A 57,671-nucleotide genomic window follows, 5' to 3' on the forward strand; every position below is an offset into this window, starting at 1 on the left:
GGCTCGTCTTATGCTTGTCGGGGCTGATCAAGGCGCTTGCGCTTTTCTAATTCCTTAATTTTCCTTCATAAAAGTTTAATAATTTTGAAACTACAAATGTTGGAAATCGACTATGATGGTAATATAGGTTAATTTTTCTATGGGGAGGGAGTTAGGTGGCAGATACGAAATTTGTTAAAACAATTTGTGGTTATTGTGGTACTGGCTGCGGTCTTGTCTTAGAAGTGGCAGATAACAAAATCATGAAAATACGTGGAGACAAAGAAGCGCCAGTCAATAAAGGACAAACATGCGTAAAAGGAGCATTTGCGTATGAATATGTTCATGCCAAAAGCCGATTAAATTCACCACTGATACGTAAATCGGGACAGCTTGTTGAAGCAACTTGGCAGGAGGCCTATCAATATATTGCTGAAAAGTTATCGGAGATTAAGACTACCTGGGGTTCAAATGCCATAAGTATGTTTGCGTGTGCGCGAAGTACTAATGAATCGAACTATGTTACACAAAAATTTATGCGAGCAGTTTTAAATAGTAATAATATTGATGGATGTAACCGAACGTGACACGCACCTAGTGTTGCCGGTCTGGCAACTATTTTTGGAAGCGGTTCCCCTACAAATACACTTGAAGACTTTGATAGAGCTGAAGTATTACTTTTAATGGGTTCTAACACCACTGAAGCGCATCCTATCATTGCTAATCGAATAAAGAAGGCCGCAAAGGCAGGATTAAAAATCATTGTCATAGATCCAAGAAAAATTGATATGGTTAAATCAGCACACCGACACTTACAGATTAAAATAGGTACGGATATCGCTCTTATAAATGCGATGATTCGAGTTATCATAAAAGAAGGTCTTTACAATTCCGAGTTTATTAAGAAATTTACCATTGATTTTGATCGGTTAGTTAGTCAGGTAGAGCCATATACTCCGGAGTATGCGGCTATGATTACGGGCCTTTCGTCTGAAGATATCGTAACAACTGCCAGGGAGTATGCAGCATCTAATGGTTCAATGATAGCCTATACGCTTGGTATTACTGAACATCATTGCGGTGTAAATAACGTTTTTGATATTGCCAATTTAGCACTATTAACAGGAAATATTGGAAAGCCCGGTACAGGGATTATGCCGTTAAGAGGACAGAACAATGTTCAAGGTGCCGGTGATATGGGAGGCCTTCCTAATCAATTAGCAGGTTCGATGAGTTTAGCTAATGATGAATTTCGTGAACGCTATGAACATGCTTGGGGAATCGAGTTAAATCCACACCCGGGTGATACGCAAACCCGTACTTTTGACAACTTGGAAATGGGTGAGCTAAAGGCACTATATATTATAGGGGAAAATCCACTTCTAGCAGATGTTCACATGAATCATACGAAATCATTATTGGAGAAACTGGATTTATTAATTGTTCAGGACATCTTCTTAACAGAATCGGCTCAAATGGCAGATGTTGTATTACCTGCCCGCTCTTGGGGAGAGGTGAATGGAACGTATACCAATACAGATAGACGAATACAGCGTGTCCGTAAAGCAGTTGATCCACACCCGAATACAAAAGAAGACTGGGAAATACTGTGCGAACTCGCAACTGAAATGGGTTATCCAATGCATTATGAAAGCAGTGAAGAAATTTGGAATGAGGTTAGAAAGCTTGCGTGGGAGATGTATGGTGGAATTTCCTACGAACGTCTTGAAGAAGCGTATAGCATCCACTATCCATGTCCAGATAAGAATCATCCAGGTACATTCATTTTACATGAACGGTTTCACATGCAGGTTCCGGATGTGAAAAAGTCTTCATTTGTTCCAGTTGACTTTACAGAGCCACTAGAACTCCCAGACAGGGATTATCCGTTTACTTTAACAACAGGCCGGCGTTATGAGTCCTATAATACCCATTCACAGACACGCTATTATGCAGCAGGAGTGAAAGTAAAACAAAAAGAGGAGACAGTTGATATCCATCCTGAAGATGCCAGGGTGCTTGGAATAGAAGACGGTGAGGTGGTTCTGGTACGTTCTCGCAGGGGAGAGCTGCAGGTGAAGGCCAAAATTACGGAACAAGTGGTCCCAGGTCTTGTATTTATGAGCTTCCATTGGAGTGAAACTCCAACTAATGTATTAACATTAAATGAATATGACCCCATCTCAGGTACTGCCGAATACAAAGCTTGTGCAGTTGCGATTTCTAAGGGGTCTTAAAATACTATAATAAAAATAGTGCAGGTATAATGTACTGCACTATTTTTTGTATAAACTATTATTTTGAAAATTCTGTTATCTAGAAATACTATTGTAATATAATTGCCATTCTTGTAAAGGAATTAACATCCCCCTGTTCTTTTTCTAGGAAAAAAACATGTTATGATGAGAACAGTTAGCAGCGAAAGAACATGGGAGGAATAGAAATGATAAAACAAATAAAAGCATTCCTAGCAGTTGCAGCACTCTCAGGGACTGTAGGCGCTACTGTACATGCGGAAGAAATTACTGTTCAAAAAGGGGATACTCTTTGGGATTTATCGCAAGTACATAATACATCTGTAGAAAATATCCAAAATTGGAATCATCTTTCTACTGACCTGATTCATCCGGGAGATGTATTAACTATTGCAACGGAAAAACAATATACAGTTCAGCAGGATGATACACTAGGAGATATTGCTTTAAAATATCAAGTACAAGTAAACCAAATAAAAGATTGGAATCAATTAAATACAGATCTTATACATCCAGGATTAAATTTAATCATTTATGACGAAGTAGTCGATAGTGTTAAAAATGTTGAGGCAGATCGTCTTAAAGAGGAAGAGACAGATAAAGGAAATAATCTTGAAAAGCCTGTTGCAAAATCAATTGTAACCTCAACTGAAGCGAATAAGACAATTACCCCGGAACCAGTACCGGCTGCAGAGCCTGTTAAACCAGTTTCAGTAAGCAAACCTGCTGCACCAGCTCCAGTTTCACAACCGGTAAAGGCAGAAAGCAGTGAGGAAAATAACTCAAAAGAAATTACGGTTAAAGCAACAGCCTATACAGCTTCATGTGAAGGATGTTCAGGCACAACAGCAACGGGTGTGGATTTAAAAGCCAATCCTGATGCTAAAGTCATTGCCGTTGACCCAAAAGTTATTCCACTTGGAAGTAAAGTTTACGTAGAAGGTTACGGAGTGGCTACTGCCGCAGATACTGGCGGCGCCATCAAAGGAAACAGGATCGATGTATTTATACCTACAGAGCACGAGGCACTAAAATGGGGTAAAAAGCATATTACAGTTAAAATAATAGATTAAAAAACCTGCCTATTTGAAGGCAGGTTTTTTTGTTTTAAGATAAGAAAGTATAAATATCGACTTCGAGAATTGTCAATCTCCAGGCACCATCGGCTCGAGGTCACAAGCCAATTGGCGGGTGCCTTGCGCTTTTCTTAATTAACTCGCTTGTTTTACTACTGGTTTTACAACAGTTGATTTTCTTTGATAGAAGAACCAGTTTAGGGCAAATGCGATGACATAGAAACCAATAAAGAAGTAGAATGCAGTAACGTAAGTTCCTGTTGCATTAATAGACCATCCGAAAAGTTTTGGAATAAAGAATGATCCATAGGCTGCGAATGCAGCTGAGAACCCGATAACAGGTGCTGCTTCTTTTGGAATAAAGATATTTGGAATCATTTGGAATGTTGAGCCTGATCCAATACCTGATGCTAGGAAAAGTATTAAGAAAGAGAACAAAAATCCATTAAATTGTTTTCCATTTAAGAAGAAAATGACACCTGCTGCGCCAATACCCATTATTACTAATACAAAGGCAGTCACTTTTGCTCCGCCAAGCTTATCTGCCATCCATCCACCTACAGGTCTAGCTGCTGCTGCAACTAATGCGCCAAGGAAGGCAAGTGAAAGATGTTCAGGGAATTGTGATTTCAAAAGAAGCGGGAAGGCCGCAGAGTATCCAATAAATGAACCAAAGGTAGCTACATATAGAGCAGTCATAATCCAAGTATGCTTACGTTTTACAATAACAAATTGATCGGCAAAAGATTGTTTTGCACCTGGAACGTTATCCATCTTAAAAATCGCTAGAATAGTCATAATGGCAATAGGGATTACCCAAATAAAAGCAGCATTTTGTAACCAAAGTGACTGACCATTTGCTAAAACTTGTTTTCCTCCGACTAAAGCAAAAGTTCCTGAAGTAATAATCAATGGAGTAACAAATTGAACGACTGAAACTCCCATATTGCCTAAACCGCCATTAATTCCAAGAGCAGTACCTTTTTCTTTTTTAGGAAAGAAAAAGCTAATATTAGCAGATGAAGATGAGAAGTTTCCTCCGCCAAGGCCACAAAGTGCAGCGAGTAATAACATGACGGAATATGGTGTGTCAGGATTTTGTACAGCGAAACCAATTCCAATTGCAGGGATGGCAAGAATGGCAGTAGAGATAACGGTCCAGTTCTTACCACCAAAAAATCCTACTGCAAATGTATAAATGAATCGAAGTGTGGCACCGACAAGTCCTGGGATAGCGGCTAGTGTTAATAATTGTTCCTCTGTAAAATGAAAACCTACATCGTTAAGTCTTACTGCTACAACCGACCAAATTTGCCAAACAATAAAGGCTAGCATAAGTGACGGTACGGAGATCCATAAATTTCTACGAGCGTGTTTTTTTCCTTCGGCTTTCCAGAACTTTTCATCTTCCGGATTCCAATAATTAATTCGGGCCATTTGTATTTCCCCCTAAATTTTAATTTTATTTAATTTGATCGCATTGTGCTGCTTGTGTAATTACTATAAACTACATGCAAACCTCAATTTTGTGACGAACGTCACAAAAGTAGTGAAGGAAATGTGAACACGGACAGTTAGACAAAAAGTTGTAAAATTTACGGCAAAACAAAAAAATCCTCAGGTTTGAGGATTTCTAATAGTTTCATTATTTTCTTATAACCGATCCTTGGGTTCGTAAAACATAGCTACATAGTTCTTAATAGAACCGGCATCATCTTTAATGGCGGTAATAGTAAGCCACTCTTTGTAAATTTCGTTATTTTTACGCTTATTCCAAATAATGCCCTCCCAATACCCTTTCGTCAATAAACTTTCCCACATGCTTCTATAGTAATCATTGTTATGTTCACCGGATTGAAGGACACTTGGTGTTTTTCCAACTACGTCCTCTAATTTATAACCAGTGATTCTAGAAAAGGCAGGATTAACATTTTGAATGATCCCATTTGCATCAGTAATACATATACCATCAATGGAGTGATAAACTATTTTTTGTGAAAGTTCGAGTTTATCTTGATAAAATAACCAAATTACAATTACGAGGCTTGCTAATGAAAACTCAGAAAGAGACATAAAACCGATCGCATAGTGTCCAGTCCAATTATAGAAGATCGTTAGGATTAAAGGAGGAAAAAATCCTCCTAAACCACCAATTGCTGAAACAATTCCATTGACAATTCCAGCTTGCTTAGAGAAATAAAGGGGTACTAATTTAAAGATTGCCCCATTACCAATTCCTGCAAAAAAGGCTACAAGTAAACATCCAAATGAGTAAATAGGTAAGGATGGTGTAAATGATAATAGAAAACCTGCAAAAGTTAAGCTGAAGAAAACTACCATAAGGATTAATAATGGATTAATCTTATCGCTAAGCCAGCCACCCACTGGCCGAAAGAAGGTAGCTAGAGCGATAAAACCAGCTGTTCGAATTCCAGCATCCATTTTATCTAATTCAAAATGGGTTACTAAAAAGGATGGCAAATAGATAGTAAAAGCAACAAAAGCACCGAATGTTACAAAGTAAAACAAGCTTAATACCCATAGCTTTGGATTTTTATATACCCCTTTAATTTGCACAGATAAGGAATGGGTGATTTTTCGTTCTTGCTTATCACCAAATATAAAATTAAGTATTGAAAATAGAAGTACCAAGATAAAAAAGAATTTTACAGTATTTCTCCATCCAAAAGTGGTAGCAAGGAAAGGTGCCATAAAAGAGGTAATCGCTGTGCCGATATTTCCAGCTCCATAAATCCCGTTAATCAATCCATGTTTTGTTTTTACGTAATATTTTGGTAAAGAAGTAACACCCACTGAAAAAACCGCACCGCCTAATCCCAGCATTAGACCGCCCAAAATGATCATCCATAATGAGTTTGAGTAACTAATGATAACTATGGGTATAAGAAGAATGAGAAAGCTCAGGCAAAATAAAATTCTGGCTCCATATTTATTGGTCCAATAACCTATTGGAACCCGAAGGGTGGAACCAAGTATGACTGGAACAGCAGTTGCCCATGCAATTTCAGTTGAAGTTAAATGAATATCTTCCTTAATAAATGGCATAAGTGAAGAAATAATTACCCAAACCATAAACCCTGCTACAAGACTACTTGTTTGAATGAATAGTTGTTTTGTTCCTATTTTCATGTTCATCCCCCTGTAAGGCCGTTCCTCGTAGTATTCCTTAAGGATCTTGATAAATTTAAAAGCTGGAATCTATCGGATTCCCTAAAGTATTATAAGCCAGAATAATGAAGAATACAGTGAGGTTCGACACTACTGAAGAAATATATTTACATATTTTAAACGTAGTTGTATATTTTTCCTGTAATATGTAGTTTACCAATTCATTTTAAAAAAGTGTATTTTACAAAAATAACCATAAGATTGGAAAGGATAATATGAATCCAAAAAAAGCGTTTTTTGATCCTCCTAAAATCCTTGTTTTGGGATTTGCTTCGATTATTTTAATAGGTGCATGTTTGTTAACTCTTCCTGTTGCTACCACCAATGGGCAAGGGTTAAACTTTTTAAATGCAATCTTCACAGCTACTTCAGCAACTTGTGTAACAGGTCTTGTAGTTGTAGATACAGGTACAACATTTACATTTTTGGGTCAGGTTGTCATATTATCGATGATTCAAGTTGGAGGACTTGGATTTATGACATTTGCAACATTTTTTGCATTCTTATTAGGAAAAAAAATATCGTTAAAAGAGAGAATATTACTTCAAGAATCCTTAAATAATCTTTCGATGGAAGGAATTGTCAGGTTAGCGAGAAGGATTTTAATTTTTACGTGTGTAATCGAATTTATTGGTGCATTGATATTATCCATTCGATTTTCCTTTGACATGCCGTTAAAAAAGGCGATTTACTTTGGTATTTTTCATTCCATTTCTAATTTTAACAATGCCGGATTTGATTTAATGGGGGAATTCCATAGTTTAACTGATTATGTGGATGATCCTATCGTTACATTAACGGTCTGTGGATTAATTATTTTAGGTGGAATTGGCTTTATTGTAATGAATGAACTTTTTGAGTATCGAAAAATTAAGCGCGTTTCACTGCATACTAAAATTGTACTCTTAACAAGCGCAATACTGGTAATAGTCGGAACAATCGGGATTTTTTTATTTGAGTATTCAAACGATCTGACATTAAAGCCATTATCTCTCTCAGGTAAAATACTAGGGTCGCTTTTTCAATCTGTCACTGCTAGAACCGCCGGAGCGAATACGCTAAATATTGGAGATTTAACTCAATCCAGCTCATTGTTAATTATTCTGCTCATGTTTATTGGTGCGTCACCTGGCTCCACGGGGGGCGGTATTAAAACGACTACCTTTACCACATTACTAGGTGCAGTTTGGTCGCAAATCCGCGGGAAAGAAGATGTTATTTTTTATCGTCAGCGTATCGAATATGAAACCATTTATAAAGCACTGACAGTAACATTTAGTGGATTATTTCTTGTCCTGATCATGACTCTTGTTTTAACCATATCCGAACATGGTCATGATTTTTTAACAATACTTTTTGAGGTTACCTCTGCTTTTGCAACTGTGGGACTATCAATGGGGTTAACGCCTGAACTATCACCAATTGGCAAGATATTAATTATTTTCACCATGTTTGCCGGAAGGGTGGGACCATTAACCATTGCTTTTGCGGTAACCATGAGGAGAAACCCTGACCCGTTTCGTTATCCTAAAGGTAAGATCATGATTGGATAGACAATTCAGGAGATTCCTGTTTAAACCAACAGGGATCTTTTTATATATGTAATAACCCGAAAATCTAATTGTTCAGAATTTATGGTAATGTTGTGTTAAAATTTAGGAATCAACTATACGGATAATTAGGAGTGAATAGGATGAACTTTACACAAATTGATACGATTGAAGGGCGTTTGGACCTGATGAAGTCCCTTTCAAAAGGTTTCTTATTAAGAGCACATAATGTGGATATGGAAGGGACGTTCCCTTTTAAAAATATCGACGATCTGAAAAATACAGGTTATACCACTTTGACGATCCCAGCTAAATATGGGGGTAAGGAGATTTCCTTATTTGAACTTGTTCGTCTTCAAGAGAGAATCGCGGAGGGTGACGGGGCTACTGCGCTATCGATTGGATGGCATATGGGGATTATCATGAATCTTCATGAAAAAAATAGTTGGAATGAACCTCTATATAAGTTTTTGTGTGAAGAAGTAAACAATGGTGCTTTGGTAAACAGCGCACAGACTGAACCTAAAACAGGCAGCCCAACACGTGGTGGCCGTCCGGAAACCGATGCAATAAAACAAGGCGAAGGCTGGGTTATTTCTGGAAGAAAAACTTTTACAACGATGGCCCCAGTATTGGATTACTTTATTGTTAATGCAGCTATACAGGATTCAAATGAAATAGCTAACTTTTTAATCCCAAGAGAAACAAAGGGTGTCAGTATTGAAGAAACTTGGGATAGTATTGCTTTAAGAGGAACGGGAAGCCATGATTTAATTTTAGAAGATGTGATGGTTCCCTTTGAATATCTTGTTGAAAAGCCAAATCTAAGCGGTAGAAAAGCAAATGGCTGGCTTCTTCACATACCGGCCTGTTATCTTGGAATTGCAAAAGCCGCACAAAAGTATGCCATTCAATTTGCAAAAGAATATTCTCCAAATAGTATTAATGGGGCGATTATTGATTTACCAAATGTAAGGCAAAAAATGGGTGAAATGGAATTGAAAATCATGCAATCAGAGGCATTATTATATTCTGTTGCAAAACAATGGGATAGTTCCCAGGAACAAGAAAGGGAAAAGATGATTCCGGCTTTAGGTGCTGTAAAGTTAACGGTTACTAATGCTGCCATTTCGATTGTAGACTTGGCTATGAGAATAGTAGGGGCAAAAAGTTTATCTATCCAAAATCCATTGCAGCGGTATTATCGTGATGTAAGAGCTGGTTTGCATAATCCTCCAATGGACGATATGACAATTGAACTTTTGGCAAAGGAAAGCATTATTGATCATCAAAATAACCAATAATTCCTCGGCATTCGACATACTCTAAGAATACCTATGGTTAATGGTTATATATTATCACTATGGGTACCTATTTATAGGAAAAGGAGTGAGGAAGGTGCCAAGAGGTAAAGAATTGGAACAGCTGCCTATGGCTAATATTGCACCGGGAGCTGGTAAAGACGCTGGTAAATATAATAGGGAAGTACTTGGAAGTATGGTTCAACAGCAACAGCCCCAGCCAAGTGAGATTGAAAAAGAAAACGAAGATATGGTTTAAAGCAGGAAATAATTTTTATTTGTTAAAATGGAAAAGCCATCTTTTCTTTGAAAAGATGGCTTTTGAATTATTCTTCAACTAGTTCATGAATTTCTACAGTGCTCCGTTCTTCAAGCGGTCCGCGTAAATGAACGGTGGCAGTTCTTCCGTCTTCGTTTAATTGATCAATCCAAACAGAAGCACCATTATATTTGACTTCGATATCAGCAGAAGAGGATAGAATTTGCTTTACACGGTTTAGATTCATCTTTATTTTCACTCCTGTATAAGATAATTGTAAGGTTGTACGTCTTTATTGTAACCGTTTTCTTCTATATATATATATATTAGTGAGTTGAATATATATCAATCTGGTTCCCGTTAATTGTTCCATCTTCATGTAAATCCTCCATGCTGCGGAGGTAATTCTCAAGTTCCACTTGCATTTCTTTCGGCGCACCCGCTTTTAAATGCCAATTTCCTGGTTCGTCAACAAAGTACGGACTTTTTGTAAACTCCGGCCTCTTTCTAGGCATAAAATCACGTCCTTATCAGTTCGATTCGTTCACTATGAAAAGTTTTGTCAGTTTGGAGAAGTTTATAACTTCCATTATGCTTATGCTTTCCAATAATTATATAATTATTCGGAATCCAATCCGTAAAAGATAAGTCTATATTCTTATTGATTACCTTGTTAGTTCGGGTTTATGATAGGTGAAATAAACTGACATAACTCAGAACGCATATGGCTAGACATTAATGAAAAAAGAAATATCCGTAATTGTGAAACCAAAACACCTTGGTTATCGTCATATATATTTGAGAAATGAAATAGTCATGTCCAACAAACAACTGTCATACTATAAAGGAGAAAAACATTCTGCAAATAGGTAAAGAGCTTGTCAATTTATGCAAAAAAACAAAAGATAATGACTTTGGGGTTGTTTGCAAGAATACATAAAATGGCATATTTTATGTTTTAATTTTTTTAGAAAGTGTGTTATAGTAATTGAGGTTCGTTTACCGGAGCTTATTGGTAAGTGAGAGGAGAATTATGTTATGTCCAAAATTAGACTACCTAAAACAATAAATAATAGCCATATTTCATTCTTTGTAATTGCCGTTTTATTATTCTGGATCAAAACATATGCGGCCTATCAAATTGAATTCAATTTAGGTATTGATAATAATTTGCAGAAATTTTTATTATTGATAAACCCTTTAAGTTCAGCGCTATTCTTTCTAGGGTTGGCTCTGCTCTTTAAAAAACGCACAAAACTTGTCATGATTATTATTAATTTCGTTTTATCATTCTTGTTGTATGCAAATATTGCGTATTATCGTTTCTTTAATGACTTTATTACTGTACCGGTATTAATGCAGACAAAAACGAATGCTGGACAACTGGGGGACAGCGCATTATCTTTAATTTCCCCATTGGATATCTTTTATTTTCTTGATACGCTGATTTTAATTGTTTTAGCATTAACGGTTTTCAAAAAAGTGACGGTAACGAATAGAAAATCATACAAAATTGTTCTATTATTTGCAATCACCACGTTTCTTTTTAATCTAGGTTTAGCGGAAAAAGACCGTCCACAATTATTAACACGTTCTTTTGACCGTAATTACTTAGTTAAATATCTTGGTGCTTATAACTTTACAATTTACGATGTCATCCAAAACATTAAATCTTCTAGTCAGCGTGCATTAGCTGACAGCAGTGATATTACAGATGTTGAAAACTATCGGAAAGCAAATTATGCCGCACCAAATCCGGTTTACTTTGGGAAGGCAAAAGGAATGAACGTGCTTTATATCTCGATGGAGTCCTTCCAAAACTTTATGATTGATTATAAGCTGCCAAACGGACAAGAGGTTACACCATTCCTTAATTCATTGGCACATGATGGAAACACTTTCTACTTTGATAATTTTTATCATCAAACTGGTCAAGGGAAGACCTCAGATGCTGAGTTCTTAATGGAAAACTCATTATATCCAATGGCACAAGGGGCTGTTTTTGTAAATAAAGCACAAAATACCTACCAAGCCATGCCGGCTATTCTGAAAGGTCAAGGATATAGTTCAGCTGTTTTCCACGGGAATTATAAAACTTTCTGGAACAGAAACGTAATTTATAAAGCATTTGGATACGATCAATTCTTTGACGCAGAATACTATAACATGACAGATGAAAATACTAAAAACTATGGAATGAAAGACAAACCATTCTTTAAAGAATCTATGCCTATGCTGCAAAGTTTAAAGCAGCCGTTCTATACAAAGTTCATATCATTATCAAATCACTTCCCGTTTGAAATGGACCCAGAAGATACTGATTTCCCAGCTGGTGACTATGGGGATACGGTTGTGAACCAGTATTTCCAATCTGCTCATTATATGGACCAAGCGTTTGAACAGTTCTTTAATGATTTAAAAGCCAGTGGATTGTACGATAATACAGTCATCGTAATGTATGGAGACCATTATGGAATTTCTGAAAACCATAATGAAGCGATGGCAAAAGTATTGGGTGTAAATGAAATTACTCCTGCAATCAACGCTAAATTACAACGTGTACCTTTATTTATTCACGTACCTGGAGTAAAAGGTGGAGTTCAGCATCAAGTTGGAGGAGAAGTAGATGTTCGTCCAACTGTACTTCATTTATTAGGTATTGATACAAAAGATTATATGGAGTTTGGATCGGATTTACTTTCTAAGGATCATCGTAATTGGGCATTGTTCCGAAATGGTGACTTTGTTTCATCAACCGGTATTCAAATCGGTGAAAAATGCTACTCTTATGAAACAACGGAAATTTTAGAAGATAACACACCATGTAAGAGCATTGATGAAAAGGTAAAAACGGAATTACAAATGTCCGATGAAGTGGTTTATAAAGATTTATTAAGATTCTATAAGCCTGAGGGGTATACCCCAATAAATCCGAATGACTATGAGTATTTAGGGCCAAAAGGAAAAGCTGCAAAAACAACCACTACAACGACTTCAAAAACTTCAACTGAAAATAATTAACAAAGAGAGGGACCTGGTCCTTCTCTTTTTTGTTAACACTGATAGAAAGCAATAGCCATTTTGGACAGGTTAGCATATAATAAGTGAAATACATTCAGAAAAAGGCAGGAGTGAAATCGCATGAGAGACGTGACTTTATTGGATATATTTGAACATCGCATTGCCCAAAAATATTTAAATCGTTCAGGACTTGCCCATGCGATTGCGGTTGCATACCACGCTTTTCATTTGAGTAAAGAACATCAGCTGGATGTTGATATTGCTGCGAAAGCAGGGCTTCTTCATGACATGGGCCACTATACTTGGTATAAAAACGGAAAATGGGATTATGATCTTTATAAACAAAATGATATTCATGCCATTAAAGGGGCGGAGCGGGCACACAAGCTCTTAATTCGTCTAGGAGAAAACCCAATTAAAGCCAAGACCATTGCACTTGCCATTCTTTTTCACACTGACTCTTTTTTACCATCAAATGATATTGTAAGGACACCCTTACAGCAAGTGGTAAAATGGGCGGATGAAAAGGATGAAGAAGAGGGTGGAATGCATCATTATCGTACGATTGAATATGAACGGGCAAAAGAAAGCATCAAACGTTTAGATAGATGGATTGACGAAGAAATCCAATAATTATAAAAGGCTGTGCTTATATTAGCACAGCCTTTCGCTTAAACTCGTTTAAAGCCTTCTTCCTTTAGGAAGTCAATTGCTTCATCGTACGTATCGAAGCTTGCGTCAAGGTTTAAGCCAAAGTAAATATTCCATGCGTCATTTTCATTAAGCAATATGAGAATATTGCCATCAGCGTCTCCCCAGCGCTCCTCTTCTAAATCTCCTGTAATAGCTTCCTCATTTGTTGTTCGTTCTATAGGAGATAATCCAGAAATGGATTCCGTTAAAAGCTTACGAAGCTGCTCGGCTGAAAAATCACGGATATTAACCATTCCTTTTTCATCTGTTTCATAGTCATTTATATGACCAGCATAGACAAAACCATTACCATTTGGGTGAAGATGATAAACGATATTTTTCTTATCAGAAATACTGTTTGGAAACTGGAAATTTACACGCTTTAAAGAAACATCTTTTCTTTCTAATTCCGGAAAAGATTCAATAATCGCTAGTTTTTCATTAAATGTCAGCATATATTACTCCTTCTGTGTTTAACAAATCTTCTCTAATCATACAGATATTTTCCCCAAACGTAAATGCGAATATATTTAAAAATAGAAAGTATTGAAATTTGTTTAAAATGGTGTAAAATTACACTAAAGGGGTAATCCTATAAAAAATAACAAAAATTACATGAAATACCTTATTCAAAAGAAATGAGGGGAGTTTACATGGAGACCAATTTAAGGGAAGAGAGAAGAAGAATCTTTAGGTCTGAGTTATTCAAGTTAAGAGATGAAGGATACCTTTCGCATCCGATAGTCGAGACAGTTGCGAAAGCACATCACCAATACCAACTTGATTTACTTAAAGAAGATGAGGCACTCGTGCAAAATATGCCTGCACTTTCCAATCAAATACCTGCTTCTCTATCAAAACCAATCAAAGAAAAAAAGATACATACACCAGAAGAGGTTCGAGAAAGAAACATTACTTGGTCGCTAAATATCGGGGTAATATTTCTATTAATCGGTGGTTTATTTGTGGCAACAAGTAATTGGGAATCCATGACAAGTATAATGAAGAGCGGCTCAATCGCTATTGTATCAATATTATTTTACGGAATTGCTTACTTAACAAAGAAAGTGCTTCATATTGATAAAACGGCTTTTGCGTTTACCGTGTTAGGGAGTTTATTTTTGCCTATTTTCATCCTGTCATTAGGATGGTTTGGACTCTTAGGTTCGTATTTATCAGTTAATGGCCAGGGAAGATATTTACTAGGGATGCTTGGCAGCTTCCTTCCCCTCATAGTGTATATACTATTTGCTAAACATTTAGCTTCAAGATTATTTGTTTGGTTCTCGTTTGTTTCATTGTCTATAGGGATTTCATTTTTACTAGCAGGACTTTATTTAAAGGTCGATTTCTTTTATTTAGGAATAGTATTGTTTAACGCTGTCCTCATCCTTGTATATCGACGGATAAAAAATCGAGATTTATTACCATTATTCACGCAAGAATTTGTACCATTTGTCCAAGTGAATTTAATTTTATCTACATTGTTTATGCTTTTCCTATTTGATAATGAGGTTTTGTACAGTTTTAACGTCCTGTTAACTGCTGTGGTTTATTTATCAATGATGTATGTCACTGGCAGGAAGGAATATCACTTTGTCTTTACAATCATGTTAGTTTATGGAATATACCAGCTTGTTGAGAATAGCATCCTTGATTATGCGGGGGGAATTGTCTACGCGTTTGTTGCATTTGGTTTAATCCTTGTTCCTAAAGCAATAAAAGGGAGGTTCTCGTTAGAAAAAGTATTCCAATATACAAGTGCCGTTATTTCAGGTTTAGCCTTTATCTATATTAGTTTGGAAGGGGTATTAATTCGTAATGGGCAGCCGGCAATTGTCTTGATGCTTGCCTATTTAATAATGGCAGCGAACTTTATTTATCTTTCCAACCAAAATTCTCGATTTATCTTTCCTTACGTAAGTTCACTTTTTTTGTCCTCGGGGATTTATGAAGGAATTTCATTAGTAGCTAGTCCTTTTGAAGCAATCAATTTTGCACTTAAAATTTGTTTAACAGGGTTTGTTTTGTTTTTTGTATTTGGAGTAGTTCAAATATCTGAACATGTCAAAATTATTCGAAATGCTGCGGTTGAAATAGGATTGTCTATTATGGCAATAGCCATGGCCATTTCGATTGTTTTTCTCTATTGGTGGGAATTAGGTGTGATGCTATTGCTTTTAACAGTTGCAGCCTATTTACTATATCAATATCAAACAAGAGTTATACTGAAGAAAGCAGGATTCTGGTTATTGCCTGCCTCCCTTGGATTATCCGCAGTAGCTTTTGGTGAAGAAATAAATGGAAAATTTGCAAATTATTATAATGAATATGGGTATTCTGTTAATTTCGCTGGGGGAGCGGTAATCGTATTATTTTCAAGTATTCTTTGGCAAAAGATAAATAAAAATGACTTTACAAGAAGTTCATTGTTTATATCCCAGGCACTTTATACAATCGCCATTTTCCATGCAATGATTAGTCCTATTAATCACCTTTGGGTTCAACCAGTTGTTATGGCTGCGGGGATATGGATGTATTCGTATTTTTATAGGAAGATTAGGACCAATTGGATCCCTTATTTAATCAGCGTAACGACACTCCTTTGCTATTTTTCCATAGTTAATACCATGAGGGAATGTTTTACCTTTAATGAAGTGGTAAATTCATTAGTCACCTCAGTTAGTGCAATAATTCTTCTTATCATCGCTGGCTTTTGGCGCAAAAGGAATACAGACCTTGAGGCTGCTTTTGCATGGGTTGGGCACATTTTCTTTCCACTTGCTCTTATCTTTACTTGGTTTGTATATCATGCAAATTCTGTCTTTAGCTTTATAATGGCCCTGGCTGGATATATAGTTAGTACAAAATTAGCTGTTAGGGAATGGAAAATGAAGTATTTCCTTTATGGAAGTTTTACAGCATTATTTTTTGTTATTTCAACTGGGCTGGATCGGTTAAATCTTAAAATGGATGGAAATTATGAATTTCTCATCACAAGTGGGCTAATACTGGCGTTTTTCCTTGGCACTAATCCGGAATTTAAAAGACGAACAACTTTTTATTTTGTCCCATTTTCCACGCTGGGAATAGGCTCTATGCTTATGACCTATCCATTCGGAATAGTGACATATCTTGTTACCTGCCTATATATTATTTTGCTGTTGTTTTATTTGCATAAAGTGAAATGGGATATCTTTGCGCTTGTCCCATTAGTATGCTCGTTCTTGGCGGCTGTAGCATACACGTATGGCAGTGATTTGACGGAGCATGAAAAAATTCTAGTCTTTGCGATTGCAGGCATTCTATTAATTTTCATAGGTCAAAACCTATACAATCAGCTTTTTGAACTAAAAACTAAGTTTTGGAAAGTAAAGATAGATGGATATACAGTGATAGCTTTTTTGTACTTTGCATTTATGTACTCCTTAGAAAATCTGCAGCTTTGGAGTCATGCATTGCCTGGTACGTTGATTGCCCTCTCTTTCTGGATCCAAAGAAAAAGAGTACTGGCAGATTATACGGCATTCATTACAATTGCAGCCGGCGGGTATCTGTTACAACCTTATTATGCTATCCTTGGCAAAATATCTATTCCTTCCTTATGGGAGAGAGAAGTATATGTGTTACCCTTTATCCTGTTAGTCATTTTCATCCGCCAATGTTTAAAAGGGAAGTATGCAAATGTAGTAAAGGTAATCCAATGGCTTGTATTAGTGATGGTCTCGCTGATTTTAATTCAGGATGCGATGGAAAGCCATACGATCTATGATGCTATCATTTTAGGCTCACTTTCCTTGTTATCAATGATAGTGGGCATGTTTATTCAAATAAAATCGTACTTCTTTGTGGGGGCTGGTGTATTGTTGTTAAATGCTTTCCTGCAAACGAGACCCTATTGGGGGAACATGCCTTGGTGGGCATATTTGTTGATTGCCGGGTTAATTCTTATTTCCATAGCAAGCTTTAATGAATGGCATAAACAAAAAGCTCAAAAAGGCGAATCCACATTTATTACATTTCTGAAAGTAAATATCATTGATAAAATAAGGAAATGGGATTAGGAAAATCTTTTCAATAAACACTTACTGTTGATAATAACTATAAAGTTTGTTATAATAGTATTAATTAAATATTATTGTTATTGGAGGAGCCTGTCACCAAGGGATACGTATGTCCATTGGTTAACAGGCTCTTTTTTGATTTTTTTAACTAAGGAAAGAGTCTGTTCAATGAATGACAGACTCTTTTTAATTTTTTGAAAAAGGAAAGGTGATTAGATGGAATTAATTTTTGAGTTAGCTATTATTCTACTGGCAACTAAAATTGCAGGTGATATTAGTGCTAAATTAGGGCAGCCCTCGGTTCTAGGAAAACTTCTTGTTGGAATCCTTTTAGGTCCAGCGGTATTAGGGCTTGTTTCAGAAACGAAAACATTAGAAGAACTGAGCCAGATTGGTGTGATTCTATTAATGTTTATAGCGGGATTGGAAACGGATGTTGATGAATTTAAACGCACCGGAAAAGCCTCAACCTTTGTAGGAATCAGCGGAATTATTGTTCCCTTTTTTATAGGATTTTTAGCTGGTATCATCATGAAAATGTCCTCATTTGAAGCGGCCTTTTTAGGCTTATTGCTCTCAGCAACAAGTGTAAGTATCTCTGTTCAGGCCCTTAAAGAATTAAATAAAATGCAGTCAAAAGAAGGAACAGCTATCTTAGGCGCGGCCGTAATCGATGACGTTGTTGTAATTATTGCGCTGGCCTTTTTAATGAGCATGTCAGGCGGAGATGTAAATTTAAGTATGATCATTCTTAAAAAAGTTCTGTTTTTCGGAGGAGCAATTTTTGCTGCCTGGAAGCTTGTACCTTGGGTTTTAAATAAGTTTGCACCGCTTAAGGTAACAGAATCGGTTATTACTGGTGCACTGATCATCTGCTTTCTATTCGCATATATGGCAGAATTAACAGGGGTTGCTGCTATCATAGGGGCCTATATAGCAGGCGTAGCGATAAGTTTAACGAACTTTAAACATGAAGTATTTAAAAAGGTAGAAACAATAGGTTATTCGATTTTTGTACCTGTATTTTTTACTTCCATAGGTGTGAAAGCTAGCTTTGAAGGATTATCACAACATCTTGTTACCATAATTGTACTAAGTATAATTGCAATCCTAACAAAGCTAATTGGCGCTGCAGCAGGTGCCAGAGCAGCGAAATTCTCATGGAGCAGTTCACTGGGCATAGGAGCGGCCATGGTCTCAAGGGGCGAGGTAGCCTTAATCATTGCTTCGATTGGTTTAGAAAGTAATTTAATAAGCCAAGAGCTTTTCGCTATTTTAGTAATTGTAGTGCTTGTGACAACTATTGTTACACCGCCAATGATGAAATACTTTTTTAAATATAGTGATAGTGAAAAAAATGTAAAAATTACTGCTTAACAAATTTTTATTAAAGGTACCCCCATGTTTCCCATAGAAGGCTCGAATAATTTAGTAGATTAATTAGACTAATAACAGTTCTATGGAGGTTAGATATGGGAATCCAATTAATTGATATCGACAAATTACTAGAAGCCACTTCAGATCTAACATCTGAGAAAAACAATAATAAAGTAAAAAAAGTGGAGATTGACCAGCTTCTTGAAAATACTCGTAATTGGTAAGCAAAATAGCGACATTTAAATAATAATACAGGATGGGATGCCCTCTACTAGTAGAGGGCATTTTTCTTTTAGAGTAAAAACAAAACTACAACATAAAGCGGTTTTACCAAGCTTTCCTAATACATAGAAGTTTCGGCACTTTAAAGCGAAAAAATATTTTTGAATTTTCTATTGCTTTTATTGAAAAAGGATATTAGAATAATAATAATTTTTAATATATAAATAATAGTTAGAAAATTAGGAGGGTGTTCATGAAAAGAAAGGTAAAGGCAGTCTCAATCGCATTAGCAGGAATGTTATTGCTAGCCGGATGCGGTAGTAAAGAATCATCTGGTAATTCGGAAAAAGCAGGATCAGAAAAGGAATTTAATGTCGGTATATCACAGTTTGCACCGCATCCATCATTAGATGCTGCAACAGAAGGGTTTAAGAAGGCACTAAAGGACAAAGGTTTAAAGGTAAAATTTGATGAGCAAAATGCTCAGGCTGATATGAATAATACCCAAACAATTGCGAATAATTTTGTCGGAGATAAAGTGGATTTGATTTTTGCCAATGCTACACCGAGTGCTACGGCTGCTTTAAACGCTACAAAGGATATACCTATTGTTTTTACATCGGTAACGGACCCAGTCGGAGCAGGTTTTGTAAAATCTTTTGATAAACCTGGTAAAAACATTACAGGTACTACTGATAATCATCCAGATGCAACAAAGAAAACCATTAACTTTATTACAGAGGAAGTTAAAGCCAAGAATGTTGGTGTGATTTTTAATTCAGGTGAACAAAATTCTGAGGTTCAAGTAAAAGAAGTGAAAAAATTGGTAGAAGAAAAAGGAGCTAAGCTGGTTGAAGCTTCAGTATCAAATACTTCAGAGGTTAAACAAGCAGCTGAGTCCTTAGTTGGCCGTGTAGATGCGATTTACATTCCTACTGACAATACCGTAGTTACCGCTCTTGATTCTGTTATTGCAGTAGCCAACAATAAGAAAATTCCTCTTTTCGTTGGAGAACTTGATTCCATGAAAAAAGGTGCTGTAGCAGCAAGCGGTTTCAGTTATTTTGATCTTGGATATCAATCCGGATTAATGGCTGCAGACATTTTAACTGGCAAGAAAAAACCTTCCGAAATCCCGGTTGAGCTTCCAAAAAGCTTAAAACTAGTCATTAATAAGAAGGCAGCTGAAGCTCAAGGTTTAACTGTTAAGGAAGAGTGGAGTAAACTCGGCGAATTTTATGACGGAAAATAATTAATATATAATGTATTTTCAAGGAGGTAACCTTTTTGAGGTTAACTCCTTGATTTATTACATAAGAATAAAGCGTCGGCCTTATTATTTATTTATGTAATCTTATAGACTTAGAGAAAGGGTGATCTACATGTTTACAGCCATATTTGGATCTTTTGAAGCCGGTATTATCTATGCGATTATGGCACTGGGCGTCTATCTTTCCTTTCGTATTTTGGATTTTCCAGATTTAACGGTGGATGGAAGTTTTGTTACAGGGGCCGCTATATCAGCGGTACTAATCGCCAATGGAGTAAATCCTTTTGTGGCTACTATTACGGCATTATTTGCCGGTTTTGCTGCTGGATGTATGACAGGTCTTCTCCATACATTTGGGAAAATTAATAACTTGCTTTCTGGTATTTTAATGATGATTGCTTTATATTCAATTAATTTACGGATTATGGGCCGTTCTAATATACCTTTACTGAATGCGGATACAGCCTTTACGAAAATCGGTGATTTATTTGAAACATGGGGAATAGATTCATTTTTTAATAAAATTCTAACGATGGTTGGACTCGGTGACAGTCTTCCTGAAACATGGGGAATTTTAATTTTTATGATCATTGTGACATTTGTAATCAAGTTCCTGACCGATCAATTCTTACAAACTGAGATTGGTCTTGCTATAAGGGCAACTGGCGACAATAAGAGAATGATTCGCAGTTTTTCGGCAAATACAAATGTACTGGTTGTTCTAGGACTTGGTCTTTCCAATGCCTTAGTAGCCTTCTCTGGGGCACTCATTGCGCAACAAGGCGGATTTGCCGATGTTGGAATGGGAATTGGTATGATTGTCATTGGTTTAGCTTCAGTAATTATTGGTGAGGCACTTTTTGGAACTAAAACAATGGCAAGAACTACCCTGGCTGTTATTGGCGGATCCATTATTTATCGAATCGTCGTAACATTAGCACTAAGAGCTGAATTTATGAGTCCTGGTGATATGAAGTTAATTACGGCCATTATTGTCATTATTGCGTTAACGGCACCGAAGATCATTGATGCTTCAAAAGAGAAAAAACGTAAAGCTCGAAGGAAAGCTGAGAGAATAAGCCTAATTCAGACTTCTGCGCAAGTGAAGGGGGACAATCATGCTGCACTTAAATCAGATTCATAAAATTTTTAATGAAGGAACCCCAGATGAGAAAGTGGCGATTGATCATGTCAACCTTTCCCTAAAACCAGGAGATTTTGTAACTATCATTGGGAGTAATGGTGCAGGAAAATCCACGCTAATGAACATCATTTCTGGGGTATTAATCCCAGATGTCGGTGAGGTCCTAATTGGCGGAAAAGATGTTACAAATATGTCTGAGTATAATCGCTCAAGAATGATTGGACGTGTGTTTCAGGATCCGATGGCTGGAACGGCTCCAAGTATGACCATTGAAGAGAATCTTGCAATGGCCTATTCACGTAATAAGACAAGATCACTTCGAAAGGGCGTAACAAAGAAAAGAAGGGATTTTTTCCGTGAAGTACTTGAATCTCTTCATCTAGGTTTAGAAAACCGTCTTAGTGCAAAAGTAGGATTGCTGTCAGGCGGGGAAAGGCAAGCGCTCTCCTTGTTAATGGCCACCTTCACTGAGCCATCTATTCTTCTTCTTGATGAACATACTGCAGCACTGGATCCGTCACGTGCAGAGCTTATTACAAACCTGACAAAGGAAATCGTTGCTAAATATAATCTGACAACATTAATGGTTACCCACAATATGCAGCAAGCAATTGATCTCGGAAATAGGCTTATAATGATGGATAAGGGTCAAATCATACTAGAAGTAAATGAAGATAATAAGCAAGAGCTGACAATTGAAGGCTTGTTAAGTGAATTTAAACGAATCCGCGGTTCACAAATGGCGAATGACCGAGCCATTCTGGCATAACATGAGAAAAAAGTTTTTTTACATTTTTAGACAATGTTGAGAAACCGATATTATTTACATTATTTAAACAGTGAAAACATACCTAATTAAAGGTGTGTTTTTTCTTTTTTCTGGGAAATTAGAATTTGTCGGAGCAATATTCTTTAGTGCCTAAAAGCGTTATTGCTTTACCCCCTGCTCTTGAGCGGACAAAAACCCATCGTTTAAAATGAATTCAGAATATTGCTGATTTAAGATTGATGGGGGTGCATGTAATGAAGGATAAGAGAATAAAAGCAGAACAGCTAGCAAATGATTTTTTTCCGGTACGTGATGTAGATTATATTGAAATCTATACGGGAAACGCTAAGCAGGCTTGCCACTTCTTTTGTACAGCCTTTGGTTTTCAGCCAGTCGCCTATTCAGGCCTTGAGACCGGGAATCGTGAAACCGCTTCCTATTGTATAAAACAACGAAATATTCGGATTGTGTTGACAGGTTCTTATACAGGTGAGAGTAAAGTAGCACAGTTTATTAAAAGTCATGGGGATGGTGTAAAGGATGTTGCCCTTCTAGTGGAAGATGTAAGTAAAGCTTTTGAGGAAGCGGTAAAAAGGGGTGCTATTGCCCATGTAGCCCCTTATGAAATGAAGGATGCTTTTGGAGTGGTAAAAAAGGCCGTTCTCGGTACATATGGAGACACCATCCATACGTTAATTGAACGGAAAAATTATCAAGGTGCATTTTTACCTGGATATGAGCCGTTTTCAGCTGCGGTGCCAATTGAAGATGCAGGGTTAATAGGTATCGATCATGTGGTCGGCAATGTCGAGCGGATGGAGGAATGGGTGGAATATTATTCAAAGGTCATGGGCTTTATAGAAATGAAGCATTTCTCTGATAAAGATATAACCACGGAATACTCCGCTCTAATGTCGAAAGTCATGCATAATGGCGGTCGAATAAAATTCCCTATAAATGAACCAGCCGAGGGGAAACGAAAATCTCAGATACAAGAATTTCTTGAATTCTACAATGGTCCAGGAGTTCAGCATTTGGCCATTTTAACAGAAGATATTGTTTCAACTGTAACCACTTTGAAAAAAAATGGGGTAGAGTTTCTTAACACTCCTGACACTTACTATGAGTCATTAGCCGAGCGAATTGGAAAAATAGACGAAGAGATTGAAAAGCTTCGGGAACTCAATATTTTAGTAGATCGGGATGATGAGGGGTACTTACTTCAGATTTTTACAAAGCCAATCGTGGACCGGCCGACCTTATTTATTGAAGTTATTCAGCGAAAAGGAGCCCGTGGATTTGGTGAAGGAAACTTTAAAGCACTTTTTGAATCAATTGAACGTGAACAGGAACGCCGCGGTAACTTATAAAAAATAGATAAATAGAGGATATAATTTGGGGGTCTTCCAGAACGATTTAATAAAAAAAGCTTAGATAGGTGAGCTATGTGAAGTTTATAACCTTTGAAAAAAGCGATGGAAGAATCAGTGCAGGATGGCTGGTAGATGAAGAGAATGCAGTTGATATGTTTGAAGCTTCAGGCGGGCGGCTTCCTAATAATCTATTAGAATTTCTTGAACATAGTGAAGAATATCTGATACTGGCGAATAGCTTCTCCCTTCTCCCAGGTGAGAAGGGAGTGTATCCATTAAAGGAGCTGCGTTTAAAAGCACCGCTTCCACACCCCCGGAGTTTTCGGGATTTTTATGCCTTCGAGCAGCATGTAAAGACGGCACGTGAAAAGAGGGGGCTTTCCATAGTACCTGAATGGTACAAGATGCCTGTTTTTTATTTTTCCAATCACCTTGCTATAAGCGGGCCAGAAGATACAATTCTGAGGCCAAAAAACTGTTATTGGCTTGATTACGAGCTAGAGATTGCTTGTATCCTTGGGAAGAAAGGCATGGATATACCTGCGGAGGCTGCAGATGAATATATTTTTGGGTATTGTATTTTAAATGATTGGAGCGCAAGAGACCTGCAAAGGGAAGAAATGAAAGTCGGACTAGGGCCAGCTAAGGGAAAGGATTTCGCTACCACAATCGGTCCATGGATTGTTACAAAAGATGAATTAGAACACCTTAAGCAAGGTGGCGGGTATAATCTCAGTATGAAGGCTCGTGTAAATGGAAATTTACTTTCAGTGGGAAATATGAAAGACCTCCACTATTCCTTTGGAGAAATGATCGCAAGAGCCTCTGAGGGTGTTACACTTTATCCAGGCGAAATAATTGGTTCAGGAACAGTTGGGACCGGCTGTATACTAGAGCTCGGCTCAGAAATCCATCGCTGGCTTGAGCCAGGTGATCAGATAGAACTGGAGATTGATTGCCTTGGTATTCTTAAAAATATAGTCATTGAATGAAAAGAGGTGAGACGATGCATTACCGTCAGATGGGAGAGGTGCCTCATAAACGGCATACGATGTTTAAAAAAGCTGATGGGAGTCTGTATCGAGAGCAGGTAATGGGAACGCGGGGATTCTCCGGGACACAATCCATTTTGTATCATCACTTTATGCCTACTGCAGTCGTTAAATCGGAACTAGTTGGCAGTTATTTGCCGGAATATGAGGAGCAGCAGTCCTTAAAACATCGCCACTTTTTTACTAATCATATAAATTTAGAGGGAGATGCTTTAACAGCAAGAGCTTATTTATTGGGAAATCAGGATTTACTCATTGGAACGGCCAAAGTGACTAAACCGATGACAAGTTTTTACCGTAATGGTGAAGGGGATGAAATGTTATACATTCATTATGGTTCAGGCAAGCTTGAGACGATGTTTGGAACAATTTCCTATCGTGAAGGTGACTATTTAGTCATACCGATTGGTACAATTTATCGAGTCATCCCTAATGAACAGGAAACAACGCGATTATTGTTTATTGAATCCTTTAGTCAAATTACAACACCCAGGCGCTACCGAAATGAATATGGCCAACTATTAGAGCATAGTCCCTTCTGTGAACGGGATATTCGTGGACCTGAAACTTTACAAACGTTTGAGCAAAAAGGAGAATTTGAAATCTTAACGAAGTCAAGAAGCTTGATTTCCTCTCATATTCTTGGTCATCATCCGTTTGATGTTGTTGGATGGGATGGTTACCTTTATCCTTGGGCATTTAATATTGAGGATTTTGAACCAATTACGGGAAGAGTTCATCAGCCGCCTCCGGTTCATCAAACCTTTGAAGGGAATAATTTTGTTGTATGCTCCTTTGTGCCAAGATTATTTGATTATCATCCAGAAGCCATACCAGCCCCTTATTATCATAGTAATGTAAATAGTGATGAACTTCTCTATTATGTTAAAGGTAACTTTATGAGCCGTAAGGGGGTACAGGAGGGTTCGATTACGATCCATCCTGGAGGGATTCCTCATGGACCGCACCCTGGAAAGGTAGAAGCTAGTATCGGGAAGAAAGAGACATTGGAACTTGCTGTCATGATCGATACTTTCCATCCATTAAAAATAGTGAAGTCTGCACAACAAATGGAAGATTTCTCTTATATGTATTCATGGACTAAGTAAAATTGTAAAACAATCCAACGAATGCGGTTGGGTTGTTTTTTTTCATTAGGAAAAAGTGGTATTGTAGTATTAGACAATTTCTTTTTTTGACACATAAAGTGAGGTGAAATTATGGATTTAGATTCCGTTTTAATCAGATTAAAGAGTCATACCCCAAAGATTTTGGGTAGTGAAAGATTTTCGAAATATGCTGTATTACTCCCATTATTAAAAAAAGAGGATGGAATACATGTATTGTTTGAGATTCGTTCTCTTGAATTAAGAAGACAGCCGGGAGAGATTTGTTTTCCGGGAGGAAGGATTGATGCACAGGATATGGATGAAGAGGGTGCAGCTATCCGGGAGACAGTAGAAGAGTTAGGAATCAATAAAATAAATGTGACAAATGTATTTCCATTAGATTATATGATTTCTCCCTTTGGCATGATTCTCTATCCATTTGTTGGTTATATTAATAACCATGAAACAATCAAGCCTAACCCAGCTGAGGTTGGTGAAATATTTACTGTTCCCTTATCATTCTTTATCCATAATGAGCCTGAAATCTATCGCGTCGCCCTTAAGCCCGAGCCTGAAGGAAATTTCCCGTTTGATTTAATACCGGGTGGTCAAAAATATAACTGGCGAGCTAGAGGTATGGACGAATATTTTTATCGTTATGGCGATAAAGCAATTTGGGGGTTAACGGCAAGGATTTTGTCCCATTTTATTGAAATCATTCGTTGATTCTACTACAGATAACAAAAAAGTATCATTGCTTTAATACAGTAATTGATCTTCAGGATAAGCTCGCAGTGTTTCTTGAGAAATGACATTTGTCTTTTTGGTAAGGACAAATGTTCATAATACGAGGAAAAAACTCTTGATTATTTTCTAAATTGTAATAAAATTAAAATTATATTTTTATAGAGTAGGGGATGTATCCATGAAGGTCATAAAGTTTGGCGGATCCTCTTTAGCTTCCGGAAAACAGCTAGAGAAAGTATTAAAAATTGTCACTGCTGATCCTGAACGTAAAGTGGTTGTTGTATCAGCACCAGGCAAGAGGTATGCAGAAGATATTAAGGTAACAGATTTATTGATAGAATGTGCAGAGTACAGCCTTCAAAATCAAGATCCAAAGGAAAAGCTGGAATCCGTGCTTGAAAGGTATGCGGCTATTGCTGAGGAATTACTTCTTCCAGACGGAGTAATCCGTGAGATACATGATGACTTAGTAACGAGAATTGCTAGTGATAAGAGTAAACCGGATCGGTTTATCGATTTGCTTAAGGCAAGCGGTGAGGATAATAATGCCAAATTAGTAGCGGCATATTTTCAATCACGGGGAGTAGAGGCTCATTATGTTGATCCAAAAGAGGCGGGCCTTCTTGTGAGCGATGAGCCAGGGAATGCACAAGCGTTACCGGAAGCTTTTGAGCGGTTATATTCATTAAATAAACGGTCTGGAATCTTAATTTTTCCAGGATTTTTCGGTTATAGTGAAAGTGGAGAGGTGTTCACCTTTTCAAGGAGCGGTTCAGATATTACCGGTTCCATTCTTGCGAATGCCTTGAAAGCAGACTTATATGAGAATTTTACAGATGTGGATGCAGTGTATTCGGTTAACCCATCCATTGTAAAAAGTCCAAAAGAAATTAAAGAACTAACCTATCGGGAAATGCGGGAACTGTCCTATGCCGGATTTACGGTTTTGCATGATGAAGCACTTGTACCAGCCTTTAGAGCGGGAATTCCTGTAAATATTAAAAATACAAATAATCCGTCTGCGCCAGGAACACTTATTGTGAATCAGCGAGATAATACCAATGGACCTGTCATTGGTATTGCCAGCGATAAAGGGTTCTGCAGTATCTATGTAAGCAAATACTTAATGAACAGAGAAATTGGCTTTGGCCGCAAGCTGTTAGGGGTATTAGAGGATTATGGTCTTTCTTATGAACATACTCCATCCGGCATTGATGATGTGTCTGTTATTTTACGTGAGAATCAACTAGATGAAAAAGTGATGGATGCAGTTATAAATCGGATCAAAAATGAGTTGCATGCTGATGAAGTGAAAGTTGCCCATAGTCTGGCTCTTATTATGGTAGTCGGAGAAGGAATGCGCCAAAATGTTGGCACAATGGCTAGAGCTTCTAAGGCCCTCGCAAACGCTAGTGTTAATATTGAAATGATTAACCAAGGTTCGTCTGAGGTCAGTATGATGTTTGGTGTCAAGGAAGTGGATGAGAAGCGGGCTGTACAGGCTCTGTATGAGGAGTTTTTTGTTCCTGTCACTGTATGATTTTTAAATGAGAAAAGGTACGTCAACGAGGACGTACCTTTTTTAATTTCAGTTTTGTTCGGATAAAAGTCCATATCGCAATTACTAAACCACCCAGAGTATCGGCAATTAAATCCGTCATGGTATCTGTATTTCCCCCGCCTTGTAAGGTCATTCCAAACAACTGGTCACAGCTAAACTCATAGACCTCCCATAAAACACCCCCGAATGCAGCAAACGATGCAGTAAAAAGGAATACAAACCAGGGGGATATTTCATATCCTGCTTCCCTGTGAATTAATCTTTCATACAAAGCGATTCCTGTAAACGCAAGTATGGCACCCGAGACGAAATGCATAAAAGTATCCCACCAGCCAAGACCATACCAGCCCAATATGGAACCCAAATATTGTGAACCAATTAAGAAAATGATATAGGAAAAGACGATAGGAAGATTAAATTGCAACTTTGTAAACAGAGCCAAAAGAAGAGGGACCGCTCCGCATAAAACTCCGCCTATAGCCACAGTAGATTTAAATGTTTGGCCGATACTATAGTAATACACTGCCAAGACGGCCATGAATACGACATACAATAAACTTACTATAATCACAAGTTTTCTGTTCATTTACAGCACCTCAATTTTTAAATACTCCTTTTCCTAAAAAGGGAATAGACCGCAATGATAAGACCTCCTCCCAAACCGCAAAGTAGATCATACATTGTATCCGTATTACCGCCCCTTTGCATCGTATGTGTTAAAGTTAGATCGCCCACAAACTCATATATCTCCCAAAGAACACTAGAGGAAACAGCAAGGGAAACGACAAACAGAACAAGAATTCCAACAGATACATTGCTTCGTACTTGTTCTGGAATCCAATGTTTAAAAAGACTTATTCCCACAACCCCTACAAGCATTCCTTTTAAAAAGTGCAGAGTAGAATCCCACCAAAAGTAATGCAGATAAAAGCTGGAGATGGAACCTAAATATAAGGAACAAAATAAGAAAAGATAATAACTGATAATTATGGGAATATTAAAGGGATTTTTTTTCATCTTTAGTAAGATAAGCGGCAAAAGACTGACAATAATTCCTCCAAGTGCAACCTGCCATCGGGTATGGTCATGTTTAATTAAGTAATAAATGAATAAAACCGTCATACCCAAACTAAATAAGATGCTTAAACTAATAATAACCTTCCTTTTCACCTGCTCACCTCATTCCTAAAGAACTCCTTACAATTATGTCCAAAAGTAAGGAAATATAATGGTATAGTTTGGCTCGCAAATTGGTCATAGAAAAGGTATAGTGATAAGGTATGAAAAATTTTATAAAGATGAAATTTGGTGGTGGTTCCTATGCAAAAAGCGCAAATTCCAACATACGAACGGATAGCAATTGATTTAGCAAATAGAATATACGACGGGAAGTTTAAAGTAGGAGAAAAGATTCATGGAAGGTCCACCCTTGCAAGTGAATATAAAGTCTCACCTGAAACGGTCCGCAGAGCAATTAAGATTCTTGAAGATGTGGAGATTGTCCATTCCACTAAAGGAAGTGGAATTATCATCTCATCAAGGGAGAATGCTTATAAATATATTCACCGTTTTTCCAATTTAGCGAGTATAAAGGATTTAGAGAAACAAATGAACAGTCTTATTTCAGAAAGGAATAGGCTGGATGAAGAACTTTTTGACACATTAAGAAAAATCATGGATTATTCAGGAAAGCTGCGGCACACGAACCCACTGGCGCCTATTGAGGTCGAGATTTTTCCTGGGTGCAGCCATATTGGCAAAACCATTTCTGAGGTGAAGTTTTGGCAGAATACAGGCGGAACAGTGATAGGTATGAAGCGCAATGGAGAATTAATTATCTCACCTGGACCTTACGCATCCATACTTGAAGGGGATGTTTTACTTGTTATTGGTGACGATGCGACATATGACAGAGTAGTTCATTTTTTAGAAGACTAGTTAGAAAATGCTGAAGCATTTAATCGCAAACGCTGGATAATAAAAAAAGCCGGTCAAATTGACCGGCATTAGACATTAATCCAATAATCCCTCGTTTTCCAAAAATTCCTTTGCAACCTTCTCTGGAGACTGTTTCAGGCTGTCAACCTTGTAGTTCATCTCCCGCATTTTTTCATCGGTTAGTTTTCCAGATAAGCTGTTAAGTACTTTTTTCAATTCTGGATGTTCTTTTAAAGTTTCCTCTTTAATAGCTGGAACAGCATAATACGGAGGGAAAAAGTGCTTATCATCTTTTAATACCTTTAAGTCAAACGCTTGGAGTAATCCATCGGTAGAAAAGGCATCGATAACATCGCTCTTATGATTTTTAAGGGCAGTGTAGCGCAAGCCGCCATCGACTGCTTTCACATCCTTAAATGACATATTATAGGTTTTAGTAAGACCGATTAGCCCATCTTGCCGGTTAGGGAATTCGATGGTAGGGCCCATGATTAAATTCCCACTAACCTTTGATAAATCGGAGATATTTTCTAGTCCATACTGTTTGGCTGTGTCTTGTCGGACGGCCAGGGCATAGGTGTTATTAAATCCAAGTGGCTGTAGTAAATCGATGTCATATTTCTGTTTAAATTCCTTTTGGACATAATTATAGACCTTGTCTGAATCACTTTCAGGAGGCTGTTTTAAAATATTCACCAAACCTGTTCCAGTGTATTCTACATATAAGTCAATATCTCCTGATTTTAAAGCACTGAAAGCCACTTGTGAACCGCCTAAATTTAGTTTTCTTTCTACTTTTATATCTGTCTTATTTTCAATTAAATCGGCGAGCATATTCCCTAATATCAATTGTTCACTGAAATTCTTCGATCCAATAACAATCTTATCTTCAGCATTAGCTGTTGAATAAACTTTAAGTCCACCAGCGGCTAATAACATAATAGCGGCTGTAGCAATGACCCATTTCTTTGCTTTGCTTTTTTTCTTGGAAGCGTATCGCTGCTTGTTTGTATATGAAAGCCTCGCTTCAAGCTTACCAACAGCAAAGTCGATTAATAGGGCCAATATACATGCTGGAATTGCCCCGGCCAAAATCATATGATTATCGACGGTTTGAACACCGGAAAATACAAGATAACCAAGTCCGCCCGCTCCCACAAATGCAGCAATGGTCATTAAACCAACGGCGGTAACCGCGGAAATTCTGATCCCCGCCATAATCATCGGGAAGGCTAGCGGTAACTGAACCTTTTTCATTGTTTGACCCTTGGTCAGACCGATGCCTTTGGCAGCTTCCAGAATGTCTTTATCAATATTTGTCAGGCCTGTGTAGGTATTTTTGACGATTGGCAAAAGGGAATAAAGTACAACCATCACAATAGCGGGGGCACTGCCAATACCAATAAAGGGTATAATAAATCCGAGTAATGCTAAGCTTGGAACAGCTTGAATGACGTTGGCAGTCCCGATAATTGGTTTAGATAGCTTTTGTTCATTAGATATCAAAATACCTAACGGGATACCGATGACAATGGCAATGACGACGGAAATAATACTTAGATATAAATGTTCTCCTAGTAAGCTGAAAATTTGAGTGTAGTTATTTGTAAGATAATTCAAGAAACCACTCATTAAAATGCCACCTCCAGGTCTATTAATTGACTGCTTAACGCAGATAATATACTGCTTCTTGTGATCAGTCCTGTTAATTGGTTAGTAGCGTTCACTACAGGAAGGTATCCGATTTTATGTTCGTTCATGGTGGCCAATACAGAGATTAAGTTAGCATCCTGAGACACAGATTGGACCTTCTGCTCCATGACCATTTCAATAGAAGTATTTCGATTTAGTAATTGGATGCTTTTTAAAGTTACAAGCCCCTTTAGGACATTGTGTTTGTCTGTCACCATTAAACTATCGACCTTATGATCCTTCATAACCTCAATTGCCTGCAACACCGTACGCATAGAGGTAATCTTAACAGGATTTTGAATCATGATATCCTCGGCCATTAACAACTCAGGATTATTCCAAACCCTTCTTTTCCCAATAAATCCTTCAACAAATTCATTGGCAGGATTTTTAAGAATATTTTCTGGTGTGTCATATTGAAGAATATCCCCATCTTTTAAAATACAAATCTTGTCTGCAATTTTAATCGCTTCATCCATATCATGTGTAACGAAAATAATTGTTTTGTTTAATTCCTTTTGCATTTGGAATAATTCATCCTGAAGGGAGCTTCTTGTAACAGGGTCGAGTGCACTAAATGGTTCATCCATCAGAATGATATCTGAATTCGTAGAGAAAGCCCTGGCGACCCCTACTCTTTGCTGCTGCCCACCACTTAATTCCTTCGGATAACGATGTAAATATTCTTTTGGGTCTAGGCCAACCAAGTCCAGCAGCTCATTGGTCTTCTTCTCAATTGCCGCGGGATCTTCACCCTTTAGTTTCGGGATTAGTTCTAAATTTTCTTGGATTGACATATGTGGAAATAGACCGGTGTTTTGGATGACGTAGCCAATGTTACGGCGGAGTTCAATAGGATTCATAGTGGTGATATCCGTTCCATTTACAAAAATCTTCCCGGATGTGGGTTGGATAAGTTTATTAATCATTTTTAGTAAAGTTGTTTTACCGCAGCCACTGGGTCCAATAAAGACGACTAACTGGCCGGCTTCGATATTTAAAGAAAATGGATTAATAATCGTTTTTGTCCGGTATTTCTTAACAATATTCTTGAATTCTATCATTTTCATTCCCCCTTAATTTATTAGTTCGATATAGTAACAACTTAATGTTAACATATGAGTTGTTAGTTTGTCGACCCATTTTTATTTAGTTACCAAGTAAAATACCCGGCTTTTACAAAATGAAACATTGGTAAATGAGCTTAAACTTCAAGATTTATAAGTAAAAATGCTAAAATATAAATATAAAAATTGTAAGTAAAAGGGGAGAATTAAATTGAGTTTTGTCCGTGACAAGTTCAGTATGAAATTTTTCCTTTTTCTCGTGATAGCCTATTTATTGATTCAGGTACCGATCATAGGAAACTATATAAGAATAATTAAATTAAAAAGGGGGTATTATTAGGTGGGAAATTCATAGGCGGACGTACTACTGTTGTGTAAGTCCACCTATGAATGTTTATGGGATTTATTTTTGTAAATCTTTTTTAGTTATTGAACTGCGGATACTCGTTTCTTTTGAAAATTCAGTATCCTGTTTTTTGTTATTTGGATATTTATTCTTGCGCTCACGATTATCATTACGATTGGTCATTAAAATTTCCTCCTTTCCTTAATCTGATGATTATTTTGTACCTGAAAAGTTTTTTTAATCTTGTTTTTTACCGAGCTAAGTAAGCTGATGAGAGCATATCTTAGTAAAATGATAAAAGATTGAATGGGAGTGATGGGGGAATGAAGGATCTTATAAGAACGCGTCGCAATATTAAAAAGTTTAAACCTAATGAGATAAGAGAAGACGCTCTTTTGAGCTGGCTAGAGGCTGCAGTCATGGCGCCTAATCACCGTATGACAGAACCATGGGAAGTCTTTTTTTTAGGTAGGGAAACAAGAGAAAAACTAAACCATAAAACAAATTTTGGTAATGCTCCAGTAGTTATGGCGGTTATTTCCAAGAATGGAGTAAACAAATTGGAAACCGAGGAAAATGCTTTAGCAACAGCCTGTTTTATCCAAAATTTTAATTTGGCAGCATGGGCCGAGGGTGTTGGAACCTTTTGGTCATCCATCGGGGCTTCAGAGAGGAACAGGGAAATACTTGGTGTTCCCGAAGGATATCATGTCATCGGTGTATTGGGTGTTGGTTATCCGGAAATAATTCCCGATCCTAAACCACGCAGGCCGATTGCTGAAAAGATAAAAAGGTTACCATAGAGAAAAATCCAGCCAAAAAAAAATAATGGCTGGGTTTTATCTAAGTATTAAACCATTTTTGGACTGTCATTCATTGTATCGAGATACTCGTTTGTAAGATTTTCAATAATTTTTCTAACAGGAAGAATCTCTTTTATTTCGTCGACCCTTGCACCTGCAAAAACAAGACCATTTTCTACATCACCATTCATGGAGGTTAGCAGGGAATCGAGGGTGCAAAAGCGAAAAGAACAGTTCTTCAAACAATTTTGACACTTGGAAATCTTCACTTTATTCTCTTGGCAAATCATGTCTGAAAAGTTATTCTTGATGATTCTTCCTTTTAAGCCAACTGTTGTTTTAACCAACGCTAAATCATCTTTATTGGCATGTATATATTTTTGTTTAAATGCAAATGGTGCATCACATTCCTCGCTTGCCACAAACCGAGTGCCCATCTGAACCCCAGATGCACCAAAGGCTATTGCCTTAGCAATATCTGCTCCGGTTATAATTCCACCAGCGGCAATGACTGGAATGGATACTGCTTCTATCACTTCTGGAAGGATATCAAACATAGGACGATCTGTACCCAGATGACCTCCTGCTTCAAACCCTTCCACCACAACTGCAGAGGCGCCTAAACGTTCAGAAATCCTAGCTAATTTAGCAGAAGAGACTATTGAGATAACAGGAATTCCAGCTTGTTTCCCCCAGTTGTACATGTCCCTTGAGATTCCTGCCCCAGAAATAATGAAATCTACTTTTTCTTCAAGAGCAGCCTTCATTTTTTCAGCAAAATCATTCATGGCAAATAGAACATTTACCCCTATATATCCTGTATTCTTAATGTGTGCCCTTGCCTTTCTTATATGTTTGCGCATATCTTCTATGGAAATACCAGTACCAGAGATAATTCCAATCCCGCCAGCATTTGCTACAGCCGAAGCAAGCTTGCTAAGCGAAATTCCAACACCCATTCCGCCTTGAAGAATGGGGACCTTTGGCATCATATGCCCGATTTTTAATTGTGGAAAATTCAAATGATTACCCCTTTTCAATAATATTAGAAACTTCCCATGAATTTTACCATGGTTATTAGAAGATGTAAGTGATAATTGTTACCTGGTCATAATTGTAAGTATTAAGTTCTTTTACCATTTAATTTTAAAAAATAATCGATTTTATCCTTCATTTACGTTATATTTAGCAAATGGATAGAAAACGGAAATAGGATGTACTGAACACTGAATAGGAATGTATATCAAAACCAAACTAAGGGTTATGGGGTTATGGAAAAAAGATTGGATGGTGTCTTACATGGTAAAACTCTTTACGGATATTGATTTAGACGGCTTAGGATGCGGGCTGATTGCCAAAATCGCCTTTGGTGAACAGGCAAATGTTTATTATTGTTCTTATCGCAATTTAAATCAACGCGTGGAAATGGCGATTAATCATCCCGGTAATAAACAGGAGGAAATTTTTATTACTGATTTAGCGGTGAACGAGTCAGTTGAGAAAATGCTCGAAGAACGTTATCAACAAGGAAAACCAGTTCAAATGATCGATCATCATGTGACTGCACTTCACTTTAATGAATACAAATGGGGAAGGGTTCTTCCTGAGTATGATAGTGGTAAAAAAACATGTGCAACTTCTTTATTTTATGATTATTTGATTGAACACAAAAAGATTGAAAGAAATTCTGCTCTTGAGGAATTCATTGATCTAGTCAGGCAGTATGATACCTGGGAGTGGGATGAAAATAACAATGTAACGGCAAAGCGGTTAAATGATTTATTTTACATACTAAATAGAGAAAAATTTGAGGAAGAAATGCTGAAACGGCTAAAGGAAAATAAGGAATCCTTTACATTAACTGAAACGGAAAATATGATCCTTGATATCGAGGAACAAAAGATAAATCGTTATATCCAATCCAAAAGCAGACAGACGATTCAGACGTTCGTAAATGATTATTGTATTGGGATTGTCCATGCCGAACAGTATTTATCAGAACTTGGGAATGCTTTAAATAATATTTATACCCATTTAGATATGATTGTCCTTTTAAATATAAGTGGTAAGAAAATGGGATTTCGAACCATTCATGATGAAGTAAATGTGGCTCAATTTGCACAAAACTATGGAGGAGGGGGACATCCAAAAGCATCTGGAGCTGATTTGTCTAAGGAAGCTTTTCAAACATTTGTTGTAGAGGTCTTTGGCATAAATCCACTGAAACCTGATACGGACCGGAACGAATTTAACGTAAAGGAATCCCTACTAGGGACAAGTTATCAAAATCATAACGGGGAAATTTCATATATCGTTCCAACTGGAGATGGACCTTATTACATTGTTCATAAAGGGGAAAGAGAAGCTCCGTTGTATTCCAGTTTCCCAGAAGCCGAGCGAGCCTTGAAAAGAAATCATGCTTCATGGCTCCGATATGATCAAGAATATTTAAAGCAACTGTCCGTATTTCTCAAAATATCAATTGATGAACTGAAGGATAATTATAATGAAATCATTAGTAACCATTTTGTTGATATTATGAATGTGTAAGAGCTTAGGACTACCTAAGCTCTTTTTTAGTGGTTAAGCTTTTCTTAAGGATGAACTGGTAAATTATTCGTAGGTAGATAGTATAGTTATTTTAGAATTGTAATTCCTGTGCAACAGTTGGTAAAATCAATTACATATTCCTGTAATAATTTTATGATATTCTTGGTATAAGGATATTTGTCTCTACTTTTCAAGATTGCATAAAATGTATTTGTATTCAAATTACGATTATACAAAATAACATATTGAAATACCTTTTTGAAAAAATCAACTGAGGTGATTAGATGGCTGTAACTTCAAAAAGGAGTAAATTTTTCGATAATGCCAAATTTATTCTGATTTTTCTTGTCGTCTTCGGGCATATCATTAGTCCCCTTAAGGAGCAGGATGGTATACTTTTTACTTTATATTCGGTAATATTCTTGTTCCATATGCCGGCTTTTATCTTAATCTCAGGATACTTTGCAAAAGGATATAAAAAGAAAGGCTACTTTATAAAGTCAGTAAAGAAGATCTTAATCCCTTATTTTATCTTCCAGATAATCTATTCCGTATATTATTTCTTAATTGGCAAGGAAGAGAAGTTGGCTTTTGATTTCTTACACCCTCATTGGACTTTATGGTTTTTATTAAGTTTATTCTTTTGGAATATATTGTTATATGCTTTTGCAAAGTTAAAGTGGCTAGGTTTTGCTATTGCGATTATTTTAGGAATTGCCATTGGTTATGTAGATAATGCCGGTAGTTTTTTAAGTCTTTCTAGAACCTTTGTATTCTTCCCTTACTTTTTATTAGGCTTCTTATTAAATGCCAATCAGTTAAAACGGGTAGTCCGTGCTAAGTATGCACTTCCAATTGGGATATTTATCATTCTTGCAACCATGTTATTCTTTGGATTAGGTTTCCCAAAAGATGCCGTCCCGTGGCTGCTAGGGGACACATCTTATGAAAATATGGGGGGGATGGTATGGTCGGATGGCCTTGTACGGATGCTGCAATATGTATTGACATTATTGGTTGTATTCGGATTTTTAGCATTAATTCCATCCACACAATATAAGTTGACCAAAATTGGTGAAAGAACCTTATATGTATACTTATTCCATGGTTTTATTGTCAAATCAATCCAAGCAATGGTACCTGATGAGAGTTTAGAGTTCTTATCAGGAAATTACTTTTTGCTATTATTCTTGTCGTTCTTCATCTGCCAAATTCTTGGCAGCTACTTTATAAAAAAGTATACACGCCCACTGGTTGAGTTGAAAGTGAAAACTGGATAAATACAAAAAAGTCGAACGGTCCTACGTTCGACTTTTTACATTATAAGAAGCTTAAAAGACTGCTCATAAAATTCTTCTTTTTCCGCTTAACCTTTTTATGGTCAAAGACCATTGGCTCTTCATTTTTTAATGGTAAGTTCTCTTTATCAAGCTGGCTTTGAAGTAGTTCAACCTTTTGCGATAAGATCTTAACTTGCTCCTGTAATTCCTCTATTTCCCGGCGATGCTGCAAAAGTTGATAGGAAGCAACAGAATCTGCTTTTGCATGTAAACTTAGCTCCAATTCCTGCACTTTTGAATATAATTTCTCCATTGCCTTATCATTTTCAACAGATTTTACTGTACCTTTACGAACGCTTTTTTTCTCACCTACAGGGCTAATTTCATGAAGAAGTGTTCCGGCTTGAAGTTTCTCGTGAATCTCTCTTAATAGATGTATATCTTCACTGCTAAAATGATAATGTCCTCGTTCATTTTTTTCCATTGGCAGCTCCAGCTGCTTTACCCATCGCTGTATGGTACTCGCAGATACCCCTAACAATTTCGCTACTTCACTAGTATTCATGCTGAATCCCCCCCTAATGATAGAATAAGCTGAAAAATCTAGAGTGACAAAAGATAAAAATGTTCAGATAAACGAATGGAACACTATAAAAAATAGGTTAAGTCCAGAATTTCCACCATTTTTTTTCTTTTGCTGCTGCTACATCACGAAAATTGGTTAACATTTGTTGAAAGGCTAACTCTCTCTGGCTTACTTCTTGACGGTACAGATTCCTTTCTTCCATTAGAAATTCACGGTCTTTAGTAATAGCTTCACTTAAACTTGAGATTTCGTTGTTTGTTACATCTACATAATGGGAAAGTTCTTCAGAAGTCTCCGATAACTGTTTTGAGAGCGAGAAGATCTCTTCAGAGGTTTCTAAAGAAGCGTGTGTTACTTTATTCGCAAGTTGCTTCAGTGTATCAGCCGTTTCCTCTGAGGCCTTTTCAACAGATTCAGATAATTCTTGAATCTCTGCCTTTGTATTTTCAGTGGATTTATAAATGGAATCCGATATGGATTTAACGGTTACAAAGGTACCTTTTGAGATTTCTTTTCGAACTTCCTCTAATACCTCTTTCCGTACGACACTGCGAATTTCATCTTTAACCTCGCTTAGGAATGTGTTTTTATAAGTTTCCATTGCTTCGAAAAACAGCTCGGTATTTTTCATTGTACTCTCCTCGATCGGCACGGGAGTAATGGCCTCTTCTGGAACAATTTCCAACGAAAATTCAGATTCGGTAAATAGGGCCTCTTTATAATAATTGTCTAAAGAGGGTTCCAGTTCAATAGGATCCGCGTCACCGTTAGATATTTCTGAAGTAACCAATAGCTCGTCTGAAAAATCACCCTTCTCAGGCTCCTCCATTTTTTGCATCTCGTGGCGAATGGCCTCTTTACTTACCTTTTTGTCAGCCATCTGTTTTATTTCTAACAATAATTCAATCTCTAAATCTGTATATATTCTGGCTCCTTGTTTGGTCCGAGGGATATCTAGTAAATCCTCAAAATCTTGTTCCCATTTTCTTAGTGTACCAGGTGAAACATTTATTTTTTTAGAAACTTCTTTTAAGGTATAGGTCTTCATTAAATCCATTCCTCTCTCTATTTATATAGGAAATTTTTTGCTCATTTACTAGATATTCACCATGGGGTATACACTTTTCCTGCTGCTTGACAAAAGCTATCAAAACAAGACCGAAACCGCGAAATACTAACATTTTTTTGCAAAAAGAGCGTTAAGATAAATGAATAACTAAAAAGTGCAGATATTCCCTAGCGAAATACCTGCACTTTTTATTTCTTTATTCAACTAAACCGAGCATTTTTAAACCATTAAATATGCCTGAGTTTGTCACCTCAGTTGTTCTATGCTTGGCATATTGGAAAATATCAGGATGCCCATTCCCCATGGCAAAACTCTCCCCAACCGCGTGGAGCATTTCCTTATCATTCATCCCGTCACCAAAGGCAATCGAACTTTCTTTGGGAATATCAAGATATTTTAAGAGCATCTGAATTCCATAGCCCTTATTAATTTTATCTCTAATTACATCATAGCAATGCTTTAGACCTTCAACATTTACTTGGGATAAATGAATGCCTGCCTCACTTTCATATAGAGACGTATCCTCTGGTTTTAGGTTAATCATGGTAATCCCTAATACATCACGATCAAACTCTGAGGAATAAACTTCATTTTTATGGAAATGGAACACATCGATAAAATGATGGATAAAAGGGGCATCAAGGTTTGTAAAAATATTTTCTTTATTGGTATAAAGTACGGCATCATGGTTATGCTCATGAGCAATCTCGAGGTAATGGTTAACTAGAGATTTCTCTAACGGTTCCTGAAAGATATCTGCGCCTTTATAGACAGCGTAGGCACCATTATAGCCAATAAAAGAATGGATGTTCAATTGGGCTGCTAAATCATTGATTTCGTGAAGCGGTCTTCCTGTTGCTAAAAACACTTCTATTCCCTGGTCCTGAACCTGGGCAACAGCTTTTTTTGTTGACTCTTCAATTCTGTTATCTGGTGTTACTAGAGTACCATCAATATCTAAAAATAAAACTTTATACTGTGTCATCCTGCTGCTCCTTTTTTTCATAGTTAGGAATAGTTTACCACTTTTCGTATTGGGATATCATCCTTAATTTACCGAATGATTGATTATGCATTAGGAAATAGTAATTGGGAATGTTCTAATCAAAATTAGGTGAGGAATTTTAAATGAAAAAACTTTTTATCTTATTGCTAGGTATATTCGTATTGCTTCTCCCAAATAGTGTAAGTGCAGCCCAAAGGGTACCAATCCTCATATATCATTCGATTGCGGAGTTTTCGGGTACTGGTTCAAAGGAGCTTTATGTCACCCCGGAAAACTTTGAAAAACAAATAGTGTATTTAAAAGATCACGGTTTTACTCTTTTAACATTTGAACAATGGCAGGAAGTAAAGAATGTTAAAAAGCCGATTTTTTTAACTTTTGATGATGGCTATAAGAATAATTTAAATGTGTTATCCATTTTTCAAAAGCTGAAAACAAGGGATTTTAAACCAAAGGGAACGATTTTTGTCATTTCTGACTTTATTGGACGGCAAAATCGCCTGTCAAGAGCTGAAATGAAACAGATGAACGACTCAGGCCTAATTTCGATTCAGTCTCATACGTCTACCCATCCTGATTTAACTAAAACAAATGACCTAACTTACGAATTAAAGAATTCTCAAGAAAAAATTCAAGGAATTACCGGAAAAAAGGTAATTGCCCTTGCTTATCCATTTGGTAACACAAATAATCGAGTCATTACTGAAACGAAAAAGTATTATTGGTTTGGACTGACGACAACTCCTGAACCTTATAATCCAACCAGGATAAAAGATGAACTATATTTGCTCCCTCGGATATACGTTAAATATTCAACTGGCATTAAAGAGTTTGCCAATATAGTAGAAGTGAATAAACCATAACAAGGTTGCCTTTTTTAAGGCAGCCGTTTTTTATGAAAAACAAATTTCTAATTTGGGCAGGTAGGAATATCCTCTTATAGAGGGGGGATTGTGATGCCGGGTACTATTAGTTTGTGGGAAGAGCATTTGTTCTGGCTCGAAATTTTACAGGATCATGCGATATTTGTCCGAGACCATTTATCAGTCACAGAAAGAAATGAAATATCCATTTCAGAAGGATTTAATCAATCCTTTCAAAGATTACTTAACAGTCTGAAAGAATTGAATCCTACCTGGGATTACGCATCAACCGAAATGGTTGCCTTTGCCAAAAAAGCTTATTCCACAGCCTATGAATATTTCCGCTTTGAAGGCCATTTACAGAATTTAAGAATTAAAAACGAAATAAACCTAAACCTGTCACCAACTTATTTAAATGGCACATTAAATGAAAATCAAGAATATTTAAGAATTTTATCTTACCTCAGCAATGGACAGCAGCCGATTCCACTCCGGCTGGACCAACTGTTAGATTTATGGCTTGAAGATCAATTGGGTCATATTATTCTACTAAAGAATTTGGTCGATCCTATTGAATTGACTGTCGATAGGCAAACCGACCTTTATGCACAGAGGTTTCAGATGTTTATTTTACAAAATCATCATATTAAAGGTTTCTTGCGCTTTACAGAGCAGGGGTTCCCTCGGCAAAAAGAACTGGCGTTAGAAGTGGGAAGAACCGTTATTGAAATGAATTTATACATTCGTTCCATTCTTGAAAAATATAATGGGGATAGGGTATTAAATAAGACGACACTTAGATTTATTGAACACCATTTTCCTGAGACTTGTTATTTTGTTAAAAAATTAGCTGAATTTGCTCCAGAACTTCAGGCGGAAAGTGTTCATTGCTCTTTACGTAAACCTTCATTTGGCTAACTAAAAAAACTGTGCAAGCTGTTAGAGACACTTTGCACAGTATTTCTCCATTATATTACTTGATTAAATCCTAAAAGAGGTACAGGATAGAACTAATTAATAATCAACGAGTCAAAAAATAGAGTTTTGATAATGTGTACTCGCGACGAATATTATGAATGAAAAGACATTGTAAACTAAGGGAAACTTGTATGTAATCAAACATCGCTATAATAGGGGAAAATAGTCGAATCTATTAGGGCGGGTGTCTATATGGAAGAAACGATGACGAAATCGTATTTACAAAAGTCTCTTGATGAGTGGAAGGATGATATCTCCTTAGTTTTGTCTGAAATTGCAAAAGAATATGATGAGGTGGCACAGGAATTAAAGGTGTATTCCTATAAGTATGGTATTACGAAACAGGTCATCCAATCTACGGTCAATGAGGAGATAATCGAAAAAATCCGTGATATGTATCATAAACCTTTTGAAGAAAGCTATAACCAGCTTAAAGAGTACATAAAAGATTTAGAAGAAAAAAGAAGAGTGTTTCAAATGTTTATTCAAAAAATTGAAGAGGTAACCAAAAAGGAATCTGCTAAGATTACAACTTACTAAAAGCACAATTAATCAACACCTGAAATAAATAATTTTTGAAGGGCAGTCAACAGTGGCTGCCTTTCTCTTTGTCTGAAATAAAAATAAACGGTGTCAACGGCCCTTGCATATATTGTATAGAGAAATAATAGTGTGAGGTGTGGAACAAATGATCACAGCAAACATTGGGAGTAATACGTTTCGTATTCCGGAAACCCTTGAAGAATATTTTCAACCATTCCGCTCACATGTGATTGGGTTGAACCAAGAATTTGATTCCCCCTATGGTAAAAAGAAAATAATTTATGCCGATTGGACAGCCAGCGGTCGTTTATATCAACCTATTGAACAAAAAATTTCTGAAGTTTTTGGACCTTTTATGGCCAATACTCATACAGAATCGAATATCACCAGTTTAATGATGACAGGCTTATACAAGCAGTCAAAAAAAATTATCAAGGAACATGTCAATGCAGATAAACATGATGTGGTAATCCTTGATGGTTTTGGGATGACTTCGGTCGTAAATAAACTCCAGAGAATCTTAGGGCTTAGAGTACCTGAAATGTGGAGAAGCCATTTAAAACTTTCAGAAAAGGAAAGACCCGTCATTTTCATAACTCATATGGAACACCATTCTAACCAAACTTCCTGGCTTGAAACACTAGGAGAAGTCGTATTGGTAAACCCGGATAGGGAAGGAAGGGTGGACATAAACCATTTAGAACAATTGCTTCATGTTTATAAGGAACGTCGCTTAAAAATTGGTTCTTTTTCAGCATGTTCAAATGTAACAGGAATCCAATCCCCATACCATAAGCTTGCCAAGCTTATGCATCAACATGGCGGACTTTGTTTTGTTGATTTTGCGGCATCTGCACCGTATGTCCCGATTAATATGCATCCAGAAGACCCCCTTGAGAAACTTGATGCGATATTTTTCTCGCCCCATAAATTCTTAGGAGGCCCCGGAACAAGTGGGGTATTGGTTTTTGATTCTAGGATTTACACAAATATGGTTCCGGATCATCCTGGCGGCGGAACCGTGTTATGGACCAATCCGTGGGGGGAACACAAATATTTAGATGACATAGAGATGCGGGAAGACGGGGGAACGCCGGGGATATTACAGTCTATTCGGACAGCTCTTTGTCTGAATTTGAAAAGTAAGATGGGGATAGATAATATTTTAAAAAGAGAAAAAGAGCAGCTTAGACTTTTATTTTCCGAATTGGATCATCTCCCAGAGGTGAAAATTTTAGCTGGGAATATCAAAGATAGAATGGGGATTGTCTCGTTTTATATTGAAAAAATTCATTATAATTTAATCGTTCGTCTCCTAAATGACCGATATGGAATCCAGGTAAGAGGGGGATGTTCATGTGCCGGAACATATGGCCATTATCTATTAAATATCGATAAAACCACTTCCCATTATATTACGGACGAAATTACTCATGGAAATATGTCTTCTAAACCGGGGTGGGTTCGTTTCTCGGTCCATCCAATTATGACAAACGAAGAAATCTTAATTTTCACTCACGCTCTAAGGGAGATAATAGAGAACATAGATGAATGGAAAAAGGATTATGTTTATGACTCCGCAAGTAATGATTATTTTTATATTCATCACCTTCGTGAAGATATGTCCCCATTCTTTCGATTTAAATGATTCTTCAAATTACTCTTGAAAATTTGTTAGAAAACAACGACTATACGGAAGAAGCTGTAAATATGCTTATAAAAAGCAAATATTGAATGGACGCTTATCTTTATGGATAGGCGTCTTTTTAATCATTCCTAAGATTAATTGTGCATTAATTTGAAAAGCAGTAATACAGTCAACCACAAACTTGTATACGAATATGCTATCAGAAGAAAGGTGGGATAGCATGATTCATACAGTTCAACCCGGTGAAACGCTCGGGATTATATCAGCTAACTATCGAGTCAGCCTTAGGCGCCTTTACGCAGCAAATCCGGGGGTCGGGCAGTTACACGTGGGACAAAAAATACAAATACCTGGTTTGCCTGAACCAAGCACTTTACCCTATTCCATTCAAGTGTTAGTGGGAAAAAAGAGACTTACATTATACCACAATGGCAGGTTTGTAAAAGTCTTTCCAATCGCAGTTGGCAGGATATTAACACAAACCCCAGTTGGAGATTTTGTCATTGTAAACCGCCAATATAATCCAGGAGGTCCATTCGGAGTATTATGGCTTTCACTTTCAAAACAAGGATATGGGATTCATGGGACAAATGATCCGAGTTCAATTGGAAAATCAGTTTCTCATGGCTGCATTAGAATGTATAATCGAGACGTGCTTCAGTTAGCTGAGCTGGTTCCAAATGGAACTAGAGTTAGTATTCGTCCTTAAAATAAAAGGCTTGATCAGCCTTTTTTATTTAAGACAGAGTGATTCAAAAATAGGGGTTATTTAAATTTATTAATTATTTCCTCCTTTTTTTCTAATACTATTGTAATAAGAAATGTTAAGGACGGATGATTCATGAGGATAAAAAAAAATAGTGTTCCTTTCTTTATCTTATTTCTAATTCATACTTTCCTCATTGGTTTAAGTTTTTATAAAAGTAAAAATAAAAAGGAAACCTTTATTCTTTTGGGATCCATTATGGGATTTTCTTATTTATTAGAGTTTTTTGTATTAAATTTATTTAAGGCATACAAATATAAACCGAAAGTATTAAAAAATAAACAGATGGATAATATTTTTGGTGCGTTTTTGTCCCAGTCTTTCTTTATCCCTTTTACTGCCGTGTATTTTACAATTACTAAAGCGGGATGGAAAAAGAAACTTTTTGGAAGTATGTATTTTTCCATAGTTGAAATGATTTTTTTGCATCTGGGGGTATATAAACACAATTGGTGGAGAACGATCTATACCTTCATACTGCTTCCGATATGCTTTTTAATAAGTGATGGTTGGTATTACCTGATTACAAAAAAACATGTCCTGATCCGTCAGTTTTCCTTCTTCTTGATAATAATGGTAACAGAAACAAATTTATTTTTGCTTTTAGCCATCCTTCGTAAAATCCGATTCGGAGTGGGCAGGTACCATGGGTGGACGGAGCATTTTATTATCACGCCTATTTATTCGATTACCATTTCAATTGTTACTTTTTTAAATTTTAAAAAACAAAATGATGGGTTGGCAGGATTAAAGGTTATTTTGTTAGATGCTTGTTTATATCAGATTTTTTGTAAGTCAAGGATATTAAAAATAAAGATTAATTTAATGAGTTATATCTTAATAAAAACCGTGATGGTATTTATATACGGGGCATATAGAAAATGGATCTTTGGAGAAAAAGAATTGAATAATATATAATAAAAAAACGCCCACGTGGCGTTTTGGTATGATTCATTCTTTTCTTGATAATAAAATGTAAGCATGATACAATGACTGTTGGTATTATATGTATCTTATTATAAGTTTATAAAAATCTCTATTATAACATTAACATATAGAGATTGTGTTGTCAAGAGATGGGAACTAATATTTAAATGGGGAGTGGTATGATGAGCGAAATTCAGAACAACGACTTGCGTGAAGAACAAGAAAGAGTAAATTCGGTTGTTAAGGTCATCAATCAAAAGATAAAGAATTTACAACAGAATACTGGTACTGTTCGCTCAGATGTTCTCGAGATTCGTAAGTCCTTTTGGGAAGATGTTACGGTTAACACAGATGAACCAGATGATATCATTGAAACAGCAGCAAGTATTAAGCAACAAGCCGAACTTCTCTCAGAGCGTGAACGCACTCATAAACACATGGATAAAAATCTAAAGACTCTTGCACGATTAAAATACTCGCCATATTTCGGACGAATTGATTTTCTAGAAGAAGGCGAGGAACGTGTTGATCAAGTTTATCTAGGCATTGCCTCTTTAATGGATGAGAATGATGAAAACTTTTTAATCTATGATTGGAGGGCACCTATTTCCAGTCTTTATTATGACTACTCTCCAGGGTATGCACAATATAAAATACCTAAAGGCATCATTGAAGGAGAGATGACATTAAAGCGCCAATTTATTATCCGTCAAGCTGATATTAAAGCGATGTTTGATACAGGTGTAACGATAGGAGATGAAATACTTCAGGAGGTCCTTGGAAACAATGCGAATACACAAATGAAGAGCATTGTTGCAACCATTCAAAGGGAACAAAACGAAATTATCCGGAATGAGCGAAGCAAAATATTAATCGTTCAAGGAGCGGCAGGGAGCGGAAAAACTTCAGCAGCACTTCAGCGTGTTGCCTATTTACTGTATCGTTATCGAGGAACCTTGAATGCTGAAAATATTATGCTATTTTCACCCAACCCTCTATTTAACAGTTATGTTGCGACCGTATTACCTGAACTTGGTGAAGAAAATATGCAACAATCCACTTTCCAAGAGTACTTAACAGAAAGATTAGGCAAATCCTATGATGTTGAGGATCCGTTTTCACAAATGGAATTTTTACTTAGTGAAAATGAGGGAGAGAGTTACTTTATAAGGGTGGAAGCTATCCGTTTTAAATCAAGTCTAGAATTTAAAGAAATTATTGATCAATACGCAGTAAAACTATCAACTGAAGGTCTACTGTTTAAAGACATATCATTTAGAGGAGATGTTATCATCTCTAGGAATGAAATTAGTGAATATTTTTACGGGCTAGAGAACAGCTATTCCATTCCAAATAGAATTCAACTTGTAAAGGAATGGTTATTGAAAGAATTAAAGCGTGCTGTGAAAAGAGAACGTTCTCGCAGCTGGGTAGAAGAAGAGGTCCAATTCCTAGAAAAAGAGGACTATATGGAGGCATTTAAAAAGCTTCAAGAGAAAAACCAATTTACAGAAAGTACTTTTGATGATTTTGAACGGGAACAAAGGCTTTTAGCGGAAATGGTAGTTAAGGAGAGATTTAAGCCTGTATTCGCTAGAGTGAAAAATTTAAGATTTATTGATCTGACAGAAATTTACCTGAGGTTGTTTAAGCAAACAGATCAAGCGGTTAAATCCCTTCCAAAACATTGGTCAGAAATTTGTAAACAAACTATAAATATAATTCAGAATTTGGTTATTCCCTATGAAGATGCGACACCGATAGTCTACCTGCAAGACTTAATAGAGGGGCGTAAATCAAACACATCTATTCGTCATATCTTTATTGATGAAGCACAGGATTATACTCCTTTTCAGTTTGCGTTTATCCAACGCCTTTTTCCTTATAGTAAAATGACACTTCTAGGCGACTTCAATCAGGCTATATTTTCTGGAGCTACTGGTTCTGAGACTGTCTTGACTGATTTGGATATACGTAAAAAAGAGGTGGAAACATTTGTTTTAACTAAGACTTATCGTTCAACCAAAGAAATTGTGGAATTTTCAAGTGCTTTGATTGCCGGAGGGGAAAAAATAGAGCCTTTTAACCGTAGAGGTAAAAAGCCAACGGTGAACCAAGTTGAGAAGACAAAGTTAAATGGGGAAGTACTTGAAAAGATAAAAGAATTGAGATCAGAAGGTCAGCAAACAGTTGCGGTAATTTGTCGGACAGAAGCAGAAAGTAAATCATTATTTGAGGAGCTTAAGGGAAGAATTCCTCTTCATTTAATTGAAAAGGGGACTGTTTCCTATGAAAAGGGAATTAATGTGATTCCCTCTTACTTGGCAAAAGGAATAGAATTTGACGCCGTGATTATTTATGATTGTTCCCGTTACCAAAATGAAAGTGAACGAAAATTATTTTATACCGTATGTACGCGCCCAATGCATGTTCTGCATATGTTCGCAACAAACGGAATCAGCCCTTTAATGAATGGTGCAGGAAAAGATTTGTACGATATTGTTTAATAAAGGCTCTTTTCGTAAACTCTGTTGTTGTTTATAGACCTTATAAAGGACCAGCCTAAATTAAATATAAAAGCGGCAGTTCAACTTATTACTTTCTGCCGCTTTTTAGTCTTTTATTTTTTCCATTGTTTTTGAACTTGTTCCATGGCAAGACGTAAGATTTCATCATCAGTTGTTTCACGGTTTGCGATGACATTCGTTAAATAGCTCTTGCCTTCGAAAGTTACAGTTACTTCAACTTGTACCATATTAATCACCTTTCTTTACTAAATCATGTTAATACATTTGGTTTATTATGAGGTTTAAAGCAAAATATCTAAGGGAGAGTTCAGGATGTCAATTAGTTTTGAAGAGCTAACTAAAGAAACATTATATATTGCACTTGAGATTATCAATTCAAATCCTCAATATAATGTGATGGAAAACGGGAATAAGACTAGGTCACTTGCAGAATTGAATAAAGAACTGCTAAATCCGCATACAATCAGTGCTTTTATTAAACTGGATGATACCTATATTGGGGTAATTGATTATATGCTAGAAAATCCGAAAGATTCTCTTCCGTGGCTTGGATTGTTAATCATTCATAGTGACTATCAAGGATTTGGTTTTGGATCACAGGCATATGAACTGTATGAAAGTGAGATAAAGAATCGGGGTTTGGACAAGGTACGAATTGGCGTCCTGCAAGAAAACACAAAAGCCCAGCACTTTTGGGAATCTTTAGGATTTGTTTATTATATAACATCTAATGCTGAAAATGAAAGTGGAATATTATGTTATGAAAAACAAATTTCTTGCTGCCAATAGATTAAACCTCGACAACCATAAATTCATCAACAAAAACTTGCACTTGAGTTTTATCTATTTTGTTTTTTCTTAGAAAGGATTCTGCCAATACTAATGCTGTTTTTAAATTATGGTCCCTTTTTAAATCATGTATAGATACATCGCCATTCAATAATTGAATAGCCGTTTCTCTGATGTCTTGATTCTTAGAAGATTTGAAAAGCAGATAGGCTATACATGTAACCTTGTCCACTATCCTACCCCCAATCAAGAATTCATTTTTTGTAATTAATTCGACTGTAATTTATATTATTCCTGCTATTTTTTAGCATATTTTTGAAAAATTATATAATTTTTATCGAGACATGATGGGCAAGGAGGACAAGAGTAGAATAGATTTCAAAAATCTACATTAATTTTCTAATATAATGAATAATTTGTTGAATATTGCTTATAGCATGTGGTATTTTGTATAATATTGAAGGGATTAAAGAAAAATGATGATAGTCAGAATTCTACCTTTCGTCCCTTAGGGATGAGAGGTTTTTTTATTATGTTTCAAGGACATACTTGACTATCAGCGAAACCTTTTACATATGATTTAGGAGGAAGACGTATGAAACAGACCTTAATTAAGGATTTGTACAGAAATACCGAGAGTTATATTGAGCAAAAGGTGCAATTATCTGGTTGGATTCGGACAATCCGTGATTCCAAAACCTTTGGTTTTATTGAATTAAATGATGGAAGTTTCTTTAAAGGTGTTCAAATAGTATTTGACGAGCAATTAGATAACTTTAAGGATATCACTAAACTTCCAATAAGCTCTTCTATCAAGGTAGAGGGAGACTTTATCTATACACCTCAAGCAAAACAGCCTTTTGAAATTAAAGCAACAACTATTGCAGTCGAAGGAAATTCAAATGTTGACTATCCACTGCAAAAGAAAAAGCATTCTTTTGAATATTTAAGAACGATTGCACACCTACGTCCAAGAACGAATACTTTCTCAGCCGTTTTCCGTGTTAGATCGTTAGCTTCATATGCTATTCATAAATTCTTCCAAGATAAAGGTTTCGTTTATGTTCATTCACCAATTATAACCGGCAGTGATACAGAGGGAGCGGGTGAAATGTTCCGTGTTACCACATTGGATATGGATAACCTGCCAAAGAATGAAGAAGGCAAAACAGATGTAACAAAGGACTTCTTTAATAAAGAAACCAACCTTACTGTTAGTGGTCAGCTTTCTGCTGAGGCATTTGCCCTTGCATTTAGAAATGTATATACATTCGGCCCAACATTTAGAGCGGAAAATTCAAACACGGCTAGACATGCAGCTGAATTTTGGATGATTGAGCCTGAACTAGCTTTTGCAGAACTTCCTGATATCATGAATGTAGCAGAAGAAATGGTCAAATACGTAATTGGTTATGTATTGGAACAAGCTCCGGAAGAAATGAACTTCTTTAACAGCTTTATTGAAAAAGGATTGTTAGATCGGTTGAATCAGGCTCATTCAGCAGACTTTGGCCGAGTTACTTATACAGAAGCAATCGAATTATTGCAGAAATCCGGTGAAAAATTTGCTTATCCGGTCGAATGGGGACTTGACCTGCAAACGGAGCATGAACGTTATTTGTGTGAAAAGATCTTTAAACGTCCTGTGTTTGTTACGGATTATCCAAAAGAAATCAAAGCGTTCTATATGCGTTTAAATGATGACAACAATACTGTTGCTGCAACAGATTTACTTGTACCAGGAATCGGTGAATTAATCGGAGGCAGCCAGCGCGAAGAACGTGAAGATATTCTCGCTGGAAAAATAAACGAGCTTGGTATGAATGAGGAAGATTATTGGTGGTATCTTGAATTAAGAAAATATGGTGGAACAAAGCACTCAGGTTACGGGCTAGGGTTTGAACGTTTAATTATGTACTTAACTGGTATGTCTAATATTAGAGACGTTATTCCGTTCCCAAGAACAACAGGTAATGCTGAATTTTAATCTTAAATCTAAAAGAAAAAGAAGATCCATTTAGAAAATGGGTCTTCTTTTTTCTCATATTTTTATGAATCTTGTAGTTCTTCTTCAAAATAAAATGTATTAGAGTGTTCTTTAACAATATATGAAAAACGTTTCATATTTTTCACATACTGCCATTTTAAAATGGTGACAACCTCTCCTGTTTCAATAATCTTTACAGTTTCACCCATATTATATCGGTTATTTGTGCTTTTCATTTCAACACTCCTTTAGTATTCCTTTTAAGAATAACATACAAATGACTTGAATGCCTTGTTTCTTAATTAAGATAGGGCAGTTAGGCAAAGCGGTTATCCTTTCCATTAAAGTTTAACTGTGGTATGCTTAACTAAAGCGAGGTGTCATTTTTGACAAATTATAAAGCAAAAAGAAGTAACCTCAAAGAGTTATTAGCAAAAAATGCAATGACTCTAGATAGTTTGGAAAGGAATACAAATATTCCTAGAGGTCAACTCGACGACTATATGTCCAAAAAGGTAATGAATCTCAATACTGCAATGACTATTTCAAAAGAATTAAATTGTCAGATTGAAGATTTATATGTTTGGGCATCTGACGAGAAGTAAGCTGTAATTATTTATAAAAGTAGTAACTAAAAACCAGACTCGATTGAGTTTGGTTTTTTATTATTTGGCTCTGTTAAACGATATGGTTGTTTTTTTTATACTCGGTTGATTGGAGCGGAAACAGCTAAATTTAATAGAGCCTATTATTTAAGTAAATCTGTTAAGAATGATTAGCTCATCTCTAAAGGAACAAAAGTAATGGTGGTAAATAAAAAAACACGCAATTTATGCGTGCTTCGTAAAAAGAGTTAAACGTCCAAATCACATTTTTTTAAAGGAATAACCTTTGTTTTTTTCGTGAATTTGTATCCAAGCCATAAAACAAGGAATAATGGTAAACCGATATAGGATACTAAGACACCATTCCAATCGATATGATCGCCCATAAAGGCAGAGTAATTCTGTCCTAAAACAACAAATGCACAAACGGCAAAGGCAAAGATCGGACCAAATGGGAAAAATTTCGATTTATACGGCAATAAGTTCAGGTTTTTTCCTTGTGCTACATAGGCTTTACGGAATCGATAGTGACAAATTGCAATTCCAAGCCATGCAATAAAGCCTGACATACCAGAAGCATTTAATAACCATACATAAACGGTACCATCTCCAAACAAAGAGGCAAGAAATGCAAGTGTTCCTACTAAAGTTGTTACAATTAAAGCATTAACCGGCACGCCGTTTTTATTAAGCTTGCCAAGGAATTTAGGAGCTTTTCCTTGACGAGCTAAATCCCAAAGCATCCGTGTCGATGCATACATTCCGGAGTTACCCGCTGAAAGAACAGCTGTTAAGATAACCGCATTCATTACAGAAGCAGCAAACGCAATTCCTGCTTTTTGAAAAACAAGTGTGAATGGACTGACAGTAACGTCACCATTAGCCAATTTATCATTTGTAAACGGGATAAGAAGACCAATGACTAAAATTGCTAAAACATAAAATAATAGAATACGCCAAAATACAGATTTAACGGCACGTGGGATTGATTTAGCAGGGTCATCAGTTTCACCGGCTGCAACACCTAATAATTCAGTTCCTTGGAATGAGAAACCTGCTGCCATAAAGATGCCAAGCATCGCCATAAAACCGCCGTGGAATGGAGCATCACCGACTGTAAAGTTCTTAAAGCCGATTGCATGATCTCCCATAATGCCAAAAATCATTAATGTACCTGTAACAATAAATATAATAACTGTTACTACCTTTACAAGTGAGAACCAATACTCAGCTTCCCCAAATCCTTTTACAGAAAGATAGTTTATTAGAAACATAATGACTAAGAATATAGCACTCCAAACAATCGAAGGAGTATGCGGGAACCAGAATTTCATAATCATTGTAACGGCAGCTAATTCAGCAGCAATTGTAATCGCCCAGTTATACCAGTAATTCCAGCCAAGCGCAAAGCCAAGGGAAGGATCGACAAATTTAGTCGCATACGTACTAAAGCTTCCAGCAACGGGCATGTAAGCGCCCATTTCAGCCAAGCTTTGCATGAGGAAGTATACCATTACTCCAATGACAAGATAGGAAAGAATGGCACCTCCTGGTCCGGCAGAGTGGATCGCCCCGCCGCTCGCAAGGAATAAGCCTGTTCCTATAGTCCCGCCAAGAGAAATCATTGTCAAATGACGAGACTTTAAGCTTCGTTTTAATTCATTCGAATCTTTTTTAGATGTATGACTACCTGAATGAATTTCTTCTATTTGTCTTGCTGTTTGTGATTGCATAATAAGACTCCTTTTCTTTTTTTTTAAAGGCGAAGCTAACGAATACAAGTGCCTAAAAAAGGCTGCTTGCGATTAACTAGTTCGAGAAGGAGTTTTGGAATAAAAAATGCCATCGAAGTCGAATCGATGGCATTGTTAATACCCCGCATCATACCTTCCGAAAGATAGCTCAACACGTTTGCTTGGTAGGTTCAAACGTGACAGTTCTGTTCCTATTCGAAAACAGACCCAGCATGCTTATTACAGAGAGCAAAGCACACTTCGGCAGTTTTTCCTTTCAAACGGAGTCAAGGATGTCTCTTTCATCTCATCCGTTTTACTGATAAAAACCGCGACCTCTACCTCATCGGTTTTGATGAGGATTTACTTATAAAATTAATATACTACTAAAGTATAATTCATATATAAAAATTGTCAACGCGTTTATTAAAAATCAATATAATTCAAATAAACAGACTATTTATGCTATTGGAAAAAAACTATTAAGTTTACTTTGATTTACAGAATCAGTATCATTTAAAAAAAAGAAAAAATTGGGATGCAGGAGGATTTGCCATGCAGATTATTGGAGTGATTGCCGGTTCCCTCATAGTAGTGGTGGCATTTAACCTTTTTTTAATTCCTCACGCTGTATTGAGCAGCGGATTAAGCGGAATATCAATGATCTTAGGGATGATTACCCCGCTTAATACAGGTTTGGCAAACTTCCTATTGAATTTTCCACTCATCATTGTTGGTTATAAGATGCTTGGGAAAAAATTCATCATGAATACTGTTATTTCTGTAGTAATCATTTCCGTTGGCCTATACATAGTGCCTGTTCTCCCAATCGCGAAGGATTCCATACTCTCATCTATTTTTGGAGGAATTTTAACGGGGTTAGGAGTTGGGATCGTCTTTCGTTCATCAGGGTCTACTGGCGGATTTGATATCATCGGTATGATTGTTTCAAGAAAGAAAGATTTTCCTATAGGTGTGTTACTATCAGGTATGAATGCTGTTGTCATTGTGATCAGTGGGTTTTTATTTAATTGGGATGCGGCCCTTAATACATTAGTATCTATTTATTTAACCGGAAAGGTAGTAGATACCATTTATACGGACCATGCGAAATTAACTTTGATGATTATTACTGATAAGGGTGAAGAGTTAAGGGAACATTTACTGACAAACTTGTATAGAGGTTTGACGATCATGGACGGGATTGGCGCTTACTCCAATGACAAACGGAATATCATCATAACCGTTATAACTCGGTATGAATTAAATGAAGTCAAGAACCTTATTGCTGAGGTGGATTCGTGTGCATTTGTCAATATCACGGAAACGATTGAAGTAATGGGTCTGTTTCATCGGAAAAATCGGTTTTAGTCCATAAAAAGGCTTGCACAAAATAATCGTACAAGCCTTTTTATTATACAGAGAGTTTAGTTGTTAATATATTTTTCAAATACAAACCCGAAATCCTTCACACAATATTGTTTTTTACTATCCTCAAGCCATTGAAAAGCTGCTTGATTTAGCATTTTGAATTGGACAACTAAATTACTGTCTGGGCTGGTGATTCGGCCCAGTGTAGTGGAAGCAACGTCCAAGCTTTGTTTAGCAAATTGGAGGCTGATTTCATTTTCATGCGAAATGTCGGAAATTTTAACTAATGCTTTATATAAGTCCTTTACTTCCTCAATATGTTTTTTGTGAACATCAATTGAGAATGGAATGGAGCCAATTTTGAATTTGATTTCAACATCAAGATCGACAGTACCAGCGGTTTCAAGCATGACATCAGAAATTCGGTTTGTTGCATAACTATAGCGATGCAGCATCCGCTTTTTACTTGTGGCGCTTGTTCCGTCAAGATGGATTAGCGCGTTATTCGTAAAGCAATATTCATCAGATTTAGATTTAATTAAAAAGTAAATCTTTTCATTGTCTTCATGCATGACATAGTCGTCTGCATCCACCTTATCATAGTTCTCCGGCTTAATAACGGACCCAACATCACTCAATCCTAAAATATCAGAAGCAACTTTTCCAAACATGCAATCAACCTCACTTTATATTTTTTGTTCTTGGTATGTACGAGATAGGCAAGAATAAAGTTTCATACGTTTGCTCAATTTTAAAACAACAGAATATTTTATGCCGGACATAAAAGCATATGCCTATATTTTCCTAACTTATGTTAACATAAAATTCAGAAATCTGATATACTAATACAAATTAACCGGATGGAATGGAGGATCTCACTTATTGATTTCCCATATTAGAAAGGAGAGGGAAGAATGCGACCCATCATATTAGGCATATTTGCCGCTTTCTTTTTTGCAATTACGTTTATTCTTAACCGCTCGATGGAACTTGCAGGAGGAAGTTGGATTTGGAGTGCATCCTTAAGATACTTCTTTATGATTCCATTTCTAATCATTATTGTGATCGGACGGAAAAATCTCAAGCCACTATTACTCGAAATGAAAAAGCAGATCGGTGCCTGGCTATTATGGAGTACTGTCGGTTTCGGTTTGTTTTATGCACCAATTTGCTTTTCAGCCGCATATGCACCGGGATGGTTGATTGCAGCAACTTGGCAGATAACCATCATTTCAGGGTCTATGCTTGCTCCACTTTTTTATGAAATAGTCATGACAGATAAAGGACCAGTCAGAAAGAAAGGAAAAATTCCTTTCAAGGGATTAGGGATGTCTTTCATTATTTTACTTGGAATTATTCTTATGCAAATGGAACAAGTGAATCATCTTTCTTTAATAGCCATCTCCCTTGGGGTTTTACCCGTTATTATGGCATCTTTTGCTTATCCGTTGGGTAATAGAAAGATGATGGAGGTGTGTGGAGGGCGGCTAGATGTTTTTCAACGTGTATTAGGCATGACATTAGCAAGTTTACCTTTTTGGATTATACTATCCATTTATGGATTTATTTCTGCAGGCCCGCCTAGTCTGGAGCAAACTACTCAATCCGGACTTGTTGCTATTTCCTCCGGAGTAATTGCCACTATTCTTTTCTTTCGAGCAACTGATTTAGTAAGGGGAGATATGCAAAAGCTCGCCGCAGTAGAAGCAACTCAATCAATGGAAGTTTTATTTGCTGTGATTGGAGAATTGCTCCTCTTGAACTCGGCCATGCCTGCTTCTTTATCTTGGGGAGGTATGGCATTAGTCATGATTGGCATGGTGCTTCACAGCCATTTTTCGAACAAAATAGTAAAAAGAAAAATTCATAATGTAAGTGTTTAATCATTAAATCCATATCAGTCCAGCTTGATATGGATTTTTTCGTATTGGATTAAACGTATTAATTTATGATAATTAAAATTTTTAATTACCATTCTGACTTTTTTGATTATTAGATGCATATAGTTGTAACATCAAATTTTGTTTATGGGGTGATTCCGATTAGAAGTACAGGTAAGGATGATTTTGTCCAAGGGTTTGTTCCGCATCATAACCACGGTTCAGTCGATTATACTGGGGTTAGTTCAGGACATGTTCACCAATGTTTAGATGTTACATCACCGCCAATCCCATCCCAAGACGGAGGACATATTCATTATACTGAAGGATATGTAGTATTTGAGAATGGACATACGCATCATTATCGTGCATATTCAGGTCCTGCAATTCCTGTTGGGAATGGTATGCATGTCCATTATTATGATTTCCATACTTCTGAAGATAATGGCCATAGCCACCATGTAAGAGGTGTAGATCATCCAGCACCTGGAACTAAGTAATTAGAGAAAGGTTAAAAGCTCAATTCCGATCATTAAAAAATCAATCGTATAGATTACGATTGATTTTTTTCAATAACTTGTGATGGGGTTCTGCTGCCAGTGGTAATTCCTGAATTTTATAGTAGTTTTTTTATGATACTATATTAAGATAGGTCCTAATGCTATTGGGTGTAAGGCATTAGTCCTGTCTACAAAAATGAACCCG

55 protein-coding genes and 1 riboswitch (1 of these 56 running past the window's edge) are annotated in these 57,671 nt (G+C 36.6%); of the genes, 35 read left to right on the forward strand and 20 right to left on the reverse strand.

Features of this window, described 5'->3' with window-relative positions:
- Nucleotides 1–155 precede the first annotated feature (155 nt).
- On the forward strand, nucleotides 156–2,216 hold the full coding sequence (gene fdhF / locus CVD27_RS28815) for a formate dehydrogenase subunit alpha (protein WP_374703084.1): 2,061 nt from the start codon (nucleotides 156–158) through the stop codon (nucleotides 2,214–2,216).
- A gap of 206 nt (nucleotides 2,217–2,422) precedes the next feature.
- Nucleotides 2,423–3,307: a 3D domain-containing protein gene (locus CVD27_RS17970; protein ID WP_101649281.1), complete on the forward strand. Its 885-nt coding sequence runs from the start codon at nucleotides 2,423–2,425 to the stop codon at nucleotides 3,305–3,307.
- Nucleotides 3,308–3,445: 138 nt separating this feature from the next.
- Here CVD27_RS17970 and CVD27_RS17975 read toward each other — a convergent pair whose 3' ends face one another.
- Both CVD27_RS17975 and CVD27_RS17980 read right to left on the reverse strand, forming a co-directional pair.
- Complete coding sequence (locus tag CVD27_RS17975) at nucleotides 3,446–4,747, reverse strand: NarK family nitrate/nitrite MFS transporter (RefSeq protein ID WP_101649282.1); 1,302 nt, start codon at nucleotides 4,745–4,747, stop codon at nucleotides 3,446–3,448.
- 216 nt (nucleotides 4,748–4,963) lie between these two features.
- On the reverse strand, nucleotides 4,964–6,460 hold the full coding sequence (locus CVD27_RS17980; protein WP_101649283.1) for a nitrate/nitrite transporter: 1,497 nt from the start codon (nucleotides 6,458–6,460) through the stop codon (nucleotides 4,964–4,966).
- Between the two features lie 254 nt (nucleotides 6,461–6,714).
- Between CVD27_RS17980 and CVD27_RS17985 the strand changes: the two genes are divergently transcribed.
- The 3 genes from CVD27_RS17985 (at nucleotide 6,715) to CVD27_RS28240 (ending at nucleotide 9,609) form a co-directional block, all read left to right on the forward strand.
- A complete protein-coding gene (locus CVD27_RS17985) occupies nucleotides 6,715–8,052 on the forward strand; it encodes a TrkH family potassium uptake protein (RefSeq protein ID WP_101649284.1) in 1,338 nt (445 codons plus the stop codon).
- A 140-nt stretch (nucleotides 8,053–8,192) separates the two neighbouring features.
- Nucleotides 8,193–9,353 carry an acyl-CoA dehydrogenase family protein gene (locus tag CVD27_RS17990; protein ID WP_101649285.1) on the forward strand — a complete coding sequence of 387 codons (1,161 nt, stop codon included), beginning with the start codon at nucleotides 8,193–8,195 and terminating at the stop codon, nucleotides 9,351–9,353.
- Nucleotides 9,354–9,447: 94 nt separating this feature from the next.
- Nucleotides 9,448–9,609, forward strand: a complete 162-nt coding sequence (locus CVD27_RS28240; RefSeq protein WP_180960340.1) for a hypothetical protein — start codon at nucleotides 9,448–9,450, stop codon at nucleotides 9,607–9,609.
- Between the two features lie 67 nt (nucleotides 9,610–9,676).
- On the opposite strand, the gene CVD27_RS17995 is transcribed toward CVD27_RS28240, so the two are convergent.
- Nucleotides 9,677–9,856 (reverse strand): H-type small acid-soluble spore protein, encoded by a 180-nt coding sequence (locus CVD27_RS17995; RefSeq protein WP_101649286.1) that lies wholly within the window; start codon nucleotides 9,854–9,856, stop codon nucleotides 9,677–9,679.
- Nucleotides 9,857–9,935: 79 nt separating this feature from the next.
- On the reverse strand, nucleotides 9,936–10,124 hold the full coding sequence (locus tag CVD27_RS18000) for a hypothetical protein (protein WP_101649287.1): 189 nt from the start codon (nucleotides 10,122–10,124) through the stop codon (nucleotides 9,936–9,938).
- A gap of 523 nt (nucleotides 10,125–10,647) precedes the next feature.
- On the opposite strand from CVD27_RS18000, the gene CVD27_RS18005 reads away from it, so the two are divergent.
- Both CVD27_RS18005 and CVD27_RS18010 read left to right on the forward strand, forming a co-directional pair.
- Nucleotides 10,648–12,630 carry an LTA synthase family protein gene (locus tag CVD27_RS18005; protein WP_101649288.1) on the forward strand — a complete coding sequence of 661 codons (1,983 nt, stop codon included), beginning with the start codon at nucleotides 10,648–10,650 and terminating at the stop codon, nucleotides 12,628–12,630.
- 120 nt (nucleotides 12,631–12,750) lie between these two features.
- Nucleotides 12,751–13,263 (forward strand): HD domain-containing protein, encoded by a 513-nt coding sequence (locus CVD27_RS18010; protein WP_101649289.1) that lies wholly within the window; start codon nucleotides 12,751–12,753, stop codon nucleotides 13,261–13,263.
- A 38-nt stretch (nucleotides 13,264–13,301) separates the two neighbouring features.
- Here CVD27_RS18010 and CVD27_RS18015 read toward each other — a convergent pair whose 3' ends face one another.
- The gene (locus CVD27_RS18015) at nucleotides 13,302–13,778 is read right to left on the reverse strand and encodes a hypothetical protein (protein ID WP_101649290.1); all 477 of its coding nucleotides are present in this window, start codon (nucleotides 13,776–13,778) and stop codon (nucleotides 13,302–13,304) included.
- Between the two features lie 198 nt (nucleotides 13,779–13,976).
- On the opposite strand from CVD27_RS18015, the gene CVD27_RS18020 reads away from it, so the two are divergent.
- The 11 genes from CVD27_RS18020 to CVD27_RS18065 all read left to right on the forward strand — a co-directional run bounded on the left by CVD27_RS18020 (nucleotide 13,977) and on the right by CVD27_RS18065 (nucleotide 27,990).
- Nucleotides 13,977–17,387: a hypothetical protein gene (locus CVD27_RS18020; protein WP_101649291.1), complete on the forward strand. Its 3,411-nt coding sequence runs from the start codon at nucleotides 13,977–13,979 to the stop codon at nucleotides 17,385–17,387.
- A gap of 216 nt (nucleotides 17,388–17,603) precedes the next feature.
- A complete protein-coding gene (locus CVD27_RS18025) occupies nucleotides 17,604–18,764 on the forward strand; it encodes a cation:proton antiporter (RefSeq protein ID WP_101649292.1) in 1,161 nt (386 codons plus the stop codon).
- Between the two features lie 95 nt (nucleotides 18,765–18,859).
- Nucleotides 18,860–18,988, forward strand: a complete 129-nt coding sequence (locus CVD27_RS28825; protein ID WP_257984416.1) for a hypothetical protein — start codon at nucleotides 18,860–18,862, stop codon at nucleotides 18,986–18,988.
- A 251-nt stretch (nucleotides 18,989–19,239) separates the two neighbouring features.
- Complete coding sequence (locus CVD27_RS18030) at nucleotides 19,240–20,238, forward strand: ABC transporter substrate-binding protein (protein WP_101649293.1); 999 nt, start codon at nucleotides 19,240–19,242, stop codon at nucleotides 20,236–20,238.
- A gap of 130 nt (nucleotides 20,239–20,368) precedes the next feature.
- The gene (locus CVD27_RS18035; RefSeq protein WP_101649294.1) at nucleotides 20,369–21,400 is read left to right on the forward strand and encodes an ABC transporter permease; all 1,032 of its coding nucleotides are present in this window, start codon (nucleotides 20,369–20,371) and stop codon (nucleotides 21,398–21,400) included.
- Nucleotides 21,375–22,169 carry an ABC transporter ATP-binding protein gene (locus CVD27_RS18040; protein WP_101649295.1) on the forward strand — a complete coding sequence of 265 codons (795 nt, stop codon included), beginning with the start codon at nucleotides 21,375–21,377 and terminating at the stop codon, nucleotides 22,167–22,169. The genes CVD27_RS18035 and CVD27_RS18040 overlap by 26 nt, the downstream gene beginning before the upstream one ends.
- A gap of 254 nt (nucleotides 22,170–22,423) precedes the next feature.
- Nucleotides 22,424–23,539, forward strand: a complete 1,116-nt coding sequence (gene hppD / locus CVD27_RS18045) for a 4-hydroxyphenylpyruvate dioxygenase (protein ID WP_101649296.1) — start codon at nucleotides 22,424–22,426, stop codon at nucleotides 23,537–23,539.
- Between the two features lie 77 nt (nucleotides 23,540–23,616).
- Nucleotides 23,617–24,534 (forward strand): fumarylacetoacetate hydrolase family protein, encoded by a 918-nt coding sequence (locus tag CVD27_RS18050; RefSeq protein ID WP_101649297.1) that lies wholly within the window; start codon nucleotides 23,617–23,619, stop codon nucleotides 24,532–24,534.
- A 14-nt stretch (nucleotides 24,535–24,548) separates the two neighbouring features.
- Nucleotides 24,549–25,703, forward strand: coding sequence for a homogentisate 1,2-dioxygenase (locus CVD27_RS18055; RefSeq protein WP_101649298.1), 1,155 nt, complete (start codon nucleotides 24,549–24,551; stop codon nucleotides 25,701–25,703).
- A 111-nt stretch (nucleotides 25,704–25,814) separates the two neighbouring features.
- Nucleotides 25,815–26,429 carry an NUDIX hydrolase gene (locus CVD27_RS18060; RefSeq protein WP_101649299.1) on the forward strand — a complete coding sequence of 205 codons (615 nt, stop codon included), beginning with the start codon at nucleotides 25,815–25,817 and terminating at the stop codon, nucleotides 26,427–26,429.
- Between the two features lie 199 nt (nucleotides 26,430–26,628).
- The gene (locus tag CVD27_RS18065; RefSeq protein ID WP_101649300.1) at nucleotides 26,629–27,990 is read left to right on the forward strand and encodes an aspartate kinase; all 1,362 of its coding nucleotides are present in this window, start codon (nucleotides 26,629–26,631) and stop codon (nucleotides 27,988–27,990) included.
- 22 nt (nucleotides 27,991–28,012) lie between these two features.
- On the opposite strand, the gene CVD27_RS18070 is transcribed toward CVD27_RS18065, so the two are convergent.
- Nucleotides 28,013–28,597 carry a hypothetical protein gene (locus tag CVD27_RS18070; RefSeq protein WP_101649301.1) on the reverse strand — a complete coding sequence of 195 codons (585 nt, stop codon included), beginning with the start codon at nucleotides 28,595–28,597 and terminating at the stop codon, nucleotides 28,013–28,015.
- Nucleotides 28,598–28,614: 17 nt separating this feature from the next.
- A complete protein-coding gene (locus CVD27_RS18075) occupies nucleotides 28,615–29,181 on the reverse strand; it encodes a membrane-spanning protein (protein ID WP_101649302.1) in 567 nt (188 codons plus the stop codon).
- A 150-nt stretch (nucleotides 29,182–29,331) separates the two neighbouring features.
- On the opposite strand from CVD27_RS18075, the gene CVD27_RS18080 reads away from it, so the two are divergent.
- Nucleotides 29,332–29,949, forward strand: coding sequence for a TrkA C-terminal domain-containing protein (locus tag CVD27_RS18080; protein ID WP_101649303.1), 618 nt, complete (start codon nucleotides 29,332–29,334; stop codon nucleotides 29,947–29,949).
- Nucleotides 29,950–30,024: 75 nt separating this feature from the next.
- Here CVD27_RS18080 and CVD27_RS18085 read toward each other — a convergent pair whose 3' ends face one another.
- The 3 genes from CVD27_RS18085 to CVD27_RS28830 form a co-directional block, all read right to left on the reverse strand.
- Nucleotides 30,025–31,581, reverse strand: a complete 1,557-nt coding sequence (locus CVD27_RS18085; protein ID WP_101649304.1) for an ABC transporter permease/substrate-binding protein — start codon at nucleotides 31,579–31,581, stop codon at nucleotides 30,025–30,027.
- Nucleotides 31,581–32,705 carry an ABC transporter ATP-binding protein gene (locus CVD27_RS18090; RefSeq protein ID WP_101649305.1) on the reverse strand — a complete coding sequence of 375 codons (1,125 nt, stop codon included), beginning with the start codon at nucleotides 32,703–32,705 and terminating at the stop codon, nucleotides 31,581–31,583. Before CVD27_RS18090 ends, CVD27_RS18085 begins: the two co-directional genes overlap by 1 nt.
- Before the next feature lie 406 nt (nucleotides 32,706–33,111).
- Nucleotides 33,112–33,237, reverse strand: coding sequence for a hypothetical protein (locus CVD27_RS28830; protein WP_257984417.1), 126 nt, complete (start codon nucleotides 33,235–33,237; stop codon nucleotides 33,112–33,114).
- A 140-nt stretch (nucleotides 33,238–33,377) separates the two neighbouring features.
- On the opposite strand from CVD27_RS28830, the gene CVD27_RS18095 reads away from it, so the two are divergent.
- Nucleotides 33,378–33,857: a nitroreductase family protein gene (locus tag CVD27_RS18095; protein ID WP_101649306.1), complete on the forward strand. Its 480-nt coding sequence runs from the start codon at nucleotides 33,378–33,380 to the stop codon at nucleotides 33,855–33,857.
- 47 nt (nucleotides 33,858–33,904) lie between these two features.
- Here the strand turns inward: CVD27_RS18095 and CVD27_RS18100 are convergent, their stop codons facing one another.
- Nucleotides 33,905–34,897: an NAD(P)H-dependent flavin oxidoreductase gene (locus CVD27_RS18100; protein ID WP_180960341.1), complete on the reverse strand. Its 993-nt coding sequence runs from the start codon at nucleotides 34,895–34,897 to the stop codon at nucleotides 33,905–33,907.
- 259 nt (nucleotides 34,898–35,156) lie between these two features.
- On the opposite strand from CVD27_RS18100, the gene CVD27_RS18105 reads away from it, so the two are divergent.
- A complete protein-coding gene (locus CVD27_RS18105; RefSeq protein WP_101649359.1) occupies nucleotides 35,157–36,407 on the forward strand; it encodes a DHH family phosphoesterase in 1,251 nt (416 codons plus the stop codon).
- Between the two features lie 284 nt (nucleotides 36,408–36,691).
- Nucleotides 36,692–37,687, forward strand: coding sequence for an acyltransferase family protein (locus CVD27_RS18110; protein ID WP_101649308.1), 996 nt, complete (start codon nucleotides 36,692–36,694; stop codon nucleotides 37,685–37,687).
- Between the two features lie 40 nt (nucleotides 37,688–37,727).
- Here CVD27_RS18110 and CVD27_RS18115 read toward each other — a convergent pair whose 3' ends face one another.
- The 3 genes from CVD27_RS18115 to CVD27_RS18125 all read right to left on the reverse strand — a co-directional run bounded on the left by CVD27_RS18115 (nucleotide 37,728) and on the right by CVD27_RS18125 (nucleotide 40,327).
- A complete protein-coding gene (locus tag CVD27_RS18115; RefSeq protein ID WP_101649309.1) occupies nucleotides 37,728–38,252 on the reverse strand; it encodes a MerR family transcriptional regulator in 525 nt (174 codons plus the stop codon).
- Nucleotides 38,253–38,349: 97 nt separating this feature from the next.
- Nucleotides 38,350–39,321: a MerR family transcriptional regulator gene (locus CVD27_RS18120; protein ID WP_257984419.1), complete on the reverse strand. Its 972-nt coding sequence runs from the start codon at nucleotides 39,319–39,321 to the stop codon at nucleotides 38,350–38,352.
- Nucleotides 39,322–39,538: 217 nt separating this feature from the next.
- Complete coding sequence (locus CVD27_RS18125; RefSeq protein ID WP_101649311.1) at nucleotides 39,539–40,327, reverse strand: HAD family hydrolase; 789 nt, start codon at nucleotides 40,325–40,327, stop codon at nucleotides 39,539–39,541.
- 143 nt (nucleotides 40,328–40,470) lie between these two features.
- On the opposite strand from CVD27_RS18125, the gene CVD27_RS18130 reads away from it, so the two are divergent.
- The 7 genes from CVD27_RS18130 (at nucleotide 40,471) to helD (ending at nucleotide 48,580) form a co-directional block, all read left to right on the forward strand.
- Complete coding sequence (locus tag CVD27_RS18130) at nucleotides 40,471–41,211, forward strand: polysaccharide deacetylase family protein (protein WP_101649312.1); 741 nt, start codon at nucleotides 40,471–40,473, stop codon at nucleotides 41,209–41,211.
- 93 nt (nucleotides 41,212–41,304) lie between these two features.
- Entirely contained in the window at nucleotides 41,305–42,129 is an 825-nt protein-coding gene (locus CVD27_RS18135; RefSeq protein WP_101649313.1) for a DUF2935 domain-containing protein, read from the forward strand.
- Between the two features lie 252 nt (nucleotides 42,130–42,381).
- On the forward strand, nucleotides 42,382–42,729 hold the full coding sequence (locus tag CVD27_RS18140; RefSeq protein WP_101649314.1) for a hypothetical protein: 348 nt from the start codon (nucleotides 42,382–42,384) through the stop codon (nucleotides 42,727–42,729).
- A gap of 148 nt (nucleotides 42,730–42,877) precedes the next feature.
- Nucleotides 42,878–44,380 (forward strand): aminotransferase class V-fold PLP-dependent enzyme, encoded by a 1,503-nt coding sequence (locus CVD27_RS18145; protein ID WP_101649315.1) that lies wholly within the window; start codon nucleotides 42,878–42,880, stop codon nucleotides 44,378–44,380.
- 220 nt (nucleotides 44,381–44,600) lie between these two features.
- Nucleotides 44,601–45,089, forward strand: a complete 489-nt coding sequence (locus CVD27_RS18150) for a L,D-transpeptidase family protein (protein ID WP_101649316.1) — start codon at nucleotides 44,601–44,603, stop codon at nucleotides 45,087–45,089.
- A gap of 132 nt (nucleotides 45,090–45,221) precedes the next feature.
- The gene (locus CVD27_RS18155) at nucleotides 45,222–46,064 is read left to right on the forward strand and encodes a hypothetical protein (RefSeq protein ID WP_101649317.1); all 843 of its coding nucleotides are present in this window, start codon (nucleotides 45,222–45,224) and stop codon (nucleotides 46,062–46,064) included.
- Between the two features lie 191 nt (nucleotides 46,065–46,255).
- Nucleotides 46,256–48,580: an RNA polymerase recycling motor HelD gene (helD, locus tag CVD27_RS18160; protein ID WP_101649318.1), complete on the forward strand. Its 2,325-nt coding sequence runs from the start codon at nucleotides 46,256–46,258 to the stop codon at nucleotides 48,578–48,580.
- 113 nt (nucleotides 48,581–48,693) lie between these two features.
- On the opposite strand, the gene CVD27_RS27785 is transcribed toward helD, so the two are convergent.
- Nucleotides 48,694–48,828, reverse strand: a complete 135-nt coding sequence (locus CVD27_RS27785; protein ID WP_142384114.1) for a BA3454 family stress response protein — start codon at nucleotides 48,826–48,828, stop codon at nucleotides 48,694–48,696.
- Between the two features lie 85 nt (nucleotides 48,829–48,913).
- Here CVD27_RS27785 and CVD27_RS18165 point away from each other — a divergent pair, with 85 nt between their 5' ends.
- The gene (locus CVD27_RS18165; RefSeq protein ID WP_101649319.1) at nucleotides 48,914–49,390 is read left to right on the forward strand and encodes a GNAT family N-acetyltransferase; all 477 of its coding nucleotides are present in this window, start codon (nucleotides 48,914–48,916) and stop codon (nucleotides 49,388–49,390) included.
- A 1-nt stretch (nucleotide 49,391) separates the two neighbouring features.
- Here CVD27_RS18165 and CVD27_RS18170 read toward each other — a convergent pair whose 3' ends face one another.
- Nucleotides 49,392–49,622, reverse strand: a complete 231-nt coding sequence (locus CVD27_RS18170) for a hypothetical protein (protein ID WP_101649320.1) — start codon at nucleotides 49,620–49,622, stop codon at nucleotides 49,392–49,394.
- Nucleotides 49,623–49,985: 363 nt separating this feature from the next.
- On the opposite strand from CVD27_RS18170, the gene asnS reads away from it, so the two are divergent.
- On the forward strand, nucleotides 49,986–51,377 hold the full coding sequence (asnS, locus tag CVD27_RS18175; RefSeq protein WP_101649321.1) for an asparagine--tRNA ligase: 1,392 nt from the start codon (nucleotides 49,986–49,988) through the stop codon (nucleotides 51,375–51,377).
- A 62-nt stretch (nucleotides 51,378–51,439) separates the two neighbouring features.
- On the opposite strand, the gene CVD27_RS28245 is transcribed toward asnS, so the two are convergent.
- Nucleotides 51,440–51,613: a hypothetical protein gene (locus tag CVD27_RS28245; RefSeq protein WP_180960342.1), complete on the reverse strand. Its 174-nt coding sequence runs from the start codon at nucleotides 51,611–51,613 to the stop codon at nucleotides 51,440–51,442.
- A 150-nt stretch (nucleotides 51,614–51,763) separates the two neighbouring features.
- Between CVD27_RS28245 and CVD27_RS18180 the strand changes: the two genes are divergently transcribed.
- A complete protein-coding gene (locus CVD27_RS18180) occupies nucleotides 51,764–51,982 on the forward strand; it encodes a helix-turn-helix domain-containing protein (protein ID WP_101649322.1) in 219 nt (72 codons plus the stop codon).
- 248 nt (nucleotides 51,983–52,230) lie between these two features.
- Here CVD27_RS18180 and CVD27_RS18185 read toward each other — a convergent pair whose 3' ends face one another.
- Nucleotides 52,231–53,715, reverse strand: coding sequence for an amino acid permease (locus tag CVD27_RS18185; protein ID WP_257984420.1), 1,485 nt, complete (start codon nucleotides 53,713–53,715; stop codon nucleotides 52,231–52,233).
- A 157-nt stretch (nucleotides 53,716–53,872) separates the two neighbouring features.
- Nucleotides 53,873–54,064: riboswitch (Lysine riboswitch) on the reverse strand.
- 206 nt (nucleotides 54,065–54,270) lie between these two features.
- Here CVD27_RS18185 and CVD27_RS18190 point away from each other — a divergent pair.
- Nucleotides 54,271–55,086, forward strand: a complete 816-nt coding sequence (locus tag CVD27_RS18190) for a YitT family protein (protein ID WP_101649323.1) — start codon at nucleotides 54,271–54,273, stop codon at nucleotides 55,084–55,086.
- A 56-nt stretch (nucleotides 55,087–55,142) separates the two neighbouring features.
- Here the strand turns inward: CVD27_RS18190 and CVD27_RS18195 are convergent, their stop codons facing one another.
- Entirely contained in the window at nucleotides 55,143–55,757 is a 615-nt protein-coding gene (locus CVD27_RS18195) for a PH domain-containing protein (protein ID WP_101649324.1), read from the reverse strand.
- Nucleotides 55,758–56,000: 243 nt separating this feature from the next.
- Between CVD27_RS18195 and CVD27_RS18200 the strand changes: the two genes are divergently transcribed.
- Both CVD27_RS18200 and CVD27_RS18205 read left to right on the forward strand, forming a co-directional pair.
- Nucleotides 56,001–56,969: a DMT family transporter gene (locus CVD27_RS18200; RefSeq protein ID WP_101649325.1), complete on the forward strand. Its 969-nt coding sequence runs from the start codon at nucleotides 56,001–56,003 to the stop codon at nucleotides 56,967–56,969.
- Nucleotides 56,970–57,127: 158 nt separating this feature from the next.
- A complete protein-coding gene (locus CVD27_RS18205) occupies nucleotides 57,128–57,466 on the forward strand; it encodes a YmaF family protein (RefSeq protein WP_101649361.1) in 339 nt (112 codons plus the stop codon).
- 138 nt (nucleotides 57,467–57,604) lie between these two features.
- Here CVD27_RS18205 and CVD27_RS18210 read toward each other — a convergent pair whose 3' ends face one another.
- On the reverse strand, nucleotides 57,605–57,671 hold the 3' portion of the coding sequence (locus CVD27_RS18210) for an erythromycin esterase family protein (RefSeq protein WP_101649326.1). It continues 1,187 nt past the right edge of the window; the window shows 67 of its 1,254 coding nt (coding positions 1,188–1,254); the start codon falls outside the window, past its right edge; its stop codon occupies nucleotides 57,605–57,607.

Origin of the sequence: Neobacillus cucumis (genome assembly GCF_002860255.1) — a bacterium.
Lineage (GTDB): Bacteria > Bacillota > Bacilli > Bacillales > Cytobacillaceae > Neobacillus > Neobacillus cucumis_A.

Bases quoted from the DNA above. Each gene is read 5' to 3' on its own strand.
- CVD27_RS18095 (WP_101649306.1), top strand. From the start codon at position 33,378: ATGAAGGATCTTATAAGAACGCGTCGCAATATTAAAAAGTTTAAACCT.
- asnS (WP_101649321.1), top strand. From the start codon at position 49,986: ATGAAACAGACCTTAATTAAGGATTTGTACAGAAATACCGAGAGTTAT.
- CVD27_RS18110 (WP_101649308.1), top strand. From the start codon at position 36,692: ATGGCTGTAACTTCAAAAAGGAGTAAATTTTTCGATAATGCCAAATTT.
- CVD27_RS18005 (WP_101649288.1), top strand. From the start codon at position 10,648: ATGTCCAAAATTAGACTACCTAAAACAATAAATAATAGCCATATTTCA.
- CVD27_RS18015 (WP_101649290.1), bottom strand. From the start codon at position 13,778: ATGCTGACATTTAATGAAAAACTAGCGATTATTGAATCTTTTCCGGAA.
- CVD27_RS28825 (WP_257984416.1), top strand. From the start codon at position 18,860: ATGGGAATCCAATTAATTGATATCGACAAATTACTAGAAGCCACTTCA.
- CVD27_RS28245 (WP_180960342.1), bottom strand. From the start codon at position 51,613: ATGAAAAGCACAAATAACCGATATAATATGGGTGAAACTGTAAAGATT.
- CVD27_RS18105 (WP_101649359.1), top strand. From the start codon at position 35,157: ATGGTAAAACTCTTTACGGATATTGATTTAGACGGCTTAGGATGCGGG.
- CVD27_RS18150 (WP_101649316.1), top strand. From the start codon at position 44,601: ATGATTCATACAGTTCAACCCGGTGAAACGCTCGGGATTATATCAGCT.
- CVD27_RS18135 (WP_101649313.1), top strand. From the start codon at position 41,305: ATGCCGGGTACTATTAGTTTGTGGGAAGAGCATTTGTTCTGGCTCGAA.
- CVD27_RS18065 (WP_101649300.1), top strand. From the start codon at position 26,629: ATGAAGGTCATAAAGTTTGGCGGATCCTCTTTAGCTTCCGGAAAACAG.
- CVD27_RS18115 (WP_101649309.1), bottom strand. From the start codon at position 38,252: ATGAATACTAGTGAAGTAGCGAAATTGTTAGGGGTATCTGCGAGTACC.
- CVD27_RS18195 (WP_101649324.1), bottom strand. From the start codon at position 55,757: ATGTTTGGAAAAGTTGCTTCTGATATTTTAGGATTGAGTGATGTTGGG.
- CVD27_RS27785 (WP_142384114.1), bottom strand. From the start codon at position 48,828: ATGGTACAAGTTGAAGTAACTGTAACTTTCGAAGGCAAGAGCTATTTA.
- CVD27_RS18185 (WP_257984420.1), bottom strand. From the start codon at position 53,715: ATGCAATCACAAACAGCAAGACAAATAGAAGAAATTCATTCAGGTAGT.
- CVD27_RS18020 (WP_101649291.1), top strand. From the start codon at position 13,977: ATGGAGACCAATTTAAGGGAAGAGAGAAGAAGAATCTTTAGGTCTGAG.
- CVD27_RS17970 (WP_101649281.1), top strand. From the start codon at position 2,423: ATGATAAAACAAATAAAAGCATTCCTAGCAGTTGCAGCACTCTCAGGG.
- CVD27_RS18030 (WP_101649293.1), top strand. From the start codon at position 19,240: ATGAAAAGAAAGGTAAAGGCAGTCTCAATCGCATTAGCAGGAATGTTA.
- CVD27_RS18125 (WP_101649311.1), bottom strand. From the start codon at position 40,327: ATGACACAGTATAAAGTTTTATTTTTAGATATTGATGGTACTCTAGTA.
- CVD27_RS18055 (WP_101649298.1), top strand. From the start codon at position 24,549: ATGCATTACCGTCAGATGGGAGAGGTGCCTCATAAACGGCATACGATG.
- CVD27_RS28830 (WP_257984417.1), bottom strand. From the start codon at position 33,237: ATGACCAATCGTAATGATAATCGTGAGCGCAAGAATAAATATCCAAAT.
- helD (WP_101649318.1), top strand. From the start codon at position 46,256: ATGAGCGAAATTCAGAACAACGACTTGCGTGAAGAACAAGAAAGAGTA.
- CVD27_RS17975 (WP_101649282.1), bottom strand. From the start codon at position 4,747: ATGGCCCGAATTAATTATTGGAATCCGGAAGATGAAAAGTTCTGGAAA.
- CVD27_RS17985 (WP_101649284.1), top strand. From the start codon at position 6,715: ATGAATCCAAAAAAAGCGTTTTTTGATCCTCCTAAAATCCTTGTTTTG.
- CVD27_RS18010 (WP_101649289.1), top strand. From the start codon at position 12,751: ATGAGAGACGTGACTTTATTGGATATATTTGAACATCGCATTGCCCAA.
- hppD (WP_101649296.1), top strand. From the start codon at position 22,424: ATGAAGGATAAGAGAATAAAAGCAGAACAGCTAGCAAATGATTTTTTT.
- CVD27_RS18090 (WP_101649305.1), bottom strand. From the start codon at position 32,705: ATGATAGAATTCAAGAATATTGTTAAGAAATACCGGACAAAAACGATT.
- CVD27_RS18145 (WP_101649315.1), top strand. From the start codon at position 42,878: ATGATCACAGCAAACATTGGGAGTAATACGTTTCGTATTCCGGAAACC.
- CVD27_RS18040 (WP_101649295.1), top strand. From the start codon at position 21,375: ATGCTGCACTTAAATCAGATTCATAAAATTTTTAATGAAGGAACCCCA.
- CVD27_RS18120 (WP_257984419.1), bottom strand. From the start codon at position 39,321: ATGAAGACCTATACCTTAAAAGAAGTTTCTAAAAAAATAAATGTTTCA.
- CVD27_RS17990 (WP_101649285.1), top strand. From the start codon at position 8,193: ATGAACTTTACACAAATTGATACGATTGAAGGGCGTTTGGACCTGATG.
- CVD27_RS18035 (WP_101649294.1), top strand. From the start codon at position 20,369: ATGTTTACAGCCATATTTGGATCTTTTGAAGCCGGTATTATCTATGCG.
- CVD27_RS17995 (WP_101649286.1), bottom strand. From the start codon at position 9,856: ATGAATCTAAACCGTGTAAAGCAAATTCTATCCTCTTCTGCTGATATC.
- CVD27_RS18140 (WP_101649314.1), top strand. From the start codon at position 42,382: ATGGAAGAAACGATGACGAAATCGTATTTACAAAAGTCTCTTGATGAG.
- CVD27_RS18190 (WP_101649323.1), top strand. From the start codon at position 54,271: ATGCAGATTATTGGAGTGATTGCCGGTTCCCTCATAGTAGTGGTGGCA.
- CVD27_RS18155 (WP_101649317.1), top strand. From the start codon at position 45,222: ATGAGGATAAAAAAAAATAGTGTTCCTTTCTTTATCTTATTTCTAATT.
- CVD27_RS18060 (WP_101649299.1), top strand. From the start codon at position 25,815: ATGGATTTAGATTCCGTTTTAATCAGATTAAAGAGTCATACCCCAAAG.
- CVD27_RS17980 (WP_101649283.1), bottom strand. From the start codon at position 6,460: ATGAAAATAGGAACAAAACAACTATTCATTCAAACAAGTAGTCTTGTA.
- CVD27_RS18200 (WP_101649325.1), top strand. From the start codon at position 56,001: ATGCGACCCATCATATTAGGCATATTTGCCGCTTTCTTTTTTGCAATT.
- CVD27_RS18000 (WP_101649287.1), bottom strand. From the start codon at position 10,124: ATGCCTAGAAAGAGGCCGGAGTTTACAAAAAGTCCGTACTTTGTTGAC.
- CVD27_RS18165 (WP_101649319.1), top strand. From the start codon at position 48,914: ATGTCAATTAGTTTTGAAGAGCTAACTAAAGAAACATTATATATTGCA.
- CVD27_RS18070 (WP_101649301.1), bottom strand. From the start codon at position 28,597: ATGAACAGAAAACTTGTGATTATAGTAAGTTTATTGTATGTCGTATTC.
- CVD27_RS18130 (WP_101649312.1), top strand. From the start codon at position 40,471: ATGAAAAAACTTTTTATCTTATTGCTAGGTATATTCGTATTGCTTCTC.
- CVD27_RS18080 (WP_101649303.1), top strand. From the start codon at position 29,332: ATGCAAAAAGCGCAAATTCCAACATACGAACGGATAGCAATTGATTTA.
- CVD27_RS18025 (WP_101649292.1), top strand. From the start codon at position 17,604: ATGGAATTAATTTTTGAGTTAGCTATTATTCTACTGGCAACTAAAATT.
- CVD27_RS18085 (WP_101649304.1), bottom strand. From the start codon at position 31,581: ATGAGTGGTTTCTTGAATTATCTTACAAATAACTACACTCAAATTTTC.